This is a genomic window from Streptomyces sp. SAS_270, from assembly GCF_052543295.1.
In genome coordinates this window covers 1-51,343 of the sequence record NZ_JBMNDS010000075.1, presented here as the reverse complement: position 1 = coordinate 51,343, position 51,343 = coordinate 1, and the positions used below count along the sequence as shown (strand labels likewise).

General features: G+C 70.8%; 52 protein-coding genes. 25 read left to right on the top strand and 27 right to left on the bottom strand.

Annotation, left to right across the window (positions count from 1 at the left end):
* Positions 1-160: 160 nt before the first annotated feature.
* Entirely contained in the window at positions 161-1,321 is a 1,161-nt protein-coding gene (gene dusB / locus ACN6LB_RS35765; protein ID WP_445029473.1) for a tRNA dihydrouridine synthase DusB, read from the bottom strand.
* A 108-nt stretch (positions 1,322-1,429) separates the two neighbouring features.
* On the opposite strand from dusB, the gene ACN6LB_RS35760 reads away from it, so the two are divergent.
* On the top strand, positions 1,430-2,875 hold the full coding sequence (locus ACN6LB_RS35760) for an MFS transporter (RefSeq protein WP_445029472.1): 1,446 nt from the start codon (positions 1,430-1,432) through the stop codon (positions 2,873-2,875).
* On the opposite strand, the gene ACN6LB_RS35755 is transcribed toward ACN6LB_RS35760, so the two are convergent.
* A complete protein-coding gene (locus ACN6LB_RS35755) occupies positions 2,864-3,850 on the bottom strand; it encodes a helix-turn-helix transcriptional regulator (RefSeq protein ID WP_445029471.1) in 987 nt (328 codons plus the stop codon). The genes ACN6LB_RS35760 and ACN6LB_RS35755 overlap by 12 nt on opposite strands.
* A 101-nt stretch (positions 3,851-3,951) precedes the next feature.
* On the opposite strand from ACN6LB_RS35755, the gene ACN6LB_RS35750 reads away from it, so the two are divergent.
* The 3 genes from ACN6LB_RS35750 to ACN6LB_RS35740 all read left to right on the top strand — a co-directional run bounded on the left by ACN6LB_RS35750 (position 3,952) and on the right by ACN6LB_RS35740 (position 6,223).
* Complete coding sequence (locus tag ACN6LB_RS35750; protein ID WP_445029470.1) at positions 3,952-5,397, top strand: MFS transporter; 1,446 nt, start codon at positions 3,952-3,954, stop codon at positions 5,395-5,397.
* 21 nt (positions 5,398-5,418) lie between these two features.
* Positions 5,419-5,940, top strand: coding sequence for a MarR family winged helix-turn-helix transcriptional regulator (locus ACN6LB_RS35745; protein WP_356139486.1), 522 nt, complete (start codon positions 5,419-5,421; stop codon positions 5,938-5,940).
* 76 nt (positions 5,941-6,016) lie between these two features.
* Entirely contained in the window at positions 6,017-6,223 is a 207-nt protein-coding gene (locus ACN6LB_RS35740; RefSeq protein WP_054235491.1) for a hypothetical protein, read from the top strand.
* Positions 6,224-6,353: 130 nt separating this feature from the next.
* On the opposite strand, the gene ACN6LB_RS35735 is transcribed toward ACN6LB_RS35740, so the two are convergent.
* Positions 6,354-7,736: a glycine--tRNA ligase gene (locus ACN6LB_RS35735; protein WP_356139488.1), complete on the bottom strand. Its 1,383-nt coding sequence runs from the start codon at positions 7,734-7,736 to the stop codon at positions 6,354-6,356.
* 161 nt (positions 7,737-7,897) lie between these two features.
* Between ACN6LB_RS35735 and ACN6LB_RS35730 the strand changes: the two genes are divergently transcribed.
* Genes ACN6LB_RS35730 through ACN6LB_RS35715 form a run of 4 tightly spaced genes read left to right on the top strand, consistent with a single transcriptional unit; the run spans position 7,898 to position 11,060 of the window.
* On the top strand, positions 7,898-8,854 hold the full coding sequence (locus ACN6LB_RS35730) for a metal ABC transporter substrate-binding protein (protein WP_445029469.1): 957 nt from the start codon (positions 7,898-7,900) through the stop codon (positions 8,852-8,854).
* 25 nt (positions 8,855-8,879) lie between these two features.
* Positions 8,880-9,677, top strand: a complete 798-nt coding sequence (locus ACN6LB_RS35725) for a metal ABC transporter ATP-binding protein (RefSeq protein ID WP_356139491.1) — start codon at positions 8,880-8,882, stop codon at positions 9,675-9,677.
* The gene (locus tag ACN6LB_RS35720; RefSeq protein WP_356139493.1) at positions 9,677-10,585 is read left to right on the top strand and encodes a metal ABC transporter permease; all 909 of its coding nucleotides are present in this window, start codon (positions 9,677-9,679) and stop codon (positions 10,583-10,585) included. The genes ACN6LB_RS35725 and ACN6LB_RS35720 overlap by 1 nt, the downstream gene beginning before the upstream one ends.
* A 58-nt stretch (positions 10,586-10,643) precedes the next feature.
* On the top strand, positions 10,644-11,060 hold the full coding sequence (locus ACN6LB_RS35715; RefSeq protein ID WP_356139495.1) for a Fur family transcriptional regulator: 417 nt from the start codon (positions 10,644-10,646) through the stop codon (positions 11,058-11,060).
* A 19-nt stretch (positions 11,061-11,079) separates the two neighbouring features.
* On the opposite strand, the gene ACN6LB_RS35710 is transcribed toward ACN6LB_RS35715, so the two are convergent.
* Positions 11,080-11,640 (bottom strand): YcxB family protein, encoded by a 561-nt coding sequence (locus ACN6LB_RS35710; protein WP_445029468.1) that lies wholly within the window; start codon positions 11,638-11,640, stop codon positions 11,080-11,082.
* Between the two features lie 274 nt (positions 11,641-11,914).
* On the opposite strand from ACN6LB_RS35710, the gene ACN6LB_RS35705 reads away from it, so the two are divergent.
* Positions 11,915-14,311, top strand: a complete 2,397-nt coding sequence (locus tag ACN6LB_RS35705; protein WP_445029467.1) for a M4 family metallopeptidase — start codon at positions 11,915-11,917, stop codon at positions 14,309-14,311.
* Here the strand turns inward: ACN6LB_RS35705 and ACN6LB_RS35700 are convergent.
* From ACN6LB_RS35700 to ACN6LB_RS35675, 6 genes are read right to left on the bottom strand one after another with little or no spacing between them, the layout of a single operon-like run.
* On the bottom strand, positions 14,298-14,846 hold the full coding sequence (locus ACN6LB_RS35700) for a YcxB family protein (protein ID WP_445029466.1): 549 nt from the start codon (positions 14,844-14,846) through the stop codon (positions 14,298-14,300). The genes ACN6LB_RS35705 and ACN6LB_RS35700 overlap by 14 nt on opposite strands.
* A gap of 4 nt (positions 14,847-14,850) precedes the next feature.
* Positions 14,851-15,702, bottom strand: a complete 852-nt coding sequence (locus ACN6LB_RS35695; protein WP_445029465.1) for an isoprenyl transferase — start codon at positions 15,700-15,702, stop codon at positions 14,851-14,853.
* 35 nt (positions 15,703-15,737) lie between these two features.
* Complete coding sequence (gene recO / locus ACN6LB_RS35690) at positions 15,738-16,484, bottom strand: DNA repair protein RecO (protein WP_445029464.1); 747 nt, start codon at positions 16,482-16,484, stop codon at positions 15,738-15,740.
* 22 nt (positions 16,485-16,506) lie between these two features.
* Positions 16,507-17,121: a DUF1266 domain-containing protein gene (locus ACN6LB_RS35685; RefSeq protein WP_445029463.1), complete on the bottom strand. Its 615-nt coding sequence runs from the start codon at positions 17,119-17,121 to the stop codon at positions 16,507-16,509.
* Between the two features lie 36 nt (positions 17,122-17,157).
* A complete protein-coding gene (locus ACN6LB_RS35680; protein ID WP_356139535.1) occupies positions 17,158-17,373 on the bottom strand; it encodes a hypothetical protein in 216 nt (71 codons plus the stop codon).
* Complete coding sequence (locus tag ACN6LB_RS35675) at positions 17,370-17,597, bottom strand: hypothetical protein (RefSeq protein ID WP_445029462.1); 228 nt, start codon at positions 17,595-17,597, stop codon at positions 17,370-17,372. Before ACN6LB_RS35675 ends, ACN6LB_RS35680 begins: the two co-directional genes overlap by 4 nt.
* Positions 17,598-17,712: 115 nt before the next feature.
* Between ACN6LB_RS35675 and ACN6LB_RS35670 the strand changes: the two genes are divergently transcribed.
* Together ACN6LB_RS35670 and ACN6LB_RS35665 are read left to right on the top strand one after the other, a co-directional pair.
* Complete coding sequence (locus tag ACN6LB_RS35670; protein ID WP_445029461.1) at positions 17,713-18,546, top strand: helix-turn-helix domain-containing protein; 834 nt, start codon at positions 17,713-17,715, stop codon at positions 18,544-18,546.
* Positions 18,528-18,827, top strand: a complete 300-nt coding sequence (locus ACN6LB_RS35665) for a DUF397 domain-containing protein (protein ID WP_445029460.1) — start codon at positions 18,528-18,530, stop codon at positions 18,825-18,827. Before ACN6LB_RS35670 ends, ACN6LB_RS35665 begins: the two co-directional genes overlap by 19 nt.
* Here ACN6LB_RS35665 and ACN6LB_RS35660 read toward each other — a convergent pair.
* Both ACN6LB_RS35660 and ACN6LB_RS35655 read right to left on the bottom strand, forming a co-directional pair.
* Positions 18,794-19,450 (bottom strand): response regulator, encoded by a 657-nt coding sequence (locus ACN6LB_RS35660; protein WP_445029459.1) that lies wholly within the window; start codon positions 19,448-19,450, stop codon positions 18,794-18,796. The genes ACN6LB_RS35665 and ACN6LB_RS35660 overlap by 34 nt on opposite strands.
* Positions 19,447-20,655, bottom strand: a complete 1,209-nt coding sequence (locus ACN6LB_RS35655; protein WP_445029458.1) for a sensor histidine kinase — start codon at positions 20,653-20,655, stop codon at positions 19,447-19,449. Before ACN6LB_RS35655 ends, ACN6LB_RS35660 begins: the two co-directional genes overlap by 4 nt.
* Before the next feature lie 133 nt (positions 20,656-20,788).
* On the opposite strand from ACN6LB_RS35655, the gene ACN6LB_RS35650 reads away from it, so the two are divergent.
* Both ACN6LB_RS35650 and ACN6LB_RS35645 read left to right on the top strand, forming a co-directional pair.
* Positions 20,789-21,703, top strand: coding sequence for an ATP-binding cassette domain-containing protein (locus ACN6LB_RS35650; protein ID WP_445029457.1), 915 nt, complete (start codon positions 20,789-20,791; stop codon positions 21,701-21,703).
* Entirely contained in the window at positions 21,700-22,545 is an 846-nt protein-coding gene (locus ACN6LB_RS35645) for an ABC transporter permease (protein ID WP_445029456.1), read from the top strand. Before ACN6LB_RS35650 ends, ACN6LB_RS35645 begins: the two co-directional genes overlap by 4 nt.
* Here ACN6LB_RS35645 and ACN6LB_RS35640 read toward each other — a convergent pair.
* Entirely contained in the window at positions 22,520-22,969 is a 450-nt protein-coding gene (locus ACN6LB_RS35640) for a protein-tyrosine phosphatase family protein (RefSeq protein ID WP_445029454.1), read from the bottom strand. The two genes, ACN6LB_RS35645 and ACN6LB_RS35640, sit on opposite strands and share 26 nt — an antisense overlap.
* Before the next feature lie 35 nt (positions 22,970-23,004).
* Positions 23,005-23,745: a FadR/GntR family transcriptional regulator gene (locus tag ACN6LB_RS35635; protein ID WP_356139537.1), complete on the bottom strand. Its 741-nt coding sequence runs from the start codon at positions 23,743-23,745 to the stop codon at positions 23,005-23,007.
* 275 nt (positions 23,746-24,020) lie between these two features.
* On the opposite strand from ACN6LB_RS35635, the gene ACN6LB_RS35630 reads away from it, so the two are divergent.
* The 5 genes from ACN6LB_RS35630 to ACN6LB_RS35610 are packed head-to-tail and all read left to right on the top strand — an operon-like array spanning position 24,021 to position 30,639.
* Entirely contained in the window at positions 24,021-25,652 is a 1,632-nt protein-coding gene (locus ACN6LB_RS35630; protein WP_445029453.1) for an ABC transporter substrate-binding protein, read from the top strand.
* 18 nt (positions 25,653-25,670) lie between these two features.
* Positions 25,671-26,633, top strand: a complete 963-nt coding sequence (locus ACN6LB_RS35625; protein WP_445029452.1) for an ABC transporter permease — start codon at positions 25,671-25,673, stop codon at positions 26,631-26,633.
* The gene (locus ACN6LB_RS35620; protein ID WP_445029451.1) at positions 26,630-28,621 is read left to right on the top strand and encodes a dipeptide/oligopeptide/nickel ABC transporter permease/ATP-binding protein; all 1,992 of its coding nucleotides are present in this window, start codon (positions 26,630-26,632) and stop codon (positions 28,619-28,621) included. The genes ACN6LB_RS35625 and ACN6LB_RS35620 overlap by 4 nt, the downstream gene beginning before the upstream one ends.
* Entirely contained in the window at positions 28,618-29,694 is a 1,077-nt protein-coding gene (locus ACN6LB_RS35615) for an oligopeptide/dipeptide ABC transporter ATP-binding protein (RefSeq protein WP_445029450.1), read from the top strand. Before ACN6LB_RS35620 ends, ACN6LB_RS35615 begins: the two co-directional genes overlap by 4 nt.
* Positions 29,695-29,703: 9 nt before the next feature.
* On the top strand, positions 29,704-30,639 hold the full coding sequence (locus ACN6LB_RS35610; protein WP_445029449.1) for a dihydrodipicolinate synthase family protein: 936 nt from the start codon (positions 29,704-29,706) through the stop codon (positions 30,637-30,639).
* Between the two features lie 199 nt (positions 30,640-30,838).
* On the opposite strand, the gene ACN6LB_RS35605 is transcribed toward ACN6LB_RS35610, so the two are convergent.
* From ACN6LB_RS35605 to leuA, 6 genes are all read right to left on the bottom strand, one after another.
* On the bottom strand, positions 30,839-32,047 hold the full coding sequence (locus tag ACN6LB_RS35605; RefSeq protein ID WP_445029448.1) for a sialidase family protein: 1,209 nt from the start codon (positions 32,045-32,047) through the stop codon (positions 30,839-30,841).
* 127 nt (positions 32,048-32,174) lie between these two features.
* Positions 32,175-32,846, bottom strand: a complete 672-nt coding sequence (locus ACN6LB_RS35600) for a response regulator transcription factor (protein ID WP_356148436.1) — start codon at positions 32,844-32,846, stop codon at positions 32,175-32,177.
* Positions 32,847-32,880: 34 nt separating this feature from the next.
* Positions 32,881-34,089, bottom strand: coding sequence for a sensor histidine kinase (locus tag ACN6LB_RS35595; RefSeq protein ID WP_445029474.1), 1,209 nt, complete (start codon positions 34,087-34,089; stop codon positions 32,881-32,883).
* Between the two features lie 137 nt (positions 34,090-34,226).
* Positions 34,227-36,320 (bottom strand): MMPL family transporter, encoded by a 2,094-nt coding sequence (locus ACN6LB_RS35590; protein WP_445029447.1) that lies wholly within the window; start codon positions 36,318-36,320, stop codon positions 34,227-34,229.
* A 184-nt stretch (positions 36,321-36,504) separates the two neighbouring features.
* The gene (locus ACN6LB_RS35585; protein ID WP_445029446.1) at positions 36,505-37,209 is read right to left on the bottom strand and encodes a TerB family tellurite resistance protein; all 705 of its coding nucleotides are present in this window, start codon (positions 37,207-37,209) and stop codon (positions 36,505-36,507) included.
* Positions 37,210-37,392: 183 nt separating this feature from the next.
* Complete coding sequence (gene leuA / locus ACN6LB_RS35580) at positions 37,393-39,123, bottom strand: 2-isopropylmalate synthase (RefSeq protein WP_445029445.1); 1,731 nt, start codon at positions 39,121-39,123, stop codon at positions 37,393-37,395.
* Positions 39,124-39,443: 320 nt separating this feature from the next.
* Between leuA and ACN6LB_RS35575 the strand changes: the two genes are divergently transcribed.
* The 4 genes from ACN6LB_RS35575 (at position 39,444) to ACN6LB_RS35560 (ending at position 43,603) form a co-directional block, all read left to right on the top strand.
* Positions 39,444-40,514: a M4 family metallopeptidase gene (locus ACN6LB_RS35575; RefSeq protein WP_356148448.1), complete on the top strand. Its 1,071-nt coding sequence runs from the start codon at positions 39,444-39,446 to the stop codon at positions 40,512-40,514.
* 32 nt (positions 40,515-40,546) lie between these two features.
* Positions 40,547-40,813, top strand: coding sequence for a protealysin inhibitor emfourin (locus tag ACN6LB_RS35570; RefSeq protein WP_356148451.1), 267 nt, complete (start codon positions 40,547-40,549; stop codon positions 40,811-40,813).
* A gap of 193 nt (positions 40,814-41,006) precedes the next feature.
* Positions 41,007-42,332, top strand: a complete 1,326-nt coding sequence (locus ACN6LB_RS35565) for a GH1 family beta-glucosidase (protein WP_445029444.1) — start codon at positions 41,007-41,009, stop codon at positions 42,330-42,332.
* Entirely contained in the window at positions 42,329-43,603 is a 1,275-nt protein-coding gene (locus tag ACN6LB_RS35560) for an MFS transporter (protein ID WP_356143384.1), read from the top strand. Before ACN6LB_RS35565 ends, ACN6LB_RS35560 begins: the two co-directional genes overlap by 4 nt.
* A 12-nt stretch (positions 43,604-43,615) precedes the next feature.
* On the opposite strand, the gene ACN6LB_RS35555 is transcribed toward ACN6LB_RS35560, so the two are convergent.
* Positions 43,616-44,470, bottom strand: coding sequence for an NAD-dependent epimerase/dehydratase family protein (locus tag ACN6LB_RS35555; RefSeq protein WP_445029443.1), 855 nt, complete (start codon positions 44,468-44,470; stop codon positions 43,616-43,618).
* Positions 44,471-44,601: 131 nt separating this feature from the next.
* Between ACN6LB_RS35555 and ACN6LB_RS35550 the strand changes: the two genes are divergently transcribed.
* The gene (locus tag ACN6LB_RS35550) at positions 44,602-45,459 is read left to right on the top strand and encodes a helix-turn-helix transcriptional regulator (RefSeq protein ID WP_445029442.1); all 858 of its coding nucleotides are present in this window, start codon (positions 44,602-44,604) and stop codon (positions 45,457-45,459) included.
* A gap of 21 nt (positions 45,460-45,480) precedes the next feature.
* Here ACN6LB_RS35550 and era read toward each other — a convergent pair whose 3' ends face one another.
* The gene (gene era / locus ACN6LB_RS35545) at positions 45,481-46,449 is read right to left on the bottom strand and encodes a GTPase Era (protein WP_356143390.1); all 969 of its coding nucleotides are present in this window, start codon (positions 46,447-46,449) and stop codon (positions 45,481-45,483) included.
* 165 nt (positions 46,450-46,614) lie between these two features.
* On the opposite strand from era, the gene ACN6LB_RS35540 reads away from it, so the two are divergent.
* Positions 46,615-47,934 carry an ammonium transporter gene (locus ACN6LB_RS35540; RefSeq protein WP_445029441.1) on the top strand — a complete coding sequence of 440 codons (1,320 nt, stop codon included), beginning with the start codon at positions 46,615-46,617 and terminating at the stop codon, positions 47,932-47,934.
* Entirely contained in the window at positions 47,931-48,269 is a 339-nt protein-coding gene (locus ACN6LB_RS35535; RefSeq protein WP_356143394.1) for a P-II family nitrogen regulator, read from the top strand. The genes ACN6LB_RS35540 and ACN6LB_RS35535 overlap by 4 nt, the downstream gene beginning before the upstream one ends.
* A 31-nt stretch (positions 48,270-48,300) precedes the next feature.
* On the opposite strand, the gene ACN6LB_RS35530 is transcribed toward ACN6LB_RS35535, so the two are convergent.
* The 5 genes from ACN6LB_RS35530 to ybeY all read right to left on the bottom strand — a co-directional run.
* On the bottom strand, positions 48,301-48,777 hold the full coding sequence (locus ACN6LB_RS35530) for a hypothetical protein (RefSeq protein ID WP_356143396.1): 477 nt from the start codon (positions 48,775-48,777) through the stop codon (positions 48,301-48,303).
* 315 nt (positions 48,778-49,092) lie between these two features.
* Positions 49,093-49,446, bottom strand: coding sequence for a cytidine deaminase (locus ACN6LB_RS35525; RefSeq protein ID WP_356143398.1), 354 nt, complete (start codon positions 49,444-49,446; stop codon positions 49,093-49,095).
* A gap of 13 nt (positions 49,447-49,459) precedes the next feature.
* Positions 49,460-49,819 carry an MmcQ/YjbR family DNA-binding protein gene (locus tag ACN6LB_RS35520; protein WP_445029440.1) on the bottom strand — a complete coding sequence of 120 codons (360 nt, stop codon included), beginning with the start codon at positions 49,817-49,819 and terminating at the stop codon, positions 49,460-49,462.
* On the bottom strand, positions 49,816-51,120 hold the full coding sequence (locus ACN6LB_RS35515) for a hemolysin family protein (RefSeq protein WP_445029439.1): 1,305 nt from the start codon (positions 51,118-51,120) through the stop codon (positions 49,816-49,818). The genes ACN6LB_RS35520 and ACN6LB_RS35515 overlap by 4 nt, the downstream gene beginning before the upstream one ends.
* The coding region (gene ybeY, locus ACN6LB_RS35510; RefSeq protein ID WP_445029438.1) for an rRNA maturation RNase YbeY at positions 51,117-51,343 on the bottom strand (227 nt) is incomplete at its 5' end. The genes ACN6LB_RS35515 and ybeY, both read right to left, overlap by 4 nt.

The following is a 51,343-nucleotide window of genomic DNA, read 5'->3' as shown; positions in this document are numbered from 1 at the left end:
AGCCGGCCCCCAGCCAAGCTCCGCCATGCTCGACCCCCGGGCAGTACGCCCACGCGGCGACGGGCAAGACGTACCGGCACGGACCCGACCCACCCACCGGCCCCACGCGAACGGCGCCCACGCCAGCAGACGGCACGGACCCGACCCACACCGCACCGCGTCACCCCCCCGACGTATCCAGCTCCGCATCCTCACTGACGCCCGCGCAGTCGTACGGATCCTTGAGCCAGCCGTCCGGCAGGACCACCCGGTTGTTGCCCGACGTACGCCCACGTGGGCCGTCCGCGCCCGTCGCCGGCCAGGCCTGGCCGAGGTCCAACTCGTCCAGCCCTGAACGGAGTTCGGACAGCGCCGAGGTGGTGGCCAGCCGCTTGCGCATCTCGGAGCCGACGGCGAACCCCTTCAGATACCAGGCCACGTGCTTACGGAAGTCGATGACACCCCGCGCCTCGTCCCCGATCCACTCACCGAGCAGCGTCGCATGCCGCACCATGACATCCGCGACCTCCCGCAACGTCGGACGCGCGTAAGCCTCCGGCTCCCGCCCCTCGAACGCCGCCACAAGGTCCCCGAACAGCCAGGGCCGCCCCAGGCACCCGCGCCCGACGACCACCCCGTCGCACCCGGTCTCCCGCACCATCCGCACGGCGTCCTCGGCCGACCAGATGTCCCCGTTGCCGAGCACGGGAATCTCCGGCACATGCTCCTTCAGCCGCGCGATCGCGTCCCAGTCGGCCGTACCGCCGTAGTGCTGCGCCGCCGTCCGCCCGTGCAGCGCGATCGCGGTGACGCCCTCCTCGACGGCGATCCGCCCGGCGTCGAGGTAGGTGATGTGATCGTCGTCGATGCCCTTGCGCATCTTCATCGTGACCGGCAGATCGCCCGCCCCCGACACGGCCTCGCGCAGGATCGCCCGCAGCAGGTTCCGCTTGAACGGCAGCGCGGACCCGCCCCCCTTGCGGGTCACCTTGGGCACGGGGCACCCGAAGTTCAGGTCGATGTGATCGGCGAGCCCCTCCTCCGCGATCATGCGGACGGCTTTCCCCACGGTGGCCGGGTCGACGCCGTACAGCTGGATCGACCGCGGCTTCTCAGTCGCGTCGAAGTGGATCAGCTGCATGGTCTTCTCGTTGCGCTCGACCAGCGCACGCGTGGTGATCATCTCGCTGACGAAGAGCCCCTTGCCACCACTGAACTCCCTGCACAGCGTGCGGAAGGGCGCGTTGGTGATCCCGGCCATGGGCGCGAGAACGACGGGCGGCTGGACGGTGTGCGGACCGATCGACAGCGGGGACACGGGAGCGAGAACGGGCGTGGGCATTCCCCCATTGTCACGCACGCGGGGAGGTGCCCGGCGAAGTTGCCGGGCAATGATCATGTAACACTCATTAGTTAGACGCACTATCGAAACGGGCGTACGATGAAGCGCATGCCCGAGCTCACCCACCGCCGCCGCATGCTCGTGCTCGCGATCTGCTGTATGAGCCTGCTGATCGTGAGCCTCGACAACACGGTGCTCAACGTCGCCCTGCCCTCGATGCAGAAGGACCTGCACGCGAGCGTGGCAGGCCTGCAGTGGACGATCGACGCCTACACCCTGGTCCTCGCCTCCCTGCTGATGCTGGCGGGCTCGACGGCCGACCGCATCGGCCGGAAGAAGATCTTCAAGGCGGGCCTGGTCCTGTTCACCGTCGGCTCGGTCCTCTGCTCCCTCGCCCCGAACCTGGAGTCGCTGGTCGCCTTCCGCATGGTGCAGGCGGTCGGCGGCTCGATGCTGAACCCGGTAGCGATGTCGATCATCACGAACACGTTCACGGACCCCCGCGAGCGGGCCCGGGCGATCGGCGTCTGGGGCGGCGTGGTCGGTATATCGATGGCGGCCGGCCCGATCGTGGGCGGACTGCTCGTCGACTCGGTCGGCTGGCGCTCGATCTTCTGGATCAACCTCCCGGTGGGCCTCGCGGCCCTGCTCCTGACCCTGCGCTACGTCCCCGAGTCCCGCGCCCCCAAGGCCCGCCGCCCCGACCCGTTCGGCCAGTTCCTGGTGATCGCGCTGCTCGGCTCGCTGACGTACGCGATCATCGAGGCACCCAGCTCCCCCGCCCTGCGGACGCTCGCCTTCGCCGCCATCGCCCTCGCCGCGCTGGCCGGCCTGCTCCGCTACGAGCCCCGCCGCACCGAACCCCTCATCGACCTGCGCTTCTTCCGCTCGGCACCGTTCAGCGGAGCAACGGTCATAGCGATCAGCGCGTTCGCGGCGCTGAGCGGCTTCCTCTTCCTCTCGACGCTCTACCTGCAGAACGTGCGGGGCCTGGACGCGCTGCACGCGGGCCTGTGGATGCTGCCGATGGCGGTGATGTGCTTCGTGTGCGCGCCGCTGTCGGGACGGCTGGTCGGCAGCCGCGGTCCGCGCCTCTCGCTGCTGATCGCGGGCGTGGCGACCACGGCGAGCGGGGTGCTGTTCGCGGGCTTCGAGGCGGAGACCTCGAACGTCACGCTCGTCCTCGGATACGTCCTCTTCGGCGTCGGCTTCGGCTTCGTGAACGCCCCCATCACCAACACGGCCGTCTCCGGGATGCCGCGCTCCCAGGCGGGCGTGGCCGCGGCGGTGGCGTCGACCAGCAGGCAGATCGGCGGCACGCTCGGCGTGGCCGTGATCGGCGCGGTACTGGCTTCCGGGGTGGGCTCCTCGCCGTACCGGGACGTGTTCGTGTCGGCGGCCCGCCCCGGCTGGTGGATCATCACGGCGTGCGGCCTCGCGGTGCTCGTCCTGGGTGCGCTGACCAGTGGAAAGTGGGCCCGAAGGACGGCGGAGCACACGGCGGAGCGCCTCCAGGAGAGGGAAATCGGCCAACCCGCCGCTTCACGAGCCTGACCCGCGCCCCACCCCCGCGCCGGCACCCTCCCGCTCCCCCTCCAGCGCGATCCGCCGAAGCCGCTCAAGCCGCGCCCGGGACTCCTCGTCGGCAGGCGCGTACGTCACCATGCGGGGCCCGCTGTGCGGTCCGAGCCACAGGTCGGTGTGGTCGAGCGTGAGCAGTCCGACGTGGGCGTTGCGGAACTGCTTGCGCTTGGTGCGGGCGCCGATGACCTCGTGCCGCTCCCAGGCCTCCCGGAACTCCGGGGACTCGGTGTTCAGCCGCTTGAGCAGGATCTTCCAGGCGGGCTCGGCGAGATGGTCGGCCATCGCGCCGCGGAACTTGGCGGCCATGAGCCGCATGGTCTCCTCGCGCTGGACGATGGACGCCTGCCAGTCCTGGTTGGTGTAGCACAGGAGCATGCAGTTGCGGTCCGCCACCGGCACGGCGTCGAGGTCGCAGAGCAGCAGCCGGTAGGTGCTGTTGTACGCGAGGATGTCGTAGCGGCTGTTCTGGATGCAGGCGGGGATCGGCTCCAGCTGTTGCAGCAGGATGCGCTGCGCGTCGGTGACCGAGGGGCAGCTCGCGCCGGGTGCGGGGTCGACGGACGCGGCGAGGTTGAAGAGGTGGGCGCGTTCGTTGACGTCGAGCAGCAGCGTGCGGGCCAGCGCGTCGAGCACCTGGACGGAGACCTGGATGTCCCGCGCCTGTTCCAGCCAGGTGTACCAGGTGACGCCGACCGCGGAGAGCTGTGCGACCTCCTCGCGGCGCAGGCCCGGGGTGCGCCGGCGGCGGCCGCGGGGCAGGCCGACCTGCTCGGGGGTGATGCGTTCGCGGCGGCTGCGCAGAAACGCGGCGAGCTCGTGCCGCCGGATCTCGGACGCCACGGACGCCGAGGGCCCCGACGACGCCGGACCCGCGGGGGCGTCCGAACGCACCGACGCCTGTGCCGTATGTGCTGCCACCTGTGCCCTGTCTGCCACGGTCGTCATCCCCCCAGCCTGCCTGACCCCTCACCCTGTTTCCAGGTACCGGTTCTACCAGGATAAAGAGACTCTGGTACCAGCCTGAGCGCCGAGCGACGCTGTCCTACGTGACCGAAACCCGAACCGGACCCATCACACCCACACCCACACCAGTCCGCCCGGCCGCCGCCCCACCCGTCCTCGGCGGCCTCGGACTCTTCACCGTGCTGCTCGGTGCGGCACTTCCGCTCATCGACTTCTTCATCGTGAACGTCGCCCTGCCGACGATCGGCCGGGACCTGCACGCGAGCGAGGCCGTCCTCGAACTCGTCGTCGCCGGGTACGGAGTCTCGTACGCCGTCCTCCTCGTCCTGGGCGGGCGCCTCGGCGACCTCTTCGGGCGCCGTCGGCTCTTCCTCGGCGGCATGGCCGCCTTCGGCGTCACCTCGCTGGCCTGCGGCCTCGCGCCGAGCGCCTGGACACTGGTCGCGGCGCGTGTGGCGCAGGGCGCGGCGGCCGCGGCGATGCTGCCGCAGGTGCTCGCCACCATCCAGTCGACGACCACCGGTGCGCGCCGCGCCAAGGCCATGGGCCTGTACGGCGCCACAGCCGGGCTCTCCATGGTGGCGGGCCAGATCCTGGGCGGCGTACTGGTGGCCGCCGACATCGCGGGCACGGGATGGCGCTCGGTGTTCCTCGTGAACGTGCCCGTCGTGGTCGTCGGCCTGTTCCTGGCCGCCCGCGCCGTGCCCGAGACGCGCTCGCAGCGCCCGGAGCCGATCGACGGCGCCGGCACGGTGCTGCTCGCCGTGGCGCTGCTGACGCTGCTGGCCCCGCTCACCGAGGGCAGGGCGGCGGGGTGGCCGCTGTGGACCTGGGTGGCGCTGGCGGCGTTCCCGTTCGCGGCGGCGGCGTTCTACTTCGTGGAGCGCCGAAAGGACCGCAGCGGCCGTACGCCGCTGGTGCCCCCGAGCCTGTTCGCCACGGTGTCGCTGCGCCGGGGTCTGATCCTGATCGTGCCGTTCTCGATCGGCTTCAGCGGCTTCATGTTCGTGATCGCGGTGGCGCTCCAGCGCGGTGCGGGCCTCGGCCCGGTACCGGCGGGCCTCGCACTCGCGCCGATGGCCGTCGTCTTCTTCGTCGTCTCGCTCTGCGGTCCGCGGCTCGTCGCCCGGTACGGCACCCGCGTGGTGACCGTCGGCGGTCTGATCCAGGCGGTCGGCGTGGCCCTGCTGGCACTCGCCGCCTGGCGGTCGTGGCCGGACCTGGGAGTGCTGGAGCTGCTGCCGGGCGCCGCGGTGGCGGGCGCCGGTCAGGCCCTCCAACTCCCCGTCATCTTCCGGATCATCCTCTCCGAGGTCCCGCCCGCACGGGCCGGTGTCGGCAGCGGCGTGATGATCACCACCCAGCAGTCGGCCCTGGCCCTCGGTGTGGCGACCCTGGGCACCCTCTTCCTCGGCCTGATACCGGGCATGGGCATGCGGGACGCCCTCGTGACGACCCTCCTCGTCCAGCTGGCAGCCGTGGCCCTCACCACAGCCCTCAGCCTGCGTCTGCCTCGAACGGTCAGCTAGGGGGTTCACTAGGGTGACGGCATGGCAGTGACACGCGACGACGTTCCCTCCCGGGAAGCCGAGGAGGGTGACAGCGAGCCGGACAGGGCCCTGCGCCCGCCGACGCTCCTCGCCCTTCCCTCCTATCTGGCGGGCCACGTCGCCCGGATCGGCCACCGCGCGCTGGTCGAGGCGCTCAAGGAACACGACCTCCGACTGCCGCACTTCGCGGTCCTCGCGGGCCTCGGGGACTTCGGCCCGCTCGCCCAGCACGAACTGGCCGACCGCCTCGACCTCAACCGCAGCCATCTCGTCGGCTATCTCGACGAGGTCGAGCGGCAGGATCTCGTACGGCGGGTACGGGACCCCGCGGACCGGCGGCGGCAGCGGGTCGCGCTCACCGCGGGAGGTGAAGTGCGGCTGGCCGAGCTGAAGACGGTGGCCGACCGCTCGCAGGCCGACTGCCTGGGCGCGCTGTCGGGGGCCGAGCGGGAGACCCTCACCGCGCTGCTGCGCCGCGTGGTGACGGTGGACGACGCGGGACGCGGAAACCCTTCCCGTTGATCTTGCCCATGCTGCACACTCCTTGCTGCGCAAGTGGCGCGGTACCGCGCGCCGCCACCCGGAGGCCGGAGGCGTCATGCTGCAGATCAACACGAGCAAGGTGAGCCGGTGGGACCAGCACGGCCGTGAGCACGTCGTCCATGTGCAACGTGCGGGCGTGCAGCGGACGATCAGATGCGACACCTGCGGCTGGCGCAAGGGCGCGCAGTTCCTGCCGTGGCTGAAGGCGGAGGAGCACCTCGCGGAGGCGCACCAGGCGACGGTGGACCCCACGGAGGGGTAGGGCGCCGGATGTCCGGCGCCAACGCCGAGGCGCCGCAAGGCTGTTGGGGCGCCGGAAGAAACACCGGACGGAATGCCCGAAGCCCCCGGTTCCGTGCGGAACCGGGGGCTTCGGGACGAACGCAGAGGTGTCAGCAGCCGATCAGGCGGCTGGCGAGGTAGCCCTCGATCTGGTCGAGGGACACGCGCTCCTGCTTCATCGAGTCGCGCTCGCGGACCGTCACCGCGTTGTCGTCGAGCGTGTCGAAGTCGACCGTGACACAGAACGGCGTACCGATCTCGTCCTGGCGGCGGTAGCGGCGGCCGATGGCGCCCGCGTCGTCGAACTCGATGTTCCAGTGCTGGCGCAGGGCCGCGGCCAGGCCCTTGGCCTTCGGGGAGAGCTCGGGGTTGCGCGAGAGCGGCAGGACCGCGACCTTCACCGGGGACAGGCGCGGGTCGAGGCGCAGCACCGTGCGCTTCTCCAGCTTGCCCTTGGCGTTGGGCGCCTCGTCCTCGACGTACGCGTCCAGCAGGAACGCGAGCATCGCGCGGCCGACACCGGCGGCGGGCTCGATGACGTACGGAGTCCAGCGCTCGCCGGCTTCCTGGTCGAAGTAGGAGAGGTCCTGGCCGGAGGCCTTGGAGTGCGCGGAGAGGTCGTAGTCCGTGCGGTTGGCGACACCCTCCAGCTCGCCCCACTCGTTGCCGCCGAACTGGAAGCGGTACTCGATGTCGGCGGTGCGCTTGGAGTAGTGGGAGAGCTTCTCCGCCGGGTGCTCGTACCAGCGCATGTTCTCCTCACGGAGACCCAGGCCGCGGTACCAGTTCCAGCGCTGCTCCATCCAGTACTCCTGCCACTTCTCGTCCTCGCCCGGCTTGACGAAGAACTCCATCTCCATCTGCTCGAACTCGCGGGTGCGGAAGATGAAGTTGCCGGGCGTGATCTCGTTGCGGAAGGACTTGCCCATCTGCGCGATGCCGAACGGCGGCTTCTTGCGCGAAGCGACCTGCACCTGGGCGAAGTTGGTGAAGATGCCCTGCGCGGTCTCGGGGCGCAGGTAGGCGACGGAGCCGCTGTCCTGCGTGGGGCCGAGGTGCGTGGAGAGCAGGCCGGAGAACTGCTTGGGCTCGGTGAACTGGCCCTTGTTGCCGCAGTTGGGGCAGTTGATGTCCGCGAGGCCGTTCTCCGGGGCGCGGTTGTGCTTCGCCTCGTAGGCCTCCTCCAGGTGGTCGGCGCGGTAGCGCTTGTGGCAGGAGGTGCACTCGGTGAGCGGGTCGGAGAACGTGGCGACGTGGCCGGAGGCGACCCAGACATCGGTGGCCAGGATCACCGACGAGTCGAGACCGACGACGTCCTCACGGGAGGTGACCATGTAACGCCACCACTGGCGCTTGATGTTCTCCTTGAGTTCGACGCCGAGCGGGCCGTAGTCCCAGGCGGCACGCTGTCCACCGTAGATCTCACTACAGGGGAAAACGAAGCCACGGCGCTTGCTCAGGCTGACGATGGTCTCGATCTTGTCGGCGGCCACGGTGCTCTCTTCAGTACGGACGGCAGCGAATGACTCAGGTTACCGGCGTGGCCCACCCTCGTATCAAATCGGTTGGGGGCTGTGCCCGGAGTGCGGGCTTACCGACTGCTTACTCAGGGGCTTGTTGACAATCGTTTCCACTTTTGTTGAAAATGGGTGTCATGAACGTACGACGACGCCTCATATCCGGGTCCGCGGTCCTGGCGGCCACCGCCCTCGGGCTCGGAACCCTCTCCGCCTGCTCCGACTCCTCCGCGGCCGACAACGGCGGGAAGCTCGACGTCGTGGCGTCGTTCTATCCGATGCAGTACCTCGCCGAGCAGATCGGCGGGAACCTGGTGAGCGTCACCAGCCTCACCCAGCCCGGCCAGGAGCCGCACGACCTGGAGATCAGCGCGAAGCAGACCGCGCAGCTCCAGGAGGCGGACGCCGTGCTCTACCTGAAGGGCCTGCAGCCGGCCGTCGACGACGCCGTGGCGCAGTCCGAGGTCAGGACCAAGGTCGACGCCGCGTCGCTGACCAGCCTGGAGAAGCACGGCAACGAGGTCGGCCGGCACGCGGCCGAGCACGACGATCACGCGGGCGAGGAGTCCGGCGGCACCGACCCGCACATCTGGCTCGACCCCGTGAAGTACGCCGAGGTCGCGAGCGGGGTCGGCAAGGCCCTGGAGAAGGCCGACCCGGACCATGCGGCGGAATACAAGAAGAACACCGCGGCGTTGGTCAGGAAGCTCGACGGCCTCAACACCCAGTACGAGACCGGGCTGAAGAACACCGAGACGAAGGTCTTCATCACCACGCACGCCGCCTTCGGCTACCTCGCCGAGCGCTACGGCCTCACCGAGGAGGCCATCACCGGTCTGGACCCGGAGTCGGAGCCCAGCGTGAACCGGGTGAAGGCGCTTGAGAAGATGGCGAAGGCCGACGGCGTCACCACGGTGTTCTACGAGACGCTCGTGAGCGACAAGACCGCCAAGACAGTCGCCCAGGACGCCGGCCTCAAGACGGACGTCCTCGACCCGATCGAGGGCATCACCGGCAAGTCCAGGGGCGACGACTACCTCCAGGTCATGGAGTCGAACCTGAAGGCGCTGCGGACGGCCCTCGGCGCGAAGTGACCTACGAACGATGGAGGACGGCGGCATGAGCGAGTCCGTCATGAGCGAGTCCCTCGGGGACGAGCCCGTCATTTCCCTGCGCGGAGTGACCGCGGAACTCGGCTCGCGCCCCGTCCTGCGCGGTATCGACCTCACCGTTCACCGCGGTGAGGTCGTCGCGCTGCTCGGCGCCAACGGCTCCGGGAAGTCGACCGCCGTGCGCAGCGTGATCGGTCAAGTCCCGGTCAGCAGCGGCGAGATCGAGCTGTTCGGCACCCCGCGGCGGCGCTTTCGTGAGTGGCGGCGCGTGGGATACGTGCCGCAGCGCACCACGGCCGCGGGCGGCGTGCCCGCCACGGTGAGCGAGGTCGTGTCCTCCGGCCGGCTCTCCCGCAGCCGCTTCGGCGTGCTGCGCAGGGCCGACCGTGAGGCCGTACGCAACGCCCTGGAGCTGGTCGGGATGGCGGACCGGGCCAAGGACCCCGTGGAGGCCCTCTCCGGCGGCCAGCACCAGCGGGTGCTGATCGCCCGCGCCCTCGCCTCCGAGCCCGAGCTGCTGATCATGGACGAGCCGATGGCCGGCGTCGACCTGGCCAGCCAGGAGATCCTCGCGCGGACCCTGCGCGAGCAGGTCGCCCGGGGCACCACCGTGCTGCTCGTCCTGCACGAGCTGGGCCCCCTGGAGCCGCTGATCGACCGTGCGGTCGTCCTGCGCGACGGCTGTGTGCTGCACGACGGCCCGCCACCCAAGGCCGTCGGCCAGCACGCCCTGCCCGGCCACGACCACGTCCACCCGCACGCGGCGTCGGACTCCGAACCGATCCGGACGGGACTGCTGAGCTGATGGACATCCTCGACTACGCCTTCATGCAGCGGGCGCTGCTGGCCGCCGTCCTCGTCGGCATCACCGCCCCCGCGATCGGCATCTTCCTCGTCCAGCGCCGCCAGGCCCTGATGGGCGACGGCATCGGTCACGTGGCGATGACGGGTGTCGGCCTCGGCTTCCTGCTGTCCAGCTCGCCGGTGTGGATGGCGACTGCCGTCTCGGTCGTCGGCTCGGTCCTGATGGAGCTGATCCGCTGGTACAGCAGGACACGCGGCGACATCGCGCTCGCGCTGCTCTTCTACGGCGGCATGGCGGGCGGCGTGATGCTGATCAACCTGGCGCCGGGCGGCTCCACGTCCAACCTGAACTCGTACCTCTTCGGCTCGCTGTCCACGGTCTCGGAGCAGGACGTGACGGCGATCTCCCTGCTCGCGGCCTTCGTCGTGCTGGTCACCGTCGGGCTGCGCCGCCAGCTGTTCGCGGTCAGCCAGGACGAGGAGTTCGCGCGGGTGACCGGGCTGCCGGTGCGCGCCCTGAACCTGCTCACGGCCGTCACCGCGGCGGTCACCGTGTCGGTGGCGATGCGGGTGGTCGGGCTGCTGCTGGTCTCCGCGCTGATGGTGGTGCCGGTGGCCGCCGCGCAGCAGCTCAGCCGCAGCTTCGCGGCGACGTTCGCGATCGCCGTTGCCATCGGCGTCGCGGTGACGCTGGGCGGCACCACGACGTCGTACTACAAGGACGTTCCGCCCGGGGCGACGATCGTGCTGATGGCGATCGGTGTCTTCCTGCTGCTCAACGCGCTCGCGGCCCCGCTGGCCAGGCGCAAGGCGCGGGCCCTGGCGGCCGAGCAGGCGGCGGCCGGCGCGGACCCGGCGGAGTGTGCGATTCCGGCCACCCGCGCTCCGACGGGAAAGGTCGGCGTCTGACCGCGCACAGTCCGGCCTGGCACAATGGCCGGGCAAGGGCAGACGTGAGGAGGCAACGGTGACAACCGCTGGATCGCCCGTACGCGGCCGTTCCACCCGGCAGCGTGCCGCCGTGGCGGCAGCGCTCGACGAGGTGGACGAGTTCCGCAGTGCGCAGGAGCTCCACGACATGCTCAAGCACAAGGGCGACTCGGTCGGGCTGACCACCGTCTACCGCACGCTCCAGTCCCTCGCCGACGCCGGCGAGGTCGACGTCCTGCGTACCTCCGAGGGTGAGTCCGTCTACCGGCGCTGTTCCTCCGGTGAGCACCACCACCATCTCGTCTGCCGGGTCTGCGGCAAGGCGGTCGAGGTGGAGGGTCCGGCCGTGGAGAAGTGGGCCGAGGCGATCGCGGCGGAGCACGGCTATGTGAACGTGGCGCACACCGTGGAGATCTTCGGCACATGCGCCGACTGCGCGGCGGCGAAGGGCTGACGCCGCCGCCCCTCGGATTTCAGACGCGGGTCAGGTTGCGGTCGAGGAGGGCCCGCAGCCGGTCCACGTCGGCGGGGTGCTGCACGGCGCGCTTGGGCAGCACGGTGAAACCGACGGCGTTCCTGTCGGCGCTGAACAGCGCGAACACGTCCGCGGTCTCGCGGTAGCGGGGCTGTGCGACCCAGTTGACGGTGGCCGTGGTGTTGTCGGTGGCCACGGCGACCCCGGCGTCCGTCACGGTCACCCGGAAGGTGCCCTGCCGCTCGGCGAGGCGGAAGACCTGCCGCGCCTGGAGCCAGGGCGTCAGGGAGAGCAGCGCCACCGTGCCGACGATCCAGATCAGCGGGAACAGCTCCACTCTGTTCCCGGCCAGCGCGACCCCGGCCTCCGCGAGAACGAAGACGGCCGCGAAGCCGATCACCCAGAACCTCGTACGGCCCGCCCGGCTGATCCGCCTGCGCGCCCGCAGCGCCGACGTGAAGTCCGCGACGCTCGGCAGGTACGCCAGCTCGACCGATTCCTGCACGTCCGGCCGCACATTCTGCTGCGCGCCCTGTGCGGCTTCCCCACCCATGTCCATGAGCCGGGATCGTAATGCCCTTCGTCGAGCGCCCTCGGCGAGGGGTGCGGTAGAGGGATAACCCTCGACTCACCCCGCTACCGCTGACATGTGCTGGTCAATCGTGCGACCCTCCCTCCAGTTCTCACACAGGTCCCGCACACACCCGGACCCAGCCTGGGTTCTGCACGGCACCGCCCCGCACCGCACTGCTCAGCTCGTCCCGGGCAGCACACCTCCGTCTGCCCGGGCTGTCACCGGTCGCCGAGGCGCGGCCGTCGCAGTAGGAGTACGAGTGAGACGAACCCCCCGTAGAGCGGCCGCGGCCGGAGCCCTGGTGGCCGCCGCCTCCCTTCTGACCGTCGGTATCCAGACGGTCCCGGCGACCGCCAAGCCCGCCGCCCCCCACCCCAGCCCCCTGCGCACCGGGGGTCTGGAGGCGAAGCTCACCCCCGCCCAGCACGCGACGCTGCTGAAGAGCGCGTCGAAGAAGACCACGGCGACCGCGCGGTCGATCGGTCTGGGCACCAAGGAGAAGCTGGTCGTCAAGGACGTCGTCAAGGACAACGACGGCACCGTCCACACCCGTTACGAGCGCACCTACGCCGGTCTGCCGGTGCTCGGCGGTGACGTGATCGTGCACACCCCGCCGGCCTCCCTGGCCTCCGGCACGGTGAGCACCACGTTCAACAGCAAGCGCACCGTCAAGGTCGCCACGACCACCGCGGCCGTCACCAAATCCGCCGCGCAGAGCAAGGCGCTCAAGGCCGCCAAGGACCTCAAGGCGGACAAGCCCACCGCCGACAGCGCCCGCAAGGTGATCTGGGCCGGCAGCGGCACCCCGAAGCTCGCCTGGGAGTCCGTGATCGGCGGCTTCCAGGACGACGGCACGCCCAGCAAGCTGCACGTCATCACCGACGCCACCACCGGCAAGGAACTCCACCGCTACCAGGGCGTGGAGACCGGCACCGGCAACACCCAGTACAGCGGCACGGTGTCGCTGAGCACGACCCTGTCCGGGTCGACGTACCAGCTGTACGACACCACGCGCGGCGGCCACAAGACGTACAGCCTCAACAACGGCACGTCGGGCACCGGCACCCTGATGACGGACGCCGACGACGTGTGGGGCACCGGGTCCGGGTCCAACACCCAGACCGCGGGCGCGGACGCGGCCTACGGGGCCCAGGAGACCTGGGACTTCTACAAGAACACCTTCGGGCGCAGCGGCATCAAGAACGACGGGGTCGCGGCGTACTCGCGCGTCCACTACAGCTCGGCGTACGTCAACGCCTTCTGGGACGACGACTGCTTCTGCATGACCTACGGCGACGGTTCGGGCAGCACGCACGCGCTCACCTCGATCGACGTCGCGGGCCACGAGATGAGCCACGGTGTCACCTCCAACACCGCGGGCCTGGACTACAGCGGTGAGTCCGGCGGGCTCAACGAGGCGACCTCCGACATCTTCGGCACCGGTGTGGAGTTCTACGCCAACAACACCTCCGATGTGGGCGACTACCTCATCGGCGAGAAGATCGACATCAACGGCGACGGCTCGCCGCTGCGTTACATGGACAAGCCGAGCAAGGACGGCGGCTCCGCGGACAGTTGGTACTCCGGGGTCGGCAACCTGGACGTGCACTACTCCTCGGGCCCGGCGAACCACATGTTCTACCTGCTCTCCGAGGGCAGCGGCAGCAAGGTCATCAACGGCGTGACCTACAACAGCCCGACCTCCGACGGCGTGGCCGTCGCGGGCATCGGCAGGGCCGCGGCCCTGCAGATCTGGTACAAGGCGCTGACGACGTACATGACGTCCAGCACCAACTACGCCGGGGCGCGCACCGCCGCACTGAACGCCGCGACGGCGCTGTACGGCTCCGGCTCCACCCAGTACGCGGGGGTGGCGAACGCCTTCGCCGGCATCAACGTGGGCGGCCATGTCACCCCGCCGACCAGCGGTGTGACGGTCACCAACCCGGGCAGCCAGTCGTCGACCGTCGGCACCGCGGTGAGCCTGCAGGTCTCGGCGAGCTCGACCAACAGCGGCTCCCTGTCGTACGCGGCGACCGGCCTGCCCACGGGCCTGTCGATCAACAGCTCCACGGGCGCCATCACCGGCACCCCGACGACGGCCGGCAGCTACAGCACCACCGTCACGGTGACCGACAGCACCGGCGCGACCGGTACGGCGTCCTTCACCTGGACCGTCAGCTCCACCGGAGGCGGTTCCTGCACCTCGGCGCAGCTGCTGGGCAACCAGGGCTTCGAGTCCGGCAACACCACCTGGACGGCCACCAGCGGAGTGATCGACAACTCCAGCAGCGAGGCGGCCCACGGCGGCTCCTACAAGGCCTGGCTCGACGGGTACGGCTCCACGCACACCGACACGCTGTCCCAGTCGGTGACGATCCCGAGCGCCTGCACCGGCACCACGTTCACGTTCTACCTGCACATCGACTCGGCGGAGACGACCACCAGCACGCAGTACGACAAGCTGACGGTCACCGCCGGTTCGACGACTCTGGCGACCTACTCGAACCTCAACAAGGCGACCGGGTACGTCCAGAAGTCGTTCAGTCTCTCGGCGTTCGCCGGCTCCACGGTCACCCTGAAGTTCAGCGGCGTCGAGGACTCCTCGCTGCAGACGAGCTTCGTGGTCGACGACACGGCGGTCACCACCAGCTGACGCTGCCGCGTCGGGCCAGGTTGCGGTCGAGAACCGACCGCAGCCTGGCCACGTCCGTGGGGGCGCCGCGTTTCGGCAGCAGGACCGGCACGGGCGAGGCCGGGTCGAGGAGGACGAAGGTGCGGCGCGTCTCGGCGCAGCGCTTCACCTCGGCCCAGCGGGTCATGGTGCCGGCGCCCCGGTCGGTGGTGACCCTCACGCCCCACCCGTCCACGAGCGTGCGGTGCTCGCCCCGCGCCGCCGCCCGCCGATGGAAGTGGTGGGCCTGCAGCCACGGCAGCACCACCAGGCCGAGCAGGGCCGCGCCCGGCATGGCGAGGGCCATCGGCCGTACGGTGCCGCCGAGGAACAGGGGCACCGCGCCGACGAGGATCCCGAGCCCGGCGGAGCCGAGGAGCAGCCGGCGGGCGAGGCGACCGGCGGCCGAGGCCTTCGCGTGGGCGCGGAACGCCTCACGGAACTCCCCCGCCGTCGCGACGTACACCAGCTCGACGCTCTGCCGGTCCCCGTCCCCGTCCCCGCCCCCGTCGGCCATCGGTTCAGCCCTCCTCGGGCCGGCCCTTCATGGCCTCTTCCATCTCCACGAGCTTCTCGTTGGGGACGGCGCCGCCGAAGCGGCGGTCGCGCTGCGCGAACTCGACGCAGGCGCGCCACAGATCGCGGCGGTCGAAGTCGGGCCACAGCACGTCCTGGAAGACCATCTCGGCGTAAGCGCTCTGCCAGAGAAGGTAGTTGGAGGTGCGCTGCTCACCGCTCGGCCGCAGGAAGAGGTCCACGTCCGGCATGTCCGGGTAGTAGAGGTACTTCGCGAACGTCTTCTCGGTGACCTTCGACGGGTCCAGCCGTCCGGCCTTCACGTCCTCCGCGAGGGCGAGGGCCGCGTCCGCGATCTCGGCACGGCCGCCGTAGTTCATGCAGAAGTAGAGCGTGAGCTTGTCGTTGTCCTTGGTCTGCTCCTGGGCGATCTGGAGCTCCTTGGCGACGGACTTCCACAGCTTGGGCATCCGGCCCACCCAGCGCACCCGGATACCGAGGGCGTCGAGCTGGTCGCGGGTCTTGCGGATGAAGTCCCGGTTGAAGTTCATCAGGAAGCGCACCTCGTCCGGCGAGCGCTTCCAGTTCTCGGTGGAGAAGGCGTACAGCGAGATCGCGCCGACGCCCATCTCGATCGCGCCCTGCAGTACGTCGAGCACGCGCTCGGCGCCGACCTTGTGCCCCTCGGTGCGCGGCAGCCCGCGCTCCTTGGCCCAGCGTCCGTTGCCGTCCATGACGATCGCCACATGGTTGGGGATCAGCTCACCCGGGAGCTTCGGCGCGCGGGCGCCCGACGGGTGCGGCTCCGGCGTTTGGTACTCGCTGCGCCGGCGCCCCAGGAACCCGCGTACGACCATGTGCTTCTCGTCTCCCTCTTGCTTGTGTGTGGTGCTTACTTCTCTACGAAACGCAGGGAGCGCAGACCGCGCTCAAGGTGCCAGTGCAGATACGCCGACACCAGCCCGCTGCCCTCCCTGACGTACCGCGGCTCGCACGCGTCCGCGGCCTCCCAGTCTCCCGTCAGCAGTGCGCCGAGGAGTTCGAGGGCCCCTGCCGAGGGTACGACGCTGCCGGGCACCCGGCAGTCGGCGCAGACGGAACCTCCCGCGGCGACCGAGAAGAACCGATTCGGTCCCGGCATACCGCACTTCGCGCAGGCGCTGAAGCTGGGCGCGTAGCCGTTCACGGCGAGGGAGCGCAGCAGGAAGGCGTCGAGGACGAGGTGCGGTTCGTGCTCGCCGCGGGCGAGGGTGCGCAGCCCGCCGACGAGCAGCAGGTACTGCTGCACCGCGGGCTCGCCCTCGTGGTCGGTGAACCGCTCGGCCGTCTCCAGCATCGCCGTGCCGGCCGTGTACCGCGCGTAGTCGGTGACGATCCCGCCGCCGTACGGAGCGATCGTCTCGCTCTGTGTGCACAGCGGCAGCCCGCGCCCGACCAGCTCGCTGCCCCGCGCGAAGAACTGCACGTCGACGTGGGAGAACGGTTCGAGCCGCGCCCCGAACTTCGACTTGGTCCGTCGCACACCGCGCGCTACGGCGCGTACGCGGCCGTGACCGCGGGTGAGCAGGGTGATGATCCGGTCCGCTTCACCCAGCTTCTGGGTGCGCAGCACGATGCCGTCGTCGCGGAACAGGCTCATGGGGCCATTCTCGCGTACGGAATCAGCGAGCGTGGTCGGGGCGGCCGATCGTCTCCCACGGGGCCATGTTCCAGGGGCTGGACCTGTTCGCCGGATCCAGCAGCGACCTCAGATGCGCGTCGGACACCGCCTGCGGCGCGGGCGGGTCCGGGTCCCCCCTGTCCTGGAGGTTGTCGCGCCAGACCATCCGCCCCAGCAGGTAGTGCTCGGCGTACTCCTTCCACGAGGTGTACGACCGCACCACCGACGGCACGATGTTCTTCAGTGCCGTCCATGTGTCGGCCTCGCTCAGCATCCCTGCCGCGAAGCCCCTGCGGGAGATGTCCACGTAGAGTCCCGCGTCCCACGCGAGCGGCTCCACGCCGAGCCGCCGGCGCGCCCCCGCGCGGTAGCCGCTCCGCGCGAGGTCGTCGAGCCGGTCGACCAGTTCGGCACGCGAGGTGATCTCCCACTGGTCGGCCAGCCACCGGCGGCCCTGCTCGTCGTCGATGCGGGTGAACGGATACAGGGTCGTCCGCGAAGCGTCCCGGTCCCGGTTCACCGGGGCGCTCAGCGACACCATCCACAGCTGGTGCATGGTGAGGGGAACGGGGTACTTGCGCACGGCCTTCGGCCCGCGACGGTTCCATATCGCCATGCGGCCGCACCCTACGTCACCCCGGGTACGGCCCGGTCAAGGAACCTCACCGCGGCTGCGCGCATTGGCGTACGCCGTCGCCGCGCTGAGCCGTTCCGCCAGGGTCGCCCTGCGCACGTCCTCCGGTGCGCAGTCCCACTCCCTGCCGCCGCCGTACGGTCTCAGCTGGACGTACGGTCCCTCGTGCCCCATGACCACTCCCACTCTTCCGGTACGGGTGTCCACCACGTACGAACTGACCGGCGGCTTCACCGCAGCGCCGCCAGGAGCTTCGCCGCCGTGTCGAGGGAACATCCGCCCAATTCCACCAGCGGACAGGGTGCCTCGCGCGCCAAAGTCGCCGGGTCGATCCGCAGTGACGGCAACTTAATTCCGGCCTTTGCGAGTACCGACCGCAATTCCTTCACAATGTCCTCCGCCTCCTCGACACAGAGCGTCGAGTGTCGTCCCCCGAGTAGTGCGTTTTCTTCCGTCACCGTGCTCCCCTTCTCCTTTGAGTTTCACGCTTCGCATCTCCACGATGACGCTCTGCGCCTACACTCGGCAGGAGTCTGTCCGCTACAAGTGCGGCGCAGCGCAGGGGGGTTGGCCATGGCCAATGGTTCACGACAGGCGGCCTGGGAGTTCTTCGGCGCGGAGCTGAAGCGGCGACGCGAGGACGCGGGGCTCACCCAGGTGGAGCTGGGGACGAGGGTCTTTGTCTCCGGGGGCTACATCGGACAGTTCGAACAGGCTATTCGGAAGCCGCAGTTGGATGTGGCGGTGCGGATTGATGAGATCCTGCAAACCGACGGCATTTTCGAGCGGCTATGGCGAAAGCTCATCAAGGATCAGCCGTATACCGAGTACTTCGCGCACGTGGTGGAACTGGAACGGCTGGCGACGAAGATCTGCCAGTACGCACCAGCGGTGGTACCGGGACTCCTCCAAACGCGGGAGTACGCGCGAGCGATGTATCTGGCGGGCAATCCGCTCGCTGTTGACGAGTACATCGAAGAGCTGGTCAATGCGCGCATGGACCGAACACGGCTGCTCAAGGACGCTACACGACCCGTGTATTGGGCGGTCCTCCATGAGACGGTCCTGCGCATCGTCGTCGGTAGCGCGGCGGTCATGGCACACCAGTTGGACCGCATTGCGGCACTGGCGCGAGAGCGCAAGGTAGTGCTGCAGGTGCTGCCGTTCGCAGCGGGGGCGCACCCTGCCATGGGCAAACTGATGACACTCATGGAGTTCGAGGACGCTCCGCCAACCCTCTATACAGAAGGCGTGTCTTCGGGGAATCTGCTGGACGAACCAGCAGTGGTGAAGCGGAACCAGTCGTCTTACGATCTCATCAGGGCCGTCGCGATGTCGCCGGAGGCGTCCCTATCTCTGATCGAGTCGGCAGCGGAGGACCACAGACGATGCGCGAGTACGACCTGAGCAACGCCCGCTGGCGCAAGAGCAGCCACAGCAGCGGAGACGCCGGGGAGGAATGCATCGAGGTCGCCTACGACTTCATCGGCGCCGCCCAGTGGCGCAAGAGCAGCCACAGCGGCGGCAGCGGCGGGGAGGCCTGCGTCGAGGTAGCCGACGGCCTCCCCGGCGTCGTCCCCGTCCGCGACAGCAAGGTCCAGGACGGCCCCGTCCTCCTCATCGGCGCCCCCGCCTGGACCGCGTTCGTCGGGGGTCACCTCGTGACGGAGACCAACCCCGCCTCGTAGGCGATGATCACCAGCTGGACCCGGTCCCGGGCGTCCAGCTTGGACAGCAGGCGGGTCAGGTACGTCTTGGCCGTGGCCACGGTGATGAAGAGCTGTTCGGCTATCTCCGTGTTGGAGAGGCCGCTGCCGACGAGGGTGAGAACCTCCCGCTCGCGTTCGGTGATGGCGGTCAACGGGCGCCGCACCCGCGCCTGTTCGGGGCGGGCGGCGAAGTCCTGGATGAGGCGGCGGGTCACGCTGGGGGCGATCAGGGCGTCACCGGCCGCGACCACGCGGATCGCGGCGAGGATGTCGTCGAGGCCCATGTCCTTGACGAGGAAACCGGCGGCGCCCGCGCGCAGCGCCCCGTAGACGTAGTCGTCGTCGTCGAAGGTCGTGAGGACGACGATGTGGGTGTCGCCGGTGCCGGCGGTGATGCGGCGCGTCGCCTCGATGCCGTCGACGCCGGGCATGCGGATGTCCATGACGACGACGTCGGGGCGGAGTTCCCCGGCGAGGCGGACGGCCTCCTCGCCGTTCGCGGCCTCGCCGACCACCTCGACGTCGTCGATGTCGGCGATGACCATGCGCAGGGCCGTGCGGATGAGCTGCTGGTCGTCGGCGAGGACGACGCGGATCGTCATCGTGCTCCCGCCTCGGCCATCGCGGGGACCGGCAGGCGGGCGGTCACCCGGAAGCCGCCCGAGGGGCCGGGCGCGGCGGTGAACTCGCCGTGCAGCAGGGCGACCCGCTCACGCATCCCGGCCAGCCCGAACCCGGTGTCGGTGGTCGTGCCACGGCCCCGGCCGCCGTCGGCGATCTCGATGGAGAGGGCGTCGTCGTCGCCGTAGCCGATGAGGACCTCGCAGGAGTCGGTGGCGGCGTGCCGTACGACGTTGGTGACGGACTCCTGGATGATGCGGAACGCGGACAGGTCGATGTCCGGCGGCAGTTGGCGGCGCTCGCCCTTCCAGTGGACGTCAACCCGGACGCCCGCGGCGGTCGTCGCGGCGGCGAGACGGTCGACGTCGGCGAGGCCCGTCGCCTCCAAGGCGGGGCCGTGGTCGGCCTGGCGGAGGGCCACGAGCATGCGGCGCAGGCCGGAGAGGGTCTCACGGCCCGCGTTCTCGACGGCGGTCATGGCCTCGCGGGCGGCGTCGGGCTGCGTGGTGACGACACGGGCCGCCGCGCCCGCCTGGAGGGCGATGATGCCGATGCTGTGGGCGACCATGTCGTGCATCTCGCGGGCTATGCGCAGCCGTTCGGTGGTGACGGCCTGCTCGGCGGCCTGCGCGCTGAGCCTGTCGGCGTACTCGCGGGTGCGGTGGGTCGCGTTGCCGAGGAGCCAGGCGATGACGGTGATGAGGGCGACGGCGAGTTCGGCCGACGTGGCGGCGGACCAACTGCGCAGGACCCGTACGGAGATCCAGCCCACCAGCATGGCGAGCGCGAGGGCGACGGCGATGGCGCCGGTGCGGCGGTCCTGCTGGGCCGCGATGAAGTACAGGGCGACGGCGACGGCGACGAACTGGGCGAGCGGGATCCCGCCGACGCCCAGGGTGGTCGTCACAAAGCCTGCGGCGGTGAGTTGCAGGGCGAGGGCCCGCAGGGGGCGCCGGGGCAGGATGCGGCCGCCGTACAGGGCCATCGCACCGGACAGCGCGAGGAACGTCAGGCCGTCCCAGCGGTAGAGCTGGGCCGCGGGCCACTGGCCGGGCTCGTACTCGCCGGGCAGCCGGAAGGTCGTCAGGAGCGTGAACAGCGTGCTCGCGCACCAGGTCGCGGCCACCCAGCCACCCGGCGGCACGCGCTTGAGCAGGGGAAGCGGCGGAGACGGCGTGACATGCATGGCGCGATCGTAGACGCGGGGATGCGGGCGGTCATCGGCCCGCGGACGTACAACCGGGGTCGACACCCGCGGCGGGCGAATGTCGGCGGCGGGGCGATGCCCGGCCGGTGCCGCGGGCGAGACGGTGTCGCATGTGATCGAAGTCAACGAGCTCACCAAACGGTACGGCCCCGCCCTGGCCGTGAACCGCCTCTCCTTCACCGTCCGTCCCGGCCGGGTCACCGGCTTCCTCGGCCCCAACGGCGCGGGCAAGACGACGACGCTGCGCATCCTGCTGGGCCTGATCGAGGCGAGTGGCGGCACGGCGACCATCGACGGGCAGCCCTTCCGCCACCATCCGCGCGGCCTGCGGCACGTGGGCGCACTGCTCGACGCGGGCGATGTGCACGGCGGACGCAGCGCACGCGCCCATCTGGCGGCGCTGGCGCGCAGCAACCGCATTCCGCGCGGACGGGTGGACGAGGTGCTGGAGGAGGTGGGGCTCGCGGGTGCGGCGGCCAAGCCCCGCATCGACGGGTTCTCGCTGGGCATGAGGCAACGCCTCGGTATCGCGACGGCGTTGCTCGGCGACCCGCCGGTGCTGTTGTTCGACGAGCCGCTCAACGGGCTCGACCCGGAGGGCGTGTTGTGGGTGCGCGGGCTGTTTCGCCGACTGGCCGGCGAGGGGCGGACGGTGTTCGTCTCCAGCCATCTGATGTCCGAGATGGAGCACACGGCGGACGACCTGATCGTCATCGGACGCGGGGAGCTGATCGCCGCGGAGAGCCTGGCGGAGTTCGCCGCGCGCGGCAGCCGCACGACCGTGACCGTGCGCACGCCGGATGCGACCGCGCTGGCGTCCGTGCTGTCCGCCGAGGGCGCGGCGGTGGCGCCGTACGACGACCGCACGATGAAGGTGACGGGCCTGAGCGCCGCCCGCATCGGTGAACTCGCCTTCCACCACCGGGTGTTGCTCGAAGAGCTGACCCCGCAGGCGGCTTCGCTCGAAGCGGCCTTCATGGAACTGACCGCCGACAGCGTCGAATACCTGGCCGGGGAGTCCCGATGACGACAGCCGCCGTACCCCTGCGCGCCGCCGAGCCGCGCGCCCGCTTCACCGACCTCCTCGCCGCCGAGTGGATCAAACTCCGCTCGCTGCGCTCGACCTACTGGGCGCTCGGGGCCAGCGCCTTCGCGATCATCGCCTTCAACACGAACGCGGCCCGCACGGACACCTATCCCGTGGACACCGCGGCCCAGCGGGCGGAACACGTGGAGATGGCGCTGCGCGACGCCTTCACCCAGGGCGCCGCCCTGATCATGGTTCTGGCGGTGGCGAGCATCGGTGCGATCACGGTCGTCGGCGAGTACGCCACGGGTCTGATCCGCACGACGTTCGCCGCGGTCCCGGCCCGCCGCTCGGTGATGGGGGCGAAGCTCACGGTCGTGACGGCCGTGATGACGGTGTACGGCGCCGTCGTCGCCGCGGCTTCCTTCGCTGCGACCCAGGCGATCCTGTCCGCCCGCGGCGCCGATGTCCCGCTCAGCCAACCCGGCGCCCTGCGCGTCGTCGTGGCGTCCGCGCTCCTCGCCCCGGTCAGCGCCCTGGCCGGGATGGCTCTGGGCGCCCTGATCAGGCACAGCGCGACGACGATGGTCCTCATCACCGGCGTCCTGCTGCTCCTGCCGTCCTTCATCACCGACCGCTACCGCTGGACGGCGGCCATCCGCAACGCCCTCCCCTTCAACGCCTGGTCCCGCCTGGCCGACATGGCCTACGGCCACAACCAGCACATGCTGTTCCCCCGCTACTACCCGCACACCCTCACCGGGAGCTGGATCGTGTACGGGGCGTGGGCCCTCGTGTCGGCGGTCGTCGTGGTGGTCATGGTGGACCGGCGGGACCTGTGAAGCGCCGGACGTAGCGCCGCTGCCAGGGCGTCTCCACGGCATGCCGGTCGTAGTGGCGGCGTACGAAGTCCACCGCCTCGTCGGCCGGTACGCCGTCCAGCACCGCCAGACAGGCCAGGGCCGTCCCGGTGCGGCCGCGGCCGCCGCCGCACGCGATCTCGACGCGTTCGCCGGCGGCCCGCTCCCAGGCACCGGCGAGCAGCTCGCGGGCCCGCCCGCGGTCGCTCGGCAGGCGGAAGTCCGGCCAGCGCAACCAGTCGGCGGACCACGGGACTTGGGGAGGTTCCTTGCCGAGGAGGTACACCGCGTACGTGGCGGCCGGAGCGCCTGCCGGGAGGGGGCGGGGCAGGGCGCGGCCGCGGACCAGACGTCCGGAGGGCAGCCGCAGGATGCCGGGGTCGTCGGGGTTCCACCGCTCGCTCATGCCCGAAGCCTACGAGGCGGCCCGGCAGGCCCTGCTCAGCCGACGCCGCGCGATTCCTGGGCCGCCCGCGCCTCGATGCCGCGGAAGTGGTCCGCCATGGCCTTCTGGGCGCCCTCGACGTCCCGGGCGCGCAGCGCGGTGACGATGTCGCGGTGGCGGCGGACCGTGACCTCCGGGGCCGGGTCGTCGGTCCAGCCGCGCACGCCGGCGACCCGGCGGAAGACGGTCCAGAACGCGCCGAGGAGCTGGGGGACGAGGGCGTTGCCGAGGGAGGCGTACAGCAACTCGTGGAACTCGTGGTCGAGTTCGGGGAAGGGGCGGCCCTCGCGGCCTGCCGCGTCCATGGCGTCCACGACCGCTTCGAGCTGGTCCAGCTCCGCTTCGGAGAGGGTGGCCGCGACCCGGCGGATCAGCCCCTCCTCCATGACCTCGCGGACCTGAAGAATTTCGGCCAACGCGCCTGTCTCGGCGTCGGGTTGGGCGAGCGTGCGGAAGGTGAGCCCGTCGACGAGCGGGTTCATGGAGGCGTGGCCGACATACGTGCCGTAGCCGTGCCTGATCTCGACTATGTCGAGCGCCTGCAGGGCCTTGAGGGCTTCACGGACGGAGTTGCGGCTCACGCCGAGGTCGGTCATCAGCTCGGTCTCGGTGGGCAGCGGCGCGCCTGCCGGGAGCCTGCGGTCGAGGATCAGCTGCATGACCTCGTGCTGGATCTGACTGCTCACCCGCCGTTCGGACCTCCGGCGGTTTCCGGTCTCCTCGGACATGCGCCGCATCGTACGCTCGCTGGACATCGGACGTCCCACCTCCGGGCCAATCAGGTACCGACTACCCGCAATTCACGCCGTCATTGGTCGCACCTGTGGAAGATACGCCATTCGTGTGCGATCCCTTGACCGGCCTCGCGCCGCCTTCCTATGGTCACGCTGCCGCCTATGACGTAGGACGTCGTATCTCCCGCCTCTCACGGAGATCGATCCCCCACCGGACCACTTCGGACCACTTCCCCGCTGGACCACTCCCTGCTGGACCACCCCCTGCTGGAGGAACCGTGCGCGACGTGAACCCCGACGGACCGGCGCTGCACCGCCGGTCGTTCCTGAAGTACACCGGCGCGCTGGGTGCCGCCGCAGCCCTCACCTCCTCGCTCTCCGCGTGCTCGTCCGGACCGGAGTCCACCAACGACACCGGTGGCGGCAAGGGCGGGAGGAACGGCACGCTGACCGCCGTCATCGGCTACGGAAACGACGGCACCTGGGACCCGACCCAGACCGCGTCGGCGTTCTGCATGGCCGCCAACAACCACATCTACGAGGGTCTTCTCGACACCGACCCGATCTCCCGCGAGCCGTACGCGGCGCTCGCCACCGAGGTGCCCGCCGACCTCTCCGGCACCTCCTGGAAGTTCACGCTGCGCGCGGGCGCCAAGTTCCACGACGGCAAGCCCGTCACCGCCGACGACGTGGTGTTCGTCTTCGACCGGATCCTCGACCCGAAGACACAGACCCTGGCCAAGGGCTTCTTCGCGCCGTGGCTGAAGCAGGTCAAGAAGATCGACGCGCAGAACGTCGAGCTCGTCCTCAAGTTCCCCTTCCCCGAAGGGATTTCACGGCTCACACTCGCCAAGATCATGCCGAAGCACGTGTTCTCGAAGCCGGGCGCCTGGGACGACGCGATCAGGGGCAAGGCGGTGGGCTCGGGCCCCTACCGGCAGACCGCCCACCACCCGAAGTCGAACACCACCTTCGAGGCCTTCGCCGACTACAACGGCCCGCGCGAAGCGGCCTTCAAGAAGATGAACTGGCTGACCATCGTGGACGCGGCCCCCCGCGTGGCGAAGATCTCCGGCGCGAGCGCCGGTGCGCAGATCGCCGACAACATCCCGTACGCCAACATCGGACAGCTGAAGAAGAGCGGGCTGACGGTCGCGGGCGGCGCCGGGATGAACAACCTGTTCCTGATGTTCAACACCAAGCACAAGCCCTTCGACGACGTACGGGTGCGGCAGGCGCTCCACTACGCCGTCGACACCGGCAAGATGATCGAGGTCGCCCTCAAGGGCCACGGCAAGCCGTCGAGTTCGTTCCTGAACGAGGCCAACCCCGCCTACCGGCCCGCGAAGACGGTCTACGACTACGACCCCGAGAAGGCCAAGCAGCTTCTCAAGGAGGCCGGGGTCAAGGGCCTGAAGATCGAAATCCTTGCGGTGAACGTCAGTTGGATCGTGGACTGCCTGCCCACCATCAAGGCGTCCTGGGACGCGATCGGCGTGCAGACCACGCTCTCGCCGCAGGAGACCACCGCCGTCTTCACGAAGATGGACCAGAAGCAGGACTACCAGGTGGTCGCCGCCGCCTCCAACCCCAACCAGTTCGGCCTCGACGCCGACCTGATCATGCACTACAACTACGGCCCCCAGAACATCTGGATGCAGTACTCCCGCTGGGCCGACAACCCGGTGGCCAAAAAGCTCTTCAAGGACATGGACCGGGCAACCCAGGAGCCGGACGCCGACCGGAAGAAGTCGATGATCCAGGACTACATCGACACCGTCGCCGAACAGGCCGTGCTCTACCCGGTGGTCCACAACGAGCTGATGACGGCATGGGACCCGAAGAAACTCACCGGCATCCGCGCCCAGCCCTACCCGGGCATCAACCTGCTCCAGGCCAAGTGGGTTTAGGAGTACGGGAGTCGCCCAGTGATCGCCATCGCCAGAATCCTGGCCCGCCGTATCGCCCTGCTCGTGCCGCTGATGCTCGGCATCGTGCTCTTCGTCTTCCTCGTCATGCGGTTCTCCGACGTCGACCCGGCGTCGGCGTTCTTCCAGGGCGCGAACCCGACACCGCAGCAACTCCACGACTTCCGGCAGCAGAACGGGCTGCTCGACCCGCTTCCGGTCCGCTACGTCGACTTCGTGAGCGACCTGGTGCACGGCGACATGGGCACCAGCGCACTGACCCGGGCGCCGGTCGTCGACCAGGTCACCACCGCGCTGCCGCTCACCCTCCAACTCACCTTCCTGGGCCTGGGCATCGCGGTGGTGCTCGCGCTGCTCGGCGGGGTGACCGCCGCGATCTACCGCGACCGGGTGCCCGACCAGGTCATCCGGGTCGTCTCGCTGACCGGGGTCGCGGCCCCCGGCTTCTGGCTGGCGCTGCTGATGATCCAGTACCTGGCCGTCGACCGGGGCTGGTTCCCGACCGGCGGATACATCAACCCCGGTGACTCGCTGAGCGGTTGGCTCAAGACGATGACGCTCCCGGCCCTCGCGCTGTCGCTCCCGGTCGCGGCCCAGCTGACGCGGATCGTGCGCACGGCCGTGGTCGAGGAGCTGGACAAGGACTACGTCCGTACGGCGATCGGCAGCGGCCTGCCCCCGGTGGTGGTCGTCGGCCGCAACGTGCTGCGCAACGCGCTCATCAACCCGCTGACCGTGCTGGGACTGCGCGTCGGCTATCTGCTGGGCGGCGCGGTCGTCATCGAGACGATCTTCTCGCTGCCCGGCATGGGGAAGCTGATGATCGAGGCCGTGAAGAACGGCGACCCGGCGGTCGTGCAGGGCGTCGTCCTGACGACCGCCACCGGTTTCGTGGTCGTGAACCTCGTGATCGACCTCCTGTATCTGCTGGTCAATCCTCGACTGAGGGACGCGGCCCGATGATCACTCGCAAGGGCCTCGCCGAAGCCCTCTCCCGCCCCGGCATCCGGCTGCGCGGCCTGCGCCGCCTCCCGATCCTGTCCCGTGTCGCCCTCTGCTTCCTGGCGGTCGTCGTCCTCGCGGCCCTCTTCGCGCCACTGCTCGCCCCGCACGACCCGCTCGACCAGCAGCCCCAGACGGACGGCACCGGGCACCCCTCCGGCAGCCACTGGATGGGGCAGGACAGCCTCGGCCGGGACATCCTCAGCCGGCTGATGTACGGCGCCCGCTGGTCCCTCGCCATCGGCTTGGGCGCAACCGCGCTCGCCCTCGTCGTGGGAGCGCTCCTCGGCGCGGTCGCGGCGACCTCGCGCAAGGCGGTCGACGAGACGCTGATGCGCTGCCTGGACGTGGTGATGGCCTTCCCCGGCATCGCGCTCGCGGCGGTCCTGGTCGCCGTGTTCGGCGGCGGCATCACCGTGCTGATCTGCGCGATCGCGTTCCTGTTCACCCCACCGGTGGCCCGCGTCGTACGGGCGAACGTCCTCGACCAGTACGGCGAGGACTACGTGACCGCCGAGCGCGTGATCGGCGCCCGCACCCCGCACATCGTGCTGCGGCACGTGGCCGTCAACTGCGCCGCCCCGGTTCTGGTGTTCTGCACCGTGCAGGTCGCCGAGGCGATCGTCTTCGAGGCGTCGCTGTCGTTCATCGGCGCGGGGGTGCGGCCGCCCGACCCGTCGTGGGGCAGCGTGATCGCCGACGGCAAGAACATGGTGCTGACCGGCGGCTGGTGGGCGACCGTCTTCCCCGGTCTGCTGATGCTGATCACCGTCCTGTCGCTGAACATCCTCTCCGAGGGCGTCTCCGACGCGTGGGCGGCGCCCGCGGCACGGGAGGTGGAGGCCGACACCTCGATCGCGCAGGACCGGCTGGAAGCACCGGAGCCGGGCAGCGGCGCCGTCCTGCCCCTGCCGGGCCTCACCGAGGCGGCCCGCAGACTGCGCGCACGCGCCCGGCCGCTGCCGTCCGGCCGGCCCGTCCTGTCCGTCGAGAACCTCGCCATCGGCTTCGACGCCCGGCACGGCGGGGTGGACATCGTCGGCGGCATCAGCTTCGACGTGCACCCCGGTGAAGTCCTCGGCCTGGTCGGCGAGTCGGGCTGCGGCAAGTCGCTCACCGCGCTGACGGTGATGGGCCTGGAGCCGAAGGGGGCCCGGGTGCGCGGTCATGTCCGGTTCGGGCAGCGGGAGTTGCTGGCCGAACCGATGCGCGTGAGGCGTCGGCTGCTCGGCCACGAGATGGCGATGGTCTACCAGGACGCCCTGTCCTCCCTGAACCCGGCCATGACCATCCGGGCCCAGCTCAAACAGGTCGTGCGCAGGGGCGGAAAGCGGTCCCCGGCCGCCCTGCTGGAGCTGGTCGGCCTCGACCCGGAGCGCACCCTGCGCAGCTATCCGCACGAGCTGTCCGGCGGCCAGCGCCAACGCGTCCTGATCGCCATGGCGTTGTCCCGCAGCCCCCGGCTGATCGTCGCCGACGAACCGACCACGGCCCTCGACGTCACCGTCCAGGCCCAGATCATCACCCTTCTGCTGGGCCTGCGCGAGGAGTTGGGGTTCGCGCTGATCCTCGTCTCGCACGACCTGGCACTCGTCGCGGACGTCACGGACCGGGTGGTCGTGATGTACGGCGGACAGATCGTGGAGACAGGGGTGACGGCGGACCTCGTGGAGGCCCCGGCCCACCACTACACCCGCGGACTCCTGGGCAGTGTCCTGTCGCTGGAGTCGGCCGCCGCGCGCATGACGCAGATCAAGGGGGTCGTCCCCTCCCCCGCGGACTTCCCGGCGGGCTGCCGGTTCGCCGACCGCTGTCCGCTGGCCGGCGAGGTGTGCCGTACGACGACACCCGTCCTGCTGGGCACCCGGACGCACACGGCGGCCTGTCACCATCCGGCGGTCGACCTGGCCGCGCAGGCCACGAGCAGGGGAAGCGAGGCCGTCACATGACCGGCGCAGCCACCACCGACACCGCCACCACCGCCACCCTCATGACGGTGTCCGACGCCCACGTCGTCCACAAGGCGCGCACCGGCGGCCTGCTCGCCCGGGACCGGGTGTACGCCCTGACCGGCGCCGACCTCACGATCGCGCCCGGCGAGACGGTGGGCGTGGTCGGCGAGTCCGGCTGCGGCAAGTCGACGCTGGCCAAGGTGCTGGTGGGCGTGCAGCGGCCGACGTCCGGCACGGTGTCCTTCCGTGGCCGCGACCTGTGGTCGATGAAGCCCGCCGAACGCCGCGCGACGGTCGGCCGCAGCACCGGCCTGATCTTCCAGGACCCCTCGACCGCCCTGAACCGCCGCCTCCCGGTCCGCCGGATCCTCCGGGACCCCCTGGACGTGCACCACCACGGCACGAAGTCCGAACGGGAGGAGCGGGTAAGGGAGTTGATGTCACTGGTCGGCCTGCCCCGCGGTCTGGCCGACGTCCTGCCGGGCCAGCTCTCCGGCGGCCAGCGGCAACGCGTCGCCATCGCACGGGCCCTGGCCCTCGACCCGGACCTGGTGGTGGCGGACGAGCCGACGAGCGCCCTGGACGTGTCCGTGCGCGCGCAGATCCTCAACCTCCTCCTGGACCTGAAGCAACGGCTGGGGCTGGCCCTGGTCTTCGTCTCGCACGACATCCAGACCGTACGCAGGATGAGCGACCGCGTGATCACCATGTACCTGGGCCGGATCGTCGAGGAGGCCCCGGCCCACGAGGTCACGGACGCCTCCCGTCACCCGTACACCCGCGCCCTGTTCTCAGCGACCCCCGGCCTCCTCGACCCCATCGACCCGATCCCGCTGGTCGGGCCGGTCCCGTCGGCGACCCACCCGCCCAGCGGCTGCCCCTTCCGTACGCGCTGCTGGAAGGCCGAGGACGACTGCGCCGCCGTCATGCCGGACTTCGCCGCCGCGTCGTCCCCGGATCACCGCTTCCGGTGCCACCATCCTGTGCAGGAGGGCCAGTCGACGCGGGATCTCGTGTCGCAGGCCTCGGCCACCGCCATGGCCGGCATCCCCGCCCAGCACCAGCCCTAGGGAGCCTTCATGCCGATCCCCGCCCCGCTGACCGGTGTCGTCCCGCCCGTCTGCACCCCCCTGACACCGGACCACGAGGTGGACGTCCCCTCGCTCATCAGGCTCGTGGACCATCTGGTGGAGGGCGGGGTGCACGGGCTGTTCGTGCTCGGCTCGACATCGGAGGCCGCGTTCCTGACGGACGCGGACCGCCGGCTGGTGGTGGAGACGGTCGCCGGGCACATCGGCGGTCAACTCCCGGTCCTGGCGGGCGTGATCGACATGACCACGCCCCGCGTACTGGCCCACGTCGCCGCCGTCTGCGCGGCGGGCGCGGACGCGGTCGTCGCCACCGCGCCCTTCTACACCCGTACGCATCCCGCGGAGGTCGCCCGCCACTACCGCCTGCTCGCCGCCCGCTCGCCCGTGCCGGTCTTCGCGTACGACATCCCGGTGGCCGTCCACACCAAGCTCGGCGCCGACCTGGTCCTGGAGTTGGCGTCGGACGGCGTGCTGGCCGGTCTGAAGGACTCCAGCGGCGACCTCGGCGCCTTTCGCTCGGTCGTGACGGGCGCCCGGGCGCACCCGGAGATCACCGGGTTCTCCCTCCTCACCGGGTCCGAACTGATCGTCGACTCCGCGCTGGCGCTCGGCGCGGACGGGGTGGTGCCCGGACTCGGGAACGTCGACCCTGCCGGGTACGTGCGCCTGGACCGGCTCTGCCGCGAGGGCGACTGGGCTCGTGCCCGCGCCGAGCAGGAGCGGTTGTGTGCGCTGTTCGGGATGGTGGGCGTGGGCGACCGGGGGCGGATGGGGGCCGGTTCCTCCGCGCTCGGGGCGTTCAAGGCGGCGCTGTACCTGCGGGGGGTCATCGCCTGCGCGGCGACGGCCGATCCTCAAGTCCCCCTGTCGGAGGGGGAGGTGGAGCGGGTGGGGAAGTATCTGGCGGCGGCGGGGTTGCTGTAGCGGTTCTTTCGCCCCCTCCGCCCCTGCCCATCCCGTTGACCTGGGGGCTGCGCCCCCTCTCCCCCTGCATCGCGCTTCGCGCTCGTCCTCAAACGCCGGACGGGCTATTCCTAGCCCCTCCGGCGTTTGAGGAGCGGGGGTCCAGGGGCGGAGCCCCGGGTGACGGGACGGGTAGGGGCGGAGGGGGCGAAGAAAACACCTAGCCGCCCAGCCACCGGAACTCGATCGTCTCGTACGGCCCCGCCGTGCCCGTCTCGTAGAGAAGGCCCACCCCGCCGCCCCCGAGCGGCACGAGGTCGGAGTACGCGGCCCGCTGCTGCGAGAGGGTCACCAGCTTCGTGAAGGTGGCCCCGCCGTCCGTGCTGCCCCAGACCGCCATCGCCTGGCGGACCGTAGGCACGGAGGGCCCGGAGAAGAGCAACGGGGCACCAGGGCCCCGGAGTTGGAGCACGCTGCCCTGGACGACGGGCACGTCGTCCAGGGAGTGCTGGGCCGCGTAGGGGCGGTCCAGCGACTCGCCGCCGTCGCCGGAGTAGGTGTCCAACCGATTGCCCGCACCCGCCCCGTTCTGGTCCCGGGCACTGAAGTACAGCCGCCCGCCGGGCAGTTCGGCGACGCTGCTCTCGTTGGCGTTGTAGACCCCGTCGTAGGAGTCGTCGACGAACCCCGTCCGCCAGGTGACGCCGCCGTCGTCGCTGAGAAGGGCGTGGGCGCCGTAGTACTTGGCTTCCTGCCCGGTGTCGGCGGAACCCGGCGGCGGGGCGGCGGAGTGGTTGGACGGAACGACGAGCCGCCCGGTGTGCGGGCCGCGCGTCAGGGCGAGGGCGTGCCCGGGGCCGGTGGCGTACCAGCGCCAGTTCGGCCGCTTCGCCTGCGCCGTGATGTCCCGCGGAGCGGAGAAGTGCCGCCCGTCGTCCCGGCTGGTCTGCACGAAGACACGGCGGCTCTGCTCGGCGGTGACCTCGCCGCGCATGATCTGCGCCTCGCTCACTGCACCGCTGTTGTAGGACGTGACGAGCACGATCCGGCCGGTCCTCGGCTCGACGACCGGCGCGGGGTTGCCCCGGGTGTCGCCGCCCCCGGAGGCGACGACCTGGAGCGGGGTCCAGGTGCAGCCGCGGTCGTGGGAGCGTCTGAGCACGACGTCGATGTTCCCGGTGTCGCCCGCGCTGTTGTGCCGCCCCTCGGCGAACGCGAGCAGCGTGCCCGCGCGGGTCGTGACCGCGGCCGGGATCCGGTAGGTGTCGTAGCCGTCCTGGCCCGCCGTGTACGGCACCGAGGAGACACAGGGCCGCCCGGACGACGACGGGGCCGCCGCCGCGCTCCCGCCCCCGGCACCCGTGACCGCCAGTGCTCCGAGCAGCCCCGTGACCACCATGAACGCGGACCTGCGGCTCGACACCGGCATGGCTCTCCCTGGGTTCACGAGGACATGCGACACGGGACATAGGACGTGGGATGTCCGGGTGAACCTAGTGTGCCGGGCGGAGGAGGGCAACACCCGTGCGCCCTCGGCGTGTTGGAGGGACGCCGGTTCAGCCGGTGCCGGGAGTGACCAGCCCCGACTCGTACGCCACGATCACCAGCTGCGCCCGGTCCCGCGCGCCGAGCTTGCCCATGATGCGGCTGACGTGGGTCTTCGCGGTGAGGGGGCTGAGCCCCAGCGCCTCGGCCGTCTCCGTGTTGGTGAGGCCGCGGGCGACGAGGGTCAGCACCTGGCGCTCCCGGTCGGAGAGGCATTCGGGGCCGCCCGTCGCGGGCACGGCGGCCGCTGCGGGGCTGCGCAGGAAGCGGGCGATCAGCCGGGCGGTCGGACCGGGCGAGAGCAGGGCGTCGCCCGCGGTGACCGTGCGGATGGCGTCGAGGAGTTCGGCCGGTTTCGTGTCCTTCACCAGGAACCCGGAGGCGCCCGCCCGCAGGGCCTCCACGATGTGCTCGTCGGTGTCGTACGTCGTCAGGACGAGCACCTTCACGCCCGCGAGGTCCTCGTCGGCCGCGATGAGCCGGGTCGCCTCGATGCCGTCGAGGTCGGGCATGCGGATGTCCATGACGACCAGGTCGGCGCGCGAGCCGCGGGCCAGTTCGACGGCTTCCCGGCCGGTGCCGGCCTGTCCGACGACCTCCATGTCCGGTGCCGACTCGACGAGCATCGCGAAGGCGGCCCGCACGAGGGTCTGGTCGTCGGCGAGGAGTACGCGGATGGTCATGAAGCGGTTCTCCGGGGACGTACGCGTACGGCGGTCATCGAGTCTCTCCCTCTCCGGCGCTCCAGGCCTCGGCCCTGCGCATCGGCAGCACGGCGCTCACCTCGAACCCCTTGCCCGGCGCCGGACCGGCGTCCAGTGTGCCGCCCACGCTGCGGGCCCGCTCGCGCATGCCGACGAGCCCGAAGCCGGGCGTGCCGCCGTCCCCCGTGCAGCCCGCCCCGTCGTCGCTGACGGTCACCCGGAGAGCGCCCTCACCCTCGAACACCCGTACCCGCACGGTCAGATCGTCGCGCCCGCCGTGCCGTACGGCATTGGTGAGCGCCTCCTGCACGATCCGGTAGGCGGCCGCGCCCACGGCGGGCGGCGCCCCCTCGCCCTCTGCCGAGAGGTCGACCTTCGCGCCCGCGAGCCGGGCCGCCTCGGCGAGGTCGGACAGGCCGTCGAGGCCCGGCAGCGGGCCGCGTCCGTCGCCCGCGCCGGCGGTGTGCTCGCGCAGCACCTCCAGCGTGGTCCGCAGCTCGCCGCGCGCGCTGCGGCAGGTCTCCGCGATGTCGTCCAGGGACTTGGCGACGGCCTCCCGGTCGAGCCGTTCGGGGTCCGCGGCCAGCACGTGCGCGGCCACCGAGGTCTGGACGCCGATGAGGGTGATGCTGTGCGCGAGCAGATCGTGCAGATCCCGCGCGATACGCAGCCGCTCCTCGGCGACGCGGCGCCTGGCCTCCTCCTCGCGGGTGCGTTCGGCGCGCTCGGCACGTTCGAGGACCGAGGCGACGTACTGGCGGTAGAAGCGCACGTCGACGCCGCAGAAGAGCACGGCGATGACCCAGCCGGAGACCCTCAGCACTTCGATGGCCTGATGGGCGCTGACGGTGAGCATGACGCTCGTGGAGAGGCCGACGACCAGGACGCCGGTCAGGATCGTGCGCAGGGGGCGCCCGGTGACGGCGACCGTGTAGAGCGCGACGTACGTGGCCGGGGTCGTTGCGAGGTGGTTGTTGTCGAGGGCGTGGTACGGCGCGACCAGCGCGGCCACGGCGGCCAGCACCAGCAGCGGGCGCCGCCGCCGCCACACCAGGGGTACGGGGGCGGCGAGCAGCAGGACCCAGCCGAGCGCGTCGGGGCGGCGGCCGGGGTCGGTGAGCAGGGCGACGGCCGTGGCGACGACGGCGAGCGCCAGCGCCAGCAGCGCGTCGTTGCGGGTGGCGTGCGGGGCCGTACGGGGATCGCGGTTGACCACCGCCATGATCCGTTCGCCCGCGCGGGGCCGCGGGGCCGTGGTGGGGGCGGTGACTGGAAGGGATGCCTGCACCGGTTCATCTTCCGTCAGGGGGCGCCCCTCCCGGGAGAGGGGCGCCTCCTTCGTACGCGTCCCGATGGTGATCACCCTCGGCCGGCGGCGACGGGTTCCTGCTGCCGCGGCCCGGCCTGCGGCGCGGGAGCCCGGGACAGCGGCCCCGGCCACCACACCTTGCGCCGCAGCGCCACACTCGCGCTGGTCACCAGGTACGTACGGACCAGGAAGGTGTCCAGCAGCACCCCGACCGCGATCACGAAGCCCAGTTCGACGAGCGCGACCAGCCCCATGTTGGTCAGCACGGCGAAGGTCGCCGCGAGGACGAGCCCGGCGGAGGCGATGACTCCGCCGGTGGTCCGCAGTGCGGTGAGCGCGGCGGCGACCGGCTCCGCGCCCCGCACCGACTCCTCTCGCATCCGGTGCATGAGGAAGATCCCGTAGTCGACACCGAGGGCGACGAGGAAGACGAAGGACAGCAGCCCCAGCGCCGGATCGGTGCCCTCGAAGCCGAGGAGCGGACCGAAGACCAGCCCCCCGATGCCGAGGGCCGCGCCCCACACCGCGACGACGGCGACGAGGAGCAGCAGGGGCGCGACGAGACTGCGCAGCAGCACCATCAGGATCAGCAGCACGGACACCAGGACGATCGGTACGACGATGAGCCGGTCGCGCGCGTTGGTGTCCTTCAGATCGATCTGCTGGGCGCTCGGGCCGCCGACGTAGGAGTTCTCGAGGTCGTGGCGCAGGGACTTGATGGTGGCGGTCTCGGCGGCCGACTCGGGTGCGCCGTCGGCGGTGACGGAGATCTCCGTCCAGCCCCTGCCGCTGCGTCCGCGCTCGGCACCGGCGACGCCGGGCTCGCTGCGCACCTTGGCGAGGGTGGCGGCGGCCCGTGCGGTCGGGGTGATGACGGTGATCGGCTGGGTGCCGCGCTCGGGGTAGGTCCTGGCGAGGGTCTCCATGGCGGCGACCGAGTCGGGCCTGTCGACGAAGGAGTCCTGCTGCTTGAGCGCGCCGGGCAGGTTGAACATGCCGAGCGCGAGGGCGCCGAGCAGGACGACTCCGCCCGCGAGGACGGCGTAGGGGCGGCGTCCGGCGGAGCTGCCCATCGCCGAGAAGAGGCTGCGCCGCTGCTTGGGCTCGCTCCCGAAGGCCGGAATGAGGGGCCAGAACAGGCGGCGGCCGAACAGCACCAGGACGGCGGGCAGCAGGGTCAGCATGGCGGCGAGGGCGCACAGGACGCCCACGGTGCCCATCGGGCCCATGCCGCGGCTGCTGTTGAGGTCGGCGGCGAGCAGGCAGAGCAGTCCGGCGGCCACGGTCCCGGAGGAGGCGAGCACGGCGGGCCCGCAGCCGCGCAGGGCGGCCCGCATCGCGTCGTAGGGCCGCTCGACGCGCCGCAGTTCCTCGCGGTAGCGGGAGATGAGCAGCAGCGCGTAGTCGGTGCCCGCGCCGAAGACGAGGATCGTCATCACGCCCTGGCTCTGGCCGGTGACGGCGGTGCCGAAGGCCTGGTGGAGTCCGTAGGCGACGCCCATCGAGAGGTAGTCGGCGACGCCCGCGACGGCGAGCGGCACGAGCCACAGCAGCGGGCTGCGGTAGATGAGGATCAGCAGGACGGCGACCACGGCGACGGTGGTGTAGAGCAGCGGTCCGCCGAGCGAGTCGTAGACCTCGGCGGCGTCGGTGGCCAGCGCGCCCTGTCCGCCGACGTCGACGCCGAGCCCGTCCCCGCCGCGGGCCACGTCGCGTACGCCGTGGACGAAGTCGTCCCGGAGCTTCTCGTCGGTGCCGGGGGCCGAGCTGCTGACCGGGTACATCAGCGTGGTCCCGTCCCGGGAGGGCACGCCGTGCGGGGTCCCTGTGAGCCGGTTCTCGCGGCCGATCTCGGCGATCTGCCGGGCGGCCGTCGCGCGGTCGGCGCTGCTGAGGCCGCCGTCGCGGTGGTAGACGAGGACGAGCTCGGTGGTCTCTCCCCCGGGCAACTGGTCCTCGATCCTGGCCACTTGGGTGGAGTCCGCGCTCGCGGGCAGGTAGTCCACGGCCCGGTCGTGCTGTACGTCGGCGAGCTTCGACGCGAACGGCCCGACGGCGGCCAGGACGGCCACCCAGAGCCCGAGCAGCAGCCAGGGCACGGCTCGTCGCCGGGTCCGCGTCGTTGTCGTCTTGCCTGGCCCCATGCCGGGCCCCCCTCCTGGACGGGTGTCTGGACATGACCAGACTCCCGGCGCACGGGAGGGGATTCGTCGCGCGGGAGGGCGAGTTCGGGGCTACTGCCAGGGGCGGCGAAGCGGCCTGACTACTCCCCGGGGAGTACGGCGCAGGAGTAGCGGGACCCCTCGGGACGAGGCCGTGCCGGGGTGGTCACGAGGGCGTGCGTGCCGCCGCCAGCAGCCGGGTCACGTCGTCCGAGCAGATCGTCAGCGCCGAGCCGACGGTGCTGAGGACGTCCCGCTCGGCGGGGGTGTACGGCCCGTCCGCGAGTGCGATGCGAGCGCCCTGGAGCAGGATGGCCTCCCTGCCGACCGGGGCGAGGTGCGGGGCCAGCGGGTCCAGTGCCTCGTGGAGCTCTATGGCGAGTCCCGCGCCGCAGGGCTCGCCGAAGATACGGCCGGTGTCGGCGGCGAGGGCGTCGACGAGGGCGCTGAGCTGGTCCTCGGTGCAGTCGTCGAAGCCGGCTGAGCGGACGGTGGCGGCGGCGGTTTCGAGGGAGGTGCGGGAGCAGGTGCCGCCCGCGGCGAGCACGGCGAGGGCGACGGTGTGCACGGCGTCGCGGAGCATCGCGGAGAAGCGGGTGGTGGTGGGGTGGTCGAGGACGTCGGCGCCGTAGTGGTGGCGGCAGGCCGCGCATTCGACGACGGGTCCGCTCTCGCCGCGCGGCAGGACCGGGACGCCGAGGAGGGTGAAGCGCCGACGGCCGGTGAGGCGCTGATAGTTGCGGTCGCCCCCGCATCCGGGGCAGAAGAACTCGCCGTCACCGACGGCGGTCCACGCGGTGCGGGTGCCTAGGATGCGGGTCATGTGACCAACACGGACAACACGACCTTTTCGTCCCCATCCTGGCAGCACGTCGCACCTCCGTAACCCCGCGGCAACATCGCCGCGTTGGCGTGATGTTAGCCACATTGTCGATGCGGAGTCAGTACCTCGGGCGAGACCTCTCCGTGACATCTCCGCGGATTGGCCGGTAAACGACGGGGCCCCGCCCGCCTCGAAAGGCGGACGGGGCCACAAAGATGCCGGTCAGGCTCGTCAGCGCGCCGCGCGGTTGACGGCGGAGACGACGGCCTTCAGCGAGGCACGTGTCGTATTCGCGTCGATGCCGATTCCCCACAGAACCTGTCCGTCGATCGCGCATTCGATGTACGAGGCGGCCTGCGCCGAGGCGCCCTCGCTCATCGTGTGCTCCTGGTAGTCAAGGAGGCGGGCGTCGATACCAATACCTTGCAGCGCGTGGAAGAACGCGGAGATCGGACCGTTGCCCGTGCCGACCAGGGTGGTCTCGACGCCGTCGACCTCGGCCTCCACGGTCAGCGTGTCCACGCCGTCCTTGTCGGTCGTGGACTGGCCGTTCTTGACCTGGATACGGCCCCACGGGTTCTCAGGGTTGGGCAGGTACTCGTCCTGGAAGGCCGCCCAGATGTCCTTCGGCGTGACCTCGCCGCCCTCGGCGTCCGTCTTCGCCTGGATGATCTTCGAGAACTCGATCTGCATCCGGCGCGGCAGGTCCAGCTTGTGGTCGTTCTTCAGGACGTACGCGATACCGCCCTTGCCGGACTGCGAGTTGACCCGGATGACGGCCTCGTAGGAGCGGCCGACGTCCTTCGGGTCGATCGGCAGGTACGGGACGGCCCACTCGATGTCGTCGACGGTGACGCCCTTGGCCTTGGCGTCGGCCTCCATCGCGTCGAAGCCCTTCTTGATGGCGTCCTGGTGGGAGCCGGAGAAGGACGTGTAGACCAGGTCGCCCACGTACGGGTGACGGGGGTGGACCTCCATCTGGTTGCAGTACTCGGCGGTGCGGCGGACCTCGTCGATGTTCGAGAAGTCGATCTGCGGGTCGACGCCCTGCGAGAACAGGTTCATGCCCAGGGTGACCAGGTCGACGTTGCCGGTGCGCTCGCCCTGGCCGAACAGGCAGCCCTCGATGCGGTCGGCGCCGGCCATCAGGGCCAGCTCGGCGGCGGCGACGGCCGTACCGCGGTCGTTGTGCGGGTGGACCGACAGGCAGACGTACTCGCGGCGGGACAGGTTGCGCGACATCCACTCGAAGCGGTCCGCGTGCGTGGAGGGCGTCGAACGCTCCACCGTGGCGGGCAGGTTGAGGATGATCTCGCGGCCCGGGCCGGGCTGCCAGACGTCCATGACCGCCTCGCAGACCTCCAGGGCGAAGTCGATCTCGGTGTCGGTGAAGATCTCAGGGCTGTACTGGTAACCGAACGTCGTCCGCTCGTCCAGCAGCTTCTCGGCGTACTCCATGACCAGCCGGGTGCCGTCGACGGCGATCTGCTTGATCTGGTCCTTGGAGCCGCGGAAGACGACCCGGCGGAAGACCGGCGCCGTCGCGTTGTACAGGTGGACGTTCGCGCGCTTGGCGCCGACCAGGGACTCCACGGTCCGCTCGATCAGGTCCTCGCGGGCCTGGGTCAGTACGGAGATCGTGACGTCGTCCGGGATCGCGGTCTCGTCCTCGATGATCGAGCGGACGAAGTCGAAGTCCGTCTGACCGGAGGCGGGGAACCCGACCTCGATCTCCTTGTAGCCCATCTTCACCAGCAGGTCGAACATCTCGCGCTTGCGGGCGGGCGACATGGGGTCGATCAGGGCCTGGTTGCCGTCACGCAGGTCGGTGGAGAGCCAGCGGGGGGCGGCGGTGATCCGCTGCTCCGGCCACGTACGGTCGGCGATGTCGACCTGGTCGTACGGGCGGTACTTGTGGATCGGCATGGACGTCGGCTGCTGGCGGTTCTGGCTGTTCGCCATGATGCGTGGGCTCCTCAGGATGTCCGGAAGGACGGCCGACGGCGCAACGCCAGACTCCGCGGGGAGGGGGTCGGCCTCGACTACAGGCCCTCGCCGCGGCAGCTAAGGAGAAGCAGCCCGAAACGCATGATGCTCAGCAGAGTAGCCGAGCCGCGCTCCCTACGGGGGGCTGTATCAGTATGCGGGACCGCCGGCGCATAGCGGGGCAAAAAGTGCGCTATACCACTTGAGAGCGGACTCCAAGGCTCCTTATCACCGTATTTCACCAATCATGGTTGCAGGTAGTGACAGAGTCATAACCCAGTGCAAGGGTGCCGGGCATGACGACCAACGGGGGCTTCGAGCCCGTCTTCTGCACCATCGTTCCACCGCATGTCCTCGACAAGCTGGCCCAGCACGAGGACCCCGCGCTCGCCGGTCCCGCGCGCCGCACCCTGGAGCGCGACGCCTTCGAGCGCACCCACCGCCGCCTGACCACGGTGATCGGCGCGCCCACCGTGGCCCCGCCGAAGGAGGCCGCCGAGGACAAGCCGCTGCGCACGATCTACGACGCCAAGCACCACCAGGACCTACCGGGCAAGAAGGTCCGCGGCGAGAGCGACAAGCCCGGCAAGGACGCCACCGTCAACCGCGCCTACGCGGGCCTCGGCGCGACCTTCGAGCTGTACCTGAAGGCGTACACCCGCAACTCGATCAACGGCGAGGGCCTGCCGCTGAACGCGACCGTGCACTACGACCGGGACTACAACAACGCGTTCTGGAACGGCGAGCAGATGGTGTTCGGCGACGGGGACGGCGAGATCTTCCTCGACTTCACCATCCCGGTCGACGTCATCGGCCACGAACTCACCCACGGCGTCACGCAGTACACGGCGAACCTCACCTACTTCGGCCAGCCCGGCGCCCTCAACGAGTCGATGTCGGACGTCTTCGGCTCGCTCATCAAGCAGTACACGCTCGGCCAGAGCGCCGCCGAGGCCGACTGGCTGATCGGCGCGGGCCTGCTCGCCCCGCGCGTCACCGGAACGGCGCTGCGCTCCATGAAGGAGCCGGGCACGGCGTACGACGACGACGTGCTCGGCAAGGACCCGCAGCCCGCGACGATGGAGGGGTACGTGAAGACCGGCCGCGACAACGGCGGCGTCCACATCAACTCCGGCATCCCCAACCACGCGTTCTACCTCGTCGCCGACGCGCTCGGCGGCAACGCCTGGGAGCGGGCCGGACAGATCTGGTACGACGTCCTCACCGGCGGCGCGCTCCAGTCCCAGGCGAGCTTCTCGGACTTCGCCAAGCTGACGGTCGCGCAGGCACGCAGCCGGTACGGCGAGGGCGAGGAGCTGCAGAGCGTCCTGAAGGCGTGGGAGCAGGTCGGCGTCCCGTCGGCGTAGCACCGCCGCCCGTCTCGTACTAGACAGGACCCATGCGTATCCAGGTGAGGCGGACAGGCGGGTTCGCGGGTATCGAGCGTCATGCCGAGGTGGAGACCTCGGGACGGCCCGACGCCCATGAGTGGCAGGCCCTGGCCGAGCGGGCGGTAGCCGCCGGCCGGGGCACGCCCCCGGTCGGCGTACCGGACGGCTTCAGCTACCGGATCACCGTCAACGGAAAGACGGTGTACTGCGCGGATCCACGCCTGACGGAGGAGCAGCGCAAGCTGATCTCGAGGGTGCTGAAGGAGGGCGCCTAGGAGCGATACGCGGGGAGAAGCGCCCGTCAGGGGCGCGGGACTGTGTCAATATGCGGCTCCGCCGCGTGGGCGCGACCAGCCACATGCGGCCCGCAGCCGCGGGACAGGAGAACCACCCCTGCGCGTGCGCACCCCCGAGACCCGTAACTCGCACTTCACGCCCGGGCGTTGACTTCTGTTACCGGCGGTACGGATGATCGCGCGCATGGCGACGAACCCCCTCCCGCAGTTCCCGTCCGGCTTCCTCTGGGGCGTGTCCACCTCGGCTCACCAGATCGAGGGGGCCTCGGACGAACGCGAGCCCTCCGTCTGGGATGCCTTCACCGCCCAGGAAGGGCGGGTGAAGGACGGCACCACCGCGGCGGTGGCCTGCGACCACTACCACCGCTACCCCGAGGACGTCGCGCTCCTCGCCGACCTCGGCGTGGACGCCTACCGCTTCTCGATCTCCTGGCCCCGGGTGAACTCCCCCGGCGGCCTCGACTTCTACGACCGGCTGGTGGACGAGCTGTGCGGCGCGGGCATCCGTCCCGTGCCGACGCTCTTCCACTGGGACCTGCCGGTCACGCTCGACTGGCTGGAGCGGGACACGGCCTCCCGTTTCGCAGAGTACGTGAGCGTCGTCGCCGCCCGGCTCGGCGACCGCGTCGGCAAGTGGATCACCCTCAACGAGCCCGCCGAGCACACCCTGCTCGGCCATGCGCTCGGCGCCCACGCCCCCGGCAAGCAGCTGCTCTTCGACGCGCTGCCGGTCGCCCACCACCAACTCCTCGCCCACGGCCTGGCGGTACGGGCCCTGCGCGCCGCCGGGGCGACGGACATCGGGATCGCCAACTCGCACGGGCCGACCTGGCCGGCGTCACAGGAACCGGCGGACCTGGAGGCGGCCGAGTTCTACGACGTCCTGCTGAACCGCCTGTTCGCCGACCCCGTCCTGCTCGGCCAGTACCCGGAGGGCATCGGCGAGTTGATGCCGGGCGACGTCGAGGCCGACCTCAAGGTCATCGGGGAACCGCTGGACTGGTACGGCATCAACTACTACGCGCCGACCCGGGTGGGCGCCCCGCAGGGCTCCGAGATCGAGTTCGGCGGACTCACCCTCCCCGCAGAACTCCCCTTCTCCGTAAGGGAGATCGAGGGGGTGCCGGTCACCGACTTCGGCTGGCCCGTGGTCCCGGAGGGGCTGACGGAACTGCTCACCGGCTTCCGGGGCCGCTACGCCGACCGGCTCCCGCCGATCGTCATCACCGAGAACGGCTGCTCCTACGAGGGCATCGACGACCAGGACCGGATCGCCTACCTGGACGGCCACATCCGCGCGCTGCACCGGGCGTCGGAGGCCGGCGTCGACGTACGCGGCTACTTCGTGTGGTCGCTGCTGGACAACTTCGAGTGGGCGGAGGGATACGCCCGCCGCTTCGGCCTCGTGCACGTGGACTTCGAGCATCCCGACACGCTGGAGCGGACCCCGAAGGCGTCGTACGGCTGGCTGCGGGACGTGCTGCGGGCGCAGAGATGACCGCGACCTCGCGGGAGCCGTCGGCGGCGCCGGGACCGGACGCGCTCGCCGAGCCCGTGGAGCGCGTCGGCCGCGGCTGGACCTCGGCCCTGTCGCTCGCCAACGGGGCGATCTGGGTGGGCTGGTACGGCCCGCTGCAGATCCTGCTCGCCTCCCAGGCCGAGGACTTCGCGCCGGGCACCGGCATGTCCAAGGAGACGATGCTCGCCTGGGTCACCGGCGCGGGCGCGCTCGTCTCCCTGGTCGCCAACCCGGTCTTCGGCGCCCTGTCCGACCGTACGACGGCCCGCCGCGGCCGCCGTACGCCCTGGATCGTGGCCGGGACGGCAAGCGGGGCGCTGGCCCTGCTGCTGCTCGCGGGGGCGGGCGGGGTGTGGACGATGGCGCTGGGCTGGTGCCTGGTCCAGCTGACACTGAACGCCGCCTTCGCCGCGGTCACGGCAGCCGTCCCGGACCGGGTGCCGAGGCTCCAACGAGGCTCCGTGGGCGGCTGGTTGGGGGCCGCGCAGATCCTGGGCGTGGTCGGCGGCACGGGCCTTGCGACCGCGGCCGGGGGCGTCGGGGCGGGCTACGCGGCGTGCGCGGTGTTCACGCTCGTCGGTGTGCTGCCGTACGTGCTGAAGTACGAGGATCTGCGGCTGCCGGTGTCCGCGCGGCCGCCCTGGTCCTGGCGGGACTTCCTCGCCGGTTTCTGGCTGAGCCCCCGCCGCCACCCCGACCTCGGCTGGGCCTGGCTGACCCGCTTCCTGATCAACCTGAGCAACGCGCTCGTGCTGCTCTACCTGCTCTACTACCTGCGGGACCGCCTGCACCACCACGACCCGGAGCAGGGCGTCCTCATCCTCACCGCGGTCAACGGTGTGACGCTCCTCGCGACGGTCGTGGTCGGCGGTGCCTGGTCGGACCGGGTCGGGCGCCGCAAACCGTTCGTGATCTGGTCCGGCGTGCTGATGGCCCTCGCCACGGCCGCCCTCGCCGGGTGGCAGACCTGGGCGGGCGCGCTCGTCGCGGCGGCGGTGCTGGGCGTCGGCTTCGGCGTCTTCACGTCCGTCGACTTCGCCCTGATGACGGACGTCCTGCCGAAGGCCGTGGACCGCGGCAAGGACCTCGGCGTCATCAACGTCGCCAACGCCCTGCCCCAGGTCGCCGCCCCCGCCCTGGCGGCACCGATCGTCACGTATCTGGGCGGCTACCGGGTGCTGTATCTGGTGGCGGCCGTGATCGGGCTGGCGGGGGCCCTGCTGGTGCGGCGGATCAGAGGGGTGGAGTGAGGGCACGGGCTCTCACAGGGCGCCGGCGTCCCGGGCCGCGTAGACGCTGGGGTACAGCGGGCGGTAGCCGAGTTCGCGGCGGATGCGCCCGGTGGAGAAGATCCCGGTCCACGGGTCGGGATCGGTGCGGGTGTACAGGTCGTCGGGGACCTCGACGCCGTTGAGCTGGTGCAGCTCGACCGCCGTGACAGGGGCGTCGTCGGCGATGTTGTAGATCCGTCCGCCGATTCCCGGCGCGTGCAGGATGCGCAGCAGCGCCTGGGCGACGTCCGCGTGATGGCCCATGTGCAGCCGTTGGGCGGCCGCCCAGCTCCGGGCCCACATCAGGGACTGGGCGAGGTGCGGATCGCCCTCTCCATAGACGAAGGGGAGCCGCCCGACGCGCACGTCCAGGCCCTCCAGGGCCAGCAGTTCCCGCTCGGCCGCGACCTTGGACTCGGTGTAGGCGCCCCACATCGTCCCGCCGGGCCGGCTCTCGTCGTCCTCGGTCAGCGGGCGGCCCCGTCCGGCGCCGTACACCAGCCCCGTGCTGAGCTGCACGAACCTCCGCACACCGGCAGCCAGCGCCGCCCGCCCGAGCTCCACGGCCGCGTCCCGGTTGACGGCCCGCGCCTCCTCGTCCGGCACCCCGCGGAAGGCCGCCGCGACGTTCACGACCGCGTCCGCCCCGGCCACCGCTTTGCCGAGCGCCTCCGCGTCCCGCAGATCGCCGACGACGACCTCGGCGCCCAGCTCCGCGAACCGCTCCCCGCGCGCCGCGTCCCGCACCAGCACCCGCACCTGTTCTCCGGGCCGGGACTGCGCCAGCAGCCTCGGTACGAAGCGGCGGCCGACCTGTCCCGTCGTACCCGTCACCAGTGTCAGCATGATCTGTTCCCCTGTTCCTCTCGGTCCGGTGCCACCACTCTCGGACCGAGCGGGGGCGACCGGGAGAGACCCGTCGATCAGGGGACCGGCAGTCCCTGGATAACGCGGGCCGGTTGCCGCAGCCTGGAGGGGTGAACCGAGCCGAACTCGCCGACTTCCTGCGCCGTGGCCGTGCCCGCCTGGACCCCTCCGACGTGGGGTTGGCGCCCGGCGCCCGGCGCCGCACGCCCGGCCTGCGCCGCGAGGAGGTGGCGCAGCTGGCCGGCATGTCCGTGGACTACTACACCCGCCTGGAACAGTCCCGTGGCCCGCGCCCGTCCCGCCAGATGCTGACGGCGCTGGCCCGCGCCCTGCGCCTGACGGACGACGAACTGGACCATCTGTTCCACTTGGCGGGCGAGGAGCCACCGCGCCGCGGGAGCACGTCCGCGCATGTGCGCCCCGGTCTGCTGCTGGTCCTGGACCGGCTGCACGACACCCCGGCGATGGTGGTGAGCGACTGCGGTGACGTACTGGCGCAGAACGCGATGTCGAGGGCGCTGAGCGGGGACGTGTCCGCCCGTCCGCCACGGGAGCGCAACCTGGTCCGCCGCTTCTTCCTGGACCCGGCCGCGCGTGACCTCATCCCGCCGGAGGACTTCCCGGCGCACGCGCGCGCCCATGCCGCGAACCTGCGGGCGGTGGCGGCGGCCCGCCCCGACGACCCGGAGCCGGCCGCACTCGTGGCCGAACTACGCGCGGGAAGCGAGGAGTTCGCGCGCCTGTGGGACGACCACGAGGTGGCGGTGCGCCGCGCGTCGACGAAGCGCTTCCAGCACCCCCTGGTCGGCCTGCTGGAGCTGGACTGCGAGGTCCTGCTCAGCGACGAGCACCACCAGCTGCTGATCATCCACACGGCCCGCCCGGGCACCGAGTCGTACGAACGCCTGCAACTGCTCCGGGTGGTGGGCCTGCAGGACCTGACACCGAGCGAAAGCAGCCGGGGCTGAGCGCCCGCCCCCGAGGGGTGCCTAGAACCCCAGCTTCCGCAACTGCCGGGGATCCCGCTGCCAGTCCTTCGCGACCTTCACATGAAGATCCAGGAAGACCGGCGTGCCCAGCAACGCCTCGATCTGTTTGCGGGACTTGATGCCGACGTCCTTCAGGCGCTTGCCCTTGGGGCCGATGATGATGCCCTTCTGGCTGGGCCGCTCGATGTAGACGAACGCGTGGATGTCGAGCAGCGGCCGGTCCGCGGGCCGGTCCTCGCGGGGCAGCATCTCCTCGACGACCACGGCGATGGAGTGCGGCAGCTCGTCCCGCACGCCCTCCAGCGCGGCCTCGCGGATGAGCTCCGCGATCATGACCTGCTCGGGCTCGTCGGTGAGGTCACCCTCGGGATAGAGCGCCGGCCCCTCCGGGAGCAACGGCACGATCAGGTCCGCGAGCAGGCCGATCTGCTGGTCGCCGACCGCCGACACGGGCACGATCTCCGCCCACTCGAACCCCAGCTCCTTGCCGAGCTGGTCGATCGCGATGAGCTGCTCGGCGAGCGCCTTGCTCTCGACGAGGTCGGTCTTAGTGACGATCGCGATCTTCGGCGTCTTCTTGATCGACGCCAGCTCCTTCGCGATGAACCGGTCACCGGGACCGAGCTTCTCGTTCGCGGGCAGGCAGAACCCGATGACGTCGACCTCGGCCCAGGTGGTCCGCACGATGTCGTTGAGCCGCTGACCGAGCAGCGTGCGCGGCTTGTGCAGCCCGGGGGTGTCGACCAGGATCAGCTGGGCGTCGGGCCGGTGCACGATGCCCCGCACGGTGTGCCGCGTGGTCTGCGGCTGGTCCGCGGTGATCGCGACCTTCTGCCCGACCAGAGCGTTCGTGAGGGTGGACTTGCCCGCGTTGGGGCGGCCCACGAAGCAGGCGAAGCCGGCGCGATGGGGAGCTCCGGAGGGCTCCGACGGCTCGGATGACGGGGTACGAACGCTCATGGCGCCCATTGTCCCTGATCCACAGGCACCCGCCGCACGCCGAGGCCCCGTACGGGCACCCGACCGTGCCCGGTGAGCTTCCGGAAACCCCCGCGCAACACGAAACACGCCCGAAACGCGCCCGTGCACAGCCGGAAACGCGCACCGGTGACCCTCTGACGAGCCCCCACACCGTTGGAGACAACCGTGCCCCTCGCCGCCGCGCACCTGGACACCGGTGACACCGCCTGGCTGCTCACCGCCACCGCGCTCGTCCTGTTGATGACCCCGGGCCTCGCCCTCTTCTACGGCGGCATGGTCCGCACGAAGAGCGTCCTCAACATGCTGATGATGAGCTTCGTGTCGATCGCGCTGGTCACGGTGGTGTGGCTGCTCGCCGGCTACTCCCTCGCGTTCGGCGACGACGCGTTCGGCGGGCTGATCGGCGGCCTCGGCCACGCCGGAATGGCGGGCCTCGGCCCGGACAGCGTCCACGGCACGGTCCCCACGCTCCTGTTCGCCACCTTCCAGCTGACCTTCGCGATCATCACGGCCGCGTTGATCAGCGGCGCGATCGCCGACCGGGCGAAGTTCGGGGCGTGGCTGGTCTTCGTGCCGCTCTGGGCGCTGCTCGTATACGTTCCCGTCGCGCACTGGGTGTGGGGCCCCGGTGGCTGGATCCTGGAGAAGCTCGGCGGGCTGGACTTCGCGGGCGGCCTGCCGGTCGAAATCACCTCGGGCGCCTCCGGACTGGCGTTGTGCCTGGTCCTGGGCCCGCGGCTGGGCTTCAAGAAGGACGCCATGCGCCCGCACAACCTACCGATGGTGATGCTGGGCGCGGGCCTGCTGTGGTTCGGCTGGTTCGGCTTCAACGCGGGCTCGGCCCTGGGCGCCAACGGCCTGGCCGCGGCCGCCTTCCTCAACACGCTCGCCGCCGGCTGCACCGGCCTGCTCGGCTGGCTCTTCGTGGAGCAGCGGCGCGACGGCCACCCGACGACCCTGGGCGCCGCCTCCGGCGCGGTCGCGGGCCTGGTCGCCATCACCCCGTCCTGCGGCTCGGTCTCCCTCGTCGGGGCGCTGGTCGTCGGCCTCGCCGCCGGCGTGGTCTGCTCGTACGCCGTGAGCTGGAAGTTCAGGCTGAACTACGACGACTCGCTGGACGTCGTCGGCGTCCACCTGGTCGGCGGAATCATCGGCACGCTCCTGATCGGCCTGTTCGCGACCGCCGAGATGACCGGCGGCGCGGAGGGACTGTTCTACGGCGGCGGGCTCGGCCAGCTCGGCAAGCAGCTGGTCGCCGTCCTGGCCGTCGGGGCGTACGCCTTCACCGTCACGTACGGCATCGGGAAACTGCTCGACAAGGTCATGGGCCTGCGGGCGGACGCGGACCACGAGCACACGGGTCTGGACCTTACGGTGCACGCCGAGACGGCTTACGATCACGGGGTCCTGGGCCATGGCGCCCCGGTCTCCGCGTCCGCCACCGCCACTCAGAAGGTCAAGACCCAGGCATGAAGCTCATCACCGCGATCGTCAAGCCGTACCGCCTCGACGAGGTCAAGAACGCGCTCCAGGAAATCGGGGTGCACGGCCTGACCGTGACCGAGGCCAGCGGGTACGGGCGTCAGCGCGGCCACACCGAGGTGTACCGCGGCGCCGAGTACCAGGTCGACCTCGTGCCCAAGGTCCGCATCGAGGTCGTCGTCGACGACGCCGACTCGGACACCGTCATCGACGCGATCGTCAAGGCCGCGCGGACGGGGAAGATCGGCGACGGGAAGGTGTGGGCGCTGCCGGTGGAGACCGTGGTGCGGGTACGCACCGGGGAGCGCGGCCCCGACGCCCTCTGAGGGCGAGGACCGCGCTCGACGGGCGCGCTGCTCAGTCGAACACGAACGGTCCCGGGGCCTGCGGCCCGGTCGCCGTACAGGTGATGGTGAAGCCGAGGACGGTCATCTGCAGTGAACCGCCGTAGGCCTCCAGGCTGTCCCCGGAGGCCACGGTGCCGTCGAGCGGTCCGACCGTGACGCTGTCACCGGCCGCCATGGCCGGGTTCTTCGTGCCGCTGAAGGCGGTGGTGCCACCGCTCGCCTTCACCAGCGTGAGGGTGGAGCTGATCGAGTCCTGCGCCAGGGCGATGGGCGCGGTGATCGCGGACGACGTGACCGTGACGGTGGCCGCGGTGCCGTCCTGGGTGGCGGTGAGTGTGGCCTCGCCGCCGCCGAAGCTTCCGCAGTCGGCGGTGATCGTCGCCGTCTGTGGGGTGACGGCGACGGCGGTGGGCGCGAGCGCGAGCCCGGAGACCGCGAGGGTCCCGATCAGCACGGCCGCACCTGTTCCGATTCGCTTGCCTCTCATGGGGTGAGGCTCCCTTCCCGTATCTGGGAACTGCCATGTGGGGATGGACGGGAGATACACACCGACGAACCCCGCGTGGCAGGTGGGTGCGAACACACTGCCCGACACGGAATCTGACGGTCCGTCGGAACTTGCGGTTCCATTGACACGCGAGAGCCGCAAAACAACAAGGTTGAATTCCGGCCGACCATTCGAGGACGAGCGAGGTCTTTCAGCCCGTCCGTCGTTTGAGGACGAGCGCGAAGCGCGACAGGGGGGAAAGGGGGCGAAGCCCCCAGAACAACGGGAAGGGAAGGGGCGGAGGGGGCGAAAAACTCAGCCCGCGGCGACCGTCACCCGCACCGCCCCGTCGGGCCCGGCGACAAGCACCGGCGTCCCGACCCCGCCAAGGTCCCGCACAGCGGCAAGATCCTCCACGGAGACACCCTCCGCCCCGGTCACCACAGCCGCCGCCTCAAGCGACTTCGCCCCCGAAGCCACCGCCATGGCAACAGCCGTCCGCAACGCACTCAGTTGCAACGACTCCAGCGAAACCGTCCCGGCGACATACGTACGCCCCGTCTCATCGCGTACGGCCGCCCCCTCGGGCACCCCGTTGCGGGCCCGCGCGGAACGGGCCAGGGTCACGATCTTGCGGTCCTCGGGGTCGAGCGCGCTGCTGTCGGTCATGCCCAGAGCATAGTCAGGGCCGGTCGAGGCGGAGGCGCTGAGCCCTCGGCAGACCGGCGACGACCAGGTCGTAGGAGTCCTCGACGAGCTCCCGGACCACCCGGTCCGGGAGTTCGCCGTCGACCCTCACCGTGTTCCAGTGCCGCTTGTTCATGTGGTACCCGGGGATGATCAGCCCCGGGTACTCCTCGCGGAGCCTGACCGCGTCCTCCGGATCGCACTTCAGGTTGACCGTGAGCGGGCGCGCGTCCAGCGTGGTGAGCGCGAAGAGCTTGCCCAGGACCTTGAAGACCGAGACCTCCGGCCGGAAGGGGAAGTCCTCGACGGTCTCGTTGAAGGACAGGCAGAACGTGCGCAGCTCCTGCGGGGTCACTCCGGCTTCTCCTCCTCGGGCGGCTCCACCGGGCCCAGCGGCTCGACGAGCACGGTCACGATCTTGTTCCGGCGGCCGGCCGCGGTCTCCGCCGTCAGCCGCAGCTCCTGCCCGTCGGGCAGTTCGACCAGCGCGGAGGCTCCGGCGATCGGGACGCGTCCGAGGGCCTTGGCGAGCAGTCCGCCGACGGTCTCCACGTCCTCGTCGTCGTACGCCTCGAAGCCGTACAGCTCGCCGAGGTCGCCGATGTCGAGGCGGGCGGTCACCCGGTAGCGGTTGTCGCCGAGGTCGGCGACCGGCGGGAGTTCGCGGTCGTACTCGTCGGTGATCTCGCCGACGATCTCCTCGAGGATGTCCTCGATGGTGACGATGCCGGCCGTGCCGCCGTACTCGTCGATGACGACGGCGACGTGGTTGCGGTCCTGCTGCATCTCGCGCAGCAGGTCGCCGGCGTTCTTCGTGTCGGGCACGAAGGCGGCGGGCCGCATGGCCGTCGACACCAGCTCGCTCTCGGCGTCCCGGCTGATGTGCGTCTTGCGGGCCAGGTCCTTCAGATAGACGATCCCGACGACGTCGTCCTCGTTCTCCCCGGTGACGGGGATGCGGGAGAAGCCCGACCTGAGCGCGAGCGTCAGCGCCTGCCTGATGGTCTTGAACCGCTCGATGACGATGAGGTCGGTACGCGGGACCATCACCTCGCGTACGAGGGTGTCGCCCAGCTCGAAGACGGAGTGCACCATGCGGCGCTCCTCGTCCTCGATGAGGGACTCCTTCTCGGCGAGGTCGACCAGCGCGCGCAGCTCGGCCTCGGAGGCGAAGGGGCCGCGGCGGAAGCCCTTGCCGGGGGTGAGCGCGTTGCCGATGAGGATCAGCAGGGGCGGGATCGGGCCCATCACGCGCGCGAGCGGCAGCAGGACGTACGCGGCCGCCGTCGCCGTGTTCATCGGGTGCTGGCGGCCGATGGTGCGCGGGGAGACGCCGACGGCGACGTACGAGACGAGGACCATCACGCCGATGGCGACCGCGAGGGCCTGCCAGGTCCGGTCGAACTCCTGCAGGCACTCGTAGGTGACGAGCGCGGCGGCCGCCATCTCGCAGGCGACGCGCACCAGCAGCGCCACGTTCAGATAGCGGGTCGGGTCGGCGGCGACCTGGGCGAGCTTCGCGCTGCCGCGCCGCCCGGACCGCACGGCCTCCTCGGCCCGGAAGCTGGAGACGCGCGCGAGGCCCGCCTCCGCGCAGGCGGCGAGCCAGGCGACGACGACCAGTGCTATGGCACCTACGACGATCTGGGCGCTCATGACACGGTCGGCGCCGGGGACGGGCCGGTGAGGCCCTTCTCCGCGCGCCAGCCGTCCACGATGGCGGCCTGCAGGCCGAACATCTCGGCCTTCTCGTCGGGCTCCTCGTGGTCGTAGCCGAGGAGGTGCAGCACTCCGTGGACGGTGAGGAGCTGGAGCTCCTCGTCCATGGAGTGCTGCGTCTCGGCGTCCTTGCCCTGCTGCTCGGCGACCTCCGGGCAGA

Excerpts from the sequence above, each read along its gene's own strand:
- dusB (WP_445029473.1), bottom strand. The coding sequence starts at position 1,321 with ATGCCCACGCCCGTTCTCGCTCCCGTGTCCCCGCTGTCGATCGGTCCG.
- ACN6LB_RS35760 (WP_445029472.1), top strand. The coding sequence starts at position 1,430 with ATGCCCGAGCTCACCCACCGCCGCCGCATGCTCGTGCTCGCGATCTGC.
- ACN6LB_RS35755 (WP_445029471.1), bottom strand. The coding sequence starts at position 3,850 with ATGACGACCGTGGCAGACAGGGCACAGGTGGCAGCACATACGGCACAG.
- ACN6LB_RS35745 (WP_356139486.1), top strand. The coding sequence starts at position 5,419 with ATGGCAGTGACACGCGACGACGTTCCCTCCCGGGAAGCCGAGGAGGGT.
- ACN6LB_RS35740 (WP_054235491.1), top strand. The coding sequence starts at position 6,017 with ATGCTGCAGATCAACACGAGCAAGGTGAGCCGGTGGGACCAGCACGGC.
- ACN6LB_RS35730 (WP_445029469.1), top strand. The coding sequence starts at position 7,898 with ATGAACGTACGACGACGCCTCATATCCGGGTCCGCGGTCCTGGCGGCC.
- ACN6LB_RS35725 (WP_356139491.1), top strand. The coding sequence starts at position 8,880 with ATGAGCGAGTCCGTCATGAGCGAGTCCCTCGGGGACGAGCCCGTCATT.
- ACN6LB_RS35720 (WP_356139493.1), top strand. The coding sequence starts at position 9,677 with ATGGACATCCTCGACTACGCCTTCATGCAGCGGGCGCTGCTGGCCGCC.
- ACN6LB_RS35710 (WP_445029468.1), bottom strand. The coding sequence starts at position 11,640 with ATGGACATGGGTGGGGAAGCCGCACAGGGCGCGCAGCAGAATGTGCGG.
- ACN6LB_RS35700 (WP_445029466.1), bottom strand. The coding sequence starts at position 14,846 with ATGGCCGACGGGGGCGGGGACGGGGACGGGGACCGGCAGAGCGTCGAG.
- ACN6LB_RS35695 (WP_445029465.1), bottom strand. The coding sequence starts at position 15,702 with ATGGTCGTACGCGGGTTCCTGGGGCGCCGGCGCAGCGAGTACCAAACG.
- recO (WP_445029464.1), bottom strand. The coding sequence starts at position 16,484 with ATGAGCCTGTTCCGCGACGACGGCATCGTGCTGCGCACCCAGAAGCTG.
- ACN6LB_RS35685 (WP_445029463.1), bottom strand. The coding sequence starts at position 17,121 with ATGGCGATATGGAACCGTCGCGGGCCGAAGGCCGTGCGCAAGTACCCC.
- ACN6LB_RS35670 (WP_445029461.1), top strand. The coding sequence starts at position 17,713 with ATGGCCAATGGTTCACGACAGGCGGCCTGGGAGTTCTTCGGCGCGGAG.
- ACN6LB_RS35665 (WP_445029460.1), top strand. The coding sequence starts at position 18,528 with ATGCGCGAGTACGACCTGAGCAACGCCCGCTGGCGCAAGAGCAGCCAC.
- ACN6LB_RS35660 (WP_445029459.1), bottom strand. The coding sequence starts at position 19,450 with ATGACGATCCGCGTCGTCCTCGCCGACGACCAGCAGCTCATCCGCACG.
- ACN6LB_RS35655 (WP_445029458.1), bottom strand. The coding sequence starts at position 20,655 with ATGCATGTCACGCCGTCTCCGCCGCTTCCCCTGCTCAAGCGCGTGCCG.
- ACN6LB_RS35645 (WP_445029456.1), top strand. The coding sequence starts at position 21,700 with ATGACGACAGCCGCCGTACCCCTGCGCGCCGCCGAGCCGCGCGCCCGC.
- ACN6LB_RS35640 (WP_445029454.1), bottom strand. The coding sequence starts at position 22,969 with ATGAGCGAGCGGTGGAACCCCGACGACCCCGGCATCCTGCGGCTGCCC.
- ACN6LB_RS35635 (WP_356139537.1), bottom strand. The coding sequence starts at position 23,745 with ATGCGGCGCATGTCCGAGGAGACCGGAAACCGCCGGAGGTCCGAACGG.
- ACN6LB_RS35620 (WP_445029451.1), top strand. The coding sequence starts at position 26,630 with ATGATCACTCGCAAGGGCCTCGCCGAAGCCCTCTCCCGCCCCGGCATC.
- ACN6LB_RS35615 (WP_445029450.1), top strand. The coding sequence starts at position 28,618 with ATGACCGGCGCAGCCACCACCGACACCGCCACCACCGCCACCCTCATG.
- ACN6LB_RS35610 (WP_445029449.1), top strand. The coding sequence starts at position 29,704 with ATGCCGATCCCCGCCCCGCTGACCGGTGTCGTCCCGCCCGTCTGCACC.
- ACN6LB_RS35605 (WP_445029448.1), bottom strand. The coding sequence starts at position 32,047 with ATGCCGGTGTCGAGCCGCAGGTCCGCGTTCATGGTGGTCACGGGGCTG.
- ACN6LB_RS35600 (WP_356148436.1), bottom strand. The coding sequence starts at position 32,846 with ATGACCATCCGCGTACTCCTCGCCGACGACCAGACCCTCGTGCGGGCC.
- ACN6LB_RS35595 (WP_445029474.1), bottom strand. The coding sequence starts at position 34,089 with ATGGCGGTGGTCAACCGCGATCCCCGTACGGCCCCGCACGCCACCCGC.
- ACN6LB_RS35590 (WP_445029447.1), bottom strand. The coding sequence starts at position 36,320 with ATGGGGCCAGGCAAGACGACAACGACGCGGACCCGGCGACGAGCCGTG.
- leuA (WP_445029445.1), bottom strand. The coding sequence starts at position 39,123 with ATGGCGAACAGCCAGAACCGCCAGCAGCCGACGTCCATGCCGATCCAC.
- ACN6LB_RS35575 (WP_356148448.1), top strand. The coding sequence starts at position 39,444 with ATGACGACCAACGGGGGCTTCGAGCCCGTCTTCTGCACCATCGTTCCA.
- ACN6LB_RS35570 (WP_356148451.1), top strand. The coding sequence starts at position 40,547 with ATGCGTATCCAGGTGAGGCGGACAGGCGGGTTCGCGGGTATCGAGCGT.
- ACN6LB_RS35565 (WP_445029444.1), top strand. The coding sequence starts at position 41,007 with ATGATCGCGCGCATGGCGACGAACCCCCTCCCGCAGTTCCCGTCCGGC.
- ACN6LB_RS35560 (WP_356143384.1), top strand. The coding sequence starts at position 42,329 with ATGACCGCGACCTCGCGGGAGCCGTCGGCGGCGCCGGGACCGGACGCG.
- ACN6LB_RS35555 (WP_445029443.1), bottom strand. The coding sequence starts at position 44,470 with ATGCTGACACTGGTGACGGGTACGACGGGACAGGTCGGCCGCCGCTTC.
- era (WP_356143390.1), bottom strand. The coding sequence starts at position 46,449 with ATGGGCGCCATGAGCGTTCGTACCCCGTCATCCGAGCCGTCGGAGCCC.
- ACN6LB_RS35535 (WP_356143394.1), top strand. The coding sequence starts at position 47,931 with ATGAAGCTCATCACCGCGATCGTCAAGCCGTACCGCCTCGACGAGGTC.
- ACN6LB_RS35530 (WP_356143396.1), bottom strand. The coding sequence starts at position 48,777 with ATGAGAGGCAAGCGAATCGGAACAGGTGCGGCCGTGCTGATCGGGACC.
- ACN6LB_RS35525 (WP_356143398.1), bottom strand. The coding sequence starts at position 49,446 with ATGACCGACAGCAGCGCGCTCGACCCCGAGGACCGCAAGATCGTGACC.
- ACN6LB_RS35515 (WP_445029439.1), bottom strand. The coding sequence starts at position 51,120 with ATGAGCGCCCAGATCGTCGTAGGTGCCATAGCACTGGTCGTCGTCGCC.